Source organism: Friedmanniella luteola (genome assembly GCF_900105065.1).
GTDB classification, from domain to species: Bacteria; Actinomycetota; Actinomycetes; order Propionibacteriales; family Propionibacteriaceae; genus Microlunatus; species Microlunatus luteolus.
The window spans coordinates 2,835,049-2,889,989 of the sequence record NZ_LT629749.1 but is presented as its reverse complement, the minus strand read 5'-3'; the positions used below and the strand labels follow the sequence as shown (position 1 = coordinate 2,889,989).

Annotated in this window: 58 protein-coding genes (2 of these 58 only partly in view); 37 read left to right on the top strand and 21 right to left on the bottom strand. The window is 74.9% G+C overall.

The window, feature by feature from the left end; translation table 11 throughout:
* The 6 genes in view from BLT72_RS13605 to BLT72_RS13580 are tightly spaced (at most 3 nt apart) and all read left to right on the top strand, a layout consistent with a single transcriptional unit that may run on beyond the window.
* On the top strand, positions 1-98 hold the 3' portion of the coding sequence (locus BLT72_RS13605) for an ABC transporter substrate-binding protein (protein WP_197677030.1). 1,507 nt of this gene lie to the left of the window's left edge; only the last 98 of its 1,605 coding nucleotides appear in the window; the start codon falls outside the window, past its left edge; its stop codon occupies positions 96-98.
* Positions 99-101: 3 nt separating this feature from the next.
* On the top strand, positions 102-1,118 hold the full coding sequence (locus BLT72_RS13600) for an ABC transporter permease (protein WP_091413500.1): 1,017 nt from the start codon (positions 102-104) through the stop codon (positions 1,116-1,118).
* Positions 1,115-2,023 (top strand): ABC transporter permease, encoded by a 909-nt coding sequence (locus BLT72_RS13595; protein ID WP_091413499.1) that lies wholly within the window; start codon positions 1,115-1,117, stop codon positions 2,021-2,023. The genes BLT72_RS13600 and BLT72_RS13595 overlap by 4 nt, the downstream gene beginning before the upstream one ends.
* Positions 2,020-3,825: a dipeptide ABC transporter ATP-binding protein gene (locus tag BLT72_RS13590; protein ID WP_091413497.1), complete on the top strand. Its 1,806-nt coding sequence runs from the start codon at positions 2,020-2,022 to the stop codon at positions 3,823-3,825. The genes BLT72_RS13595 and BLT72_RS13590 overlap by 4 nt, the downstream gene beginning before the upstream one ends.
* The gene (locus tag BLT72_RS13585) at positions 3,822-4,388 is read left to right on the top strand and encodes an NAD(P)H-dependent oxidoreductase (protein ID WP_091413496.1); all 567 of its coding nucleotides are present in this window, start codon (positions 3,822-3,824) and stop codon (positions 4,386-4,388) included. The genes BLT72_RS13590 and BLT72_RS13585 overlap by 4 nt, the downstream gene beginning before the upstream one ends.
* A complete protein-coding gene (locus BLT72_RS13580; protein WP_091413494.1) occupies positions 4,385-4,912 on the top strand; it encodes a flavin reductase family protein in 528 nt (175 codons plus the stop codon). Before BLT72_RS13585 ends, BLT72_RS13580 begins: the two co-directional genes overlap by 4 nt.
* 47 nt (positions 4,913-4,959) lie before the next feature.
* Here the strand turns inward: BLT72_RS13580 and BLT72_RS13575 are convergent, their stop codons facing one another.
* The 5 genes from BLT72_RS13575 to BLT72_RS13555 are packed head-to-tail and all read right to left on the bottom strand — an operon-like array spanning position 4,960 to position 9,196.
* Entirely contained in the window at positions 4,960-5,421 is a 462-nt protein-coding gene (locus BLT72_RS13575; protein WP_157720487.1) for an RrF2 family transcriptional regulator, read from the bottom strand.
* Positions 5,418-6,425: a sulfate/molybdate ABC transporter ATP-binding protein gene (locus BLT72_RS13570; RefSeq protein ID WP_091413493.1), complete on the bottom strand. Its 1,008-nt coding sequence runs from the start codon at positions 6,423-6,425 to the stop codon at positions 5,418-5,420. The genes BLT72_RS13575 and BLT72_RS13570 overlap by 4 nt, the downstream gene beginning before the upstream one ends.
* A gap of 9 nt (positions 6,426-6,434) precedes the next feature.
* Complete coding sequence (locus BLT72_RS13565; protein ID WP_091413491.1) at positions 6,435-7,295, bottom strand: sulfate ABC transporter permease; 861 nt, start codon at positions 7,293-7,295, stop codon at positions 6,435-6,437.
* Positions 7,288-8,151: a sulfate ABC transporter permease subunit CysT gene (cysT, locus tag BLT72_RS13560; RefSeq protein ID WP_231930050.1), complete on the bottom strand. Its 864-nt coding sequence runs from the start codon at positions 8,149-8,151 to the stop codon at positions 7,288-7,290. The genes BLT72_RS13565 and cysT overlap by 8 nt, the downstream gene beginning before the upstream one ends.
* Before the next feature lie 10 nt (positions 8,152-8,161).
* Positions 8,162-9,196, bottom strand: coding sequence for a sulfate ABC transporter substrate-binding protein (locus tag BLT72_RS13555; protein ID WP_091413488.1), 1,035 nt, complete (start codon positions 9,194-9,196; stop codon positions 8,162-8,164).
* A 198-nt stretch (positions 9,197-9,394) separates the two neighbouring features.
* Here BLT72_RS13555 and BLT72_RS13550 point away from each other — a divergent pair, with 198 nt between their 5' ends.
* The 5 genes from BLT72_RS13550 (at position 9,395) to BLT72_RS13530 (ending at position 11,874) form a co-directional block, all read left to right on the top strand.
* Entirely contained in the window at positions 9,395-9,757 is a 363-nt protein-coding gene (locus BLT72_RS13550; protein WP_091417440.1) for an ArsR/SmtB family transcription factor, read from the top strand.
* A complete protein-coding gene (locus BLT72_RS13545) occupies positions 9,754-10,269 on the top strand; it encodes an SRPBCC family protein (RefSeq protein WP_231930048.1) in 516 nt (171 codons plus the stop codon). Before BLT72_RS13550 ends, BLT72_RS13545 begins: the two co-directional genes overlap by 4 nt.
* A complete protein-coding gene (locus BLT72_RS13540; protein WP_091413486.1) occupies positions 10,266-10,850 on the top strand; it encodes a TIGR03086 family metal-binding protein in 585 nt (194 codons plus the stop codon). The genes BLT72_RS13545 and BLT72_RS13540 overlap by 4 nt, the downstream gene beginning before the upstream one ends.
* Before the next feature lie 26 nt (positions 10,851-10,876).
* Entirely contained in the window at positions 10,877-11,518 is a 642-nt protein-coding gene (locus BLT72_RS13535; protein WP_157720486.1) for a phosphotransferase, read from the top strand.
* 131 nt (positions 11,519-11,649) lie between these two features.
* Positions 11,650-11,874, top strand: coding sequence for a DUF6458 family protein (locus BLT72_RS13530; protein WP_091413483.1), 225 nt, complete (start codon positions 11,650-11,652; stop codon positions 11,872-11,874).
* Between the two features lie 76 nt (positions 11,875-11,950).
* Here the strand turns inward: BLT72_RS13530 and BLT72_RS13525 are convergent, their stop codons facing one another.
* Both BLT72_RS13525 and BLT72_RS22280 read right to left on the bottom strand, forming a co-directional pair.
* Positions 11,951-12,361 (bottom strand): hypothetical protein, encoded by a 411-nt coding sequence (locus tag BLT72_RS13525; RefSeq protein ID WP_091413481.1) that lies wholly within the window; start codon positions 12,359-12,361, stop codon positions 11,951-11,953.
* Positions 12,362-12,442: 81 nt separating this feature from the next.
* A complete protein-coding gene (locus BLT72_RS22280) occupies positions 12,443-13,342 on the bottom strand; it encodes a glycosyltransferase family 2 protein (RefSeq protein ID WP_157720485.1) in 900 nt (299 codons plus the stop codon).
* A gap of 197 nt (positions 13,343-13,539) precedes the next feature.
* Between BLT72_RS22280 and BLT72_RS22275 the strand changes: the two genes are divergently transcribed.
* Positions 13,540-14,526, top strand: coding sequence for a DMT family protein (locus tag BLT72_RS22275; protein ID WP_157720484.1), 987 nt, complete (start codon positions 13,540-13,542; stop codon positions 14,524-14,526).
* Here BLT72_RS22275 and BLT72_RS13515 read toward each other — a convergent pair.
* Positions 14,465-15,145, bottom strand: a complete 681-nt coding sequence (locus BLT72_RS13515) for a response regulator transcription factor (protein ID WP_091413480.1) — start codon at positions 15,143-15,145, stop codon at positions 14,465-14,467. The genes BLT72_RS22275 and BLT72_RS13515 overlap by 62 nt on opposite strands.
* A 201-nt stretch (positions 15,146-15,346) precedes the next feature.
* Here BLT72_RS13515 and BLT72_RS13510 point away from each other — a divergent pair, with 201 nt between their 5' ends.
* The 3 genes from BLT72_RS13510 to BLT72_RS13500 all read left to right on the top strand — a co-directional run bounded on the left by BLT72_RS13510 (position 15,347) and on the right by BLT72_RS13500 (position 18,920).
* Positions 15,347-16,555: a glycosyltransferase gene (locus BLT72_RS13510; RefSeq protein ID WP_197677029.1), complete on the top strand. Its 1,209-nt coding sequence runs from the start codon at positions 15,347-15,349 to the stop codon at positions 16,553-16,555.
* Positions 16,552-17,346 (top strand): phosphatase PAP2 family protein, encoded by a 795-nt coding sequence (locus tag BLT72_RS13505; RefSeq protein ID WP_157720483.1) that lies wholly within the window; start codon positions 16,552-16,554, stop codon positions 17,344-17,346. Before BLT72_RS13510 ends, BLT72_RS13505 begins: the two co-directional genes overlap by 4 nt.
* 173 nt (positions 17,347-17,519) lie before the next feature.
* Entirely contained in the window at positions 17,520-18,920 is a 1,401-nt protein-coding gene (locus tag BLT72_RS13500) for a sensor histidine kinase (RefSeq protein ID WP_091413476.1), read from the top strand.
* Positions 18,921-18,968: 48 nt separating this feature from the next.
* Here the strand turns inward: BLT72_RS13500 and BLT72_RS13495 are convergent, their stop codons facing one another.
* On the bottom strand, positions 18,969-20,189 hold the full coding sequence (locus BLT72_RS13495) for an FAD-dependent oxidoreductase (RefSeq protein ID WP_091413474.1): 1,221 nt from the start codon (positions 20,187-20,189) through the stop codon (positions 18,969-18,971).
* A 56-nt stretch (positions 20,190-20,245) separates the two neighbouring features.
* On the opposite strand from BLT72_RS13495, the gene BLT72_RS13490 reads away from it, so the two are divergent.
* Positions 20,246-20,701 carry a MarR family winged helix-turn-helix transcriptional regulator gene (locus BLT72_RS13490; RefSeq protein ID WP_091413471.1) on the top strand — a complete coding sequence of 152 codons (456 nt, stop codon included), beginning with the start codon at positions 20,246-20,248 and terminating at the stop codon, positions 20,699-20,701.
* Between the two features lie 45 nt (positions 20,702-20,746).
* On the opposite strand, the gene BLT72_RS13485 is transcribed toward BLT72_RS13490, so the two are convergent.
* From BLT72_RS13485 to metX, 3 genes are read right to left on the bottom strand one after another with little or no spacing between them, the layout of a single operon-like run.
* The gene (locus BLT72_RS13485) at positions 20,747-21,238 is read right to left on the bottom strand and encodes a CoA-binding protein (RefSeq protein ID WP_091413469.1); all 492 of its coding nucleotides are present in this window, start codon (positions 21,236-21,238) and stop codon (positions 20,747-20,749) included.
* A complete protein-coding gene (locus BLT72_RS13480) occupies positions 21,238-22,575 on the bottom strand; it encodes an O-acetylhomoserine aminocarboxypropyltransferase/cysteine synthase family protein (RefSeq protein ID WP_091413467.1) in 1,338 nt (445 codons plus the stop codon). The genes BLT72_RS13485 and BLT72_RS13480 overlap by 1 nt, the downstream gene beginning before the upstream one ends.
* Complete coding sequence (gene metX / locus BLT72_RS13475; RefSeq protein WP_091413465.1) at positions 22,572-23,780, bottom strand: homoserine O-acetyltransferase MetX; 1,209 nt, start codon at positions 23,778-23,780, stop codon at positions 22,572-22,574. Before metX ends, BLT72_RS13480 begins: the two co-directional genes overlap by 4 nt.
* An 82-nt stretch (positions 23,781-23,862) precedes the next feature.
* Here metX and BLT72_RS13470 point away from each other — a divergent pair, with 82 nt between their 5' ends.
* The 3 genes from BLT72_RS13470 (at position 23,863) to BLT72_RS13460 (ending at position 27,658) form a co-directional block, all read left to right on the top strand.
* The gene (locus BLT72_RS13470; RefSeq protein WP_091413462.1) at positions 23,863-24,426 is read left to right on the top strand and encodes an OsmC family protein; all 564 of its coding nucleotides are present in this window, start codon (positions 23,863-23,865) and stop codon (positions 24,424-24,426) included.
* Positions 24,423-25,706 (top strand): NAD(P)-binding domain-containing protein, encoded by a 1,284-nt coding sequence (locus BLT72_RS13465; protein WP_425349247.1) that lies wholly within the window; start codon positions 24,423-24,425, stop codon positions 25,704-25,706. The genes BLT72_RS13470 and BLT72_RS13465 overlap by 4 nt, the downstream gene beginning before the upstream one ends.
* Positions 25,707-25,885: 179 nt before the next feature.
* Positions 25,886-27,658 (top strand): CocE/NonD family hydrolase, encoded by a 1,773-nt coding sequence (locus BLT72_RS13460; RefSeq protein WP_091413460.1) that lies wholly within the window; start codon positions 25,886-25,888, stop codon positions 27,656-27,658.
* A gap of 60 nt (positions 27,659-27,718) precedes the next feature.
* Here BLT72_RS13460 and BLT72_RS13455 read toward each other — a convergent pair whose 3' ends face one another.
* Complete coding sequence (locus tag BLT72_RS13455) at positions 27,719-28,015, bottom strand: Dabb family protein (protein WP_091413458.1); 297 nt, start codon at positions 28,013-28,015, stop codon at positions 27,719-27,721.
* A 162-nt stretch (positions 28,016-28,177) separates the two neighbouring features.
* On the opposite strand from BLT72_RS13455, the gene BLT72_RS13450 reads away from it, so the two are divergent.
* The 11 genes from BLT72_RS13450 (at position 28,178) to BLT72_RS13400 (ending at position 39,726) form a co-directional block, all read left to right on the top strand.
* The gene (locus tag BLT72_RS13450; RefSeq protein WP_091413456.1) at positions 28,178-29,383 is read left to right on the top strand and encodes an NAD(P)/FAD-dependent oxidoreductase; all 1,206 of its coding nucleotides are present in this window, start codon (positions 28,178-28,180) and stop codon (positions 29,381-29,383) included.
* Between the two features lie 28 nt (positions 29,384-29,411).
* Positions 29,412-30,308, top strand: a complete 897-nt coding sequence (locus BLT72_RS13445) for an RNA polymerase sigma-70 factor (RefSeq protein WP_091413454.1) — start codon at positions 29,412-29,414, stop codon at positions 30,306-30,308.
* A 52-nt stretch (positions 30,309-30,360) separates the two neighbouring features.
* Positions 30,361-31,650, top strand: coding sequence for an RNA polymerase factor sigma-54 (locus tag BLT72_RS13440; RefSeq protein ID WP_091413452.1), 1,290 nt, complete (start codon positions 30,361-30,363; stop codon positions 31,648-31,650).
* Between the two features lie 103 nt (positions 31,651-31,753).
* Entirely contained in the window at positions 31,754-32,416 is a 663-nt protein-coding gene (locus BLT72_RS13435; protein ID WP_091413450.1) for a hypothetical protein, read from the top strand.
* Positions 32,417-32,461: 45 nt separating this feature from the next.
* Positions 32,462-33,328: a hypothetical protein gene (locus tag BLT72_RS13430; RefSeq protein WP_091413448.1), complete on the top strand. Its 867-nt coding sequence runs from the start codon at positions 32,462-32,464 to the stop codon at positions 33,326-33,328.
* Positions 33,325-34,641, top strand: a complete 1,317-nt coding sequence (locus tag BLT72_RS13425) for a hypothetical protein (protein ID WP_197677028.1) — start codon at positions 33,325-33,327, stop codon at positions 34,639-34,641. The genes BLT72_RS13430 and BLT72_RS13425 overlap by 4 nt, the downstream gene beginning before the upstream one ends.
* Before the next feature lie 12 nt (positions 34,642-34,653).
* Positions 34,654-36,156 (top strand): hypothetical protein, encoded by a 1,503-nt coding sequence (locus tag BLT72_RS13420; protein WP_091413444.1) that lies wholly within the window; start codon positions 34,654-34,656, stop codon positions 36,154-36,156.
* The gene (locus BLT72_RS13415) at positions 36,153-37,205 is read left to right on the top strand and encodes an aminotransferase class I/II-fold pyridoxal phosphate-dependent enzyme (RefSeq protein WP_091413442.1); all 1,053 of its coding nucleotides are present in this window, start codon (positions 36,153-36,155) and stop codon (positions 37,203-37,205) included. The genes BLT72_RS13420 and BLT72_RS13415 overlap by 4 nt, the downstream gene beginning before the upstream one ends.
* A complete protein-coding gene (locus BLT72_RS13410; protein WP_091413440.1) occupies positions 37,202-37,987 on the top strand; it encodes an amidohydrolase family protein in 786 nt (261 codons plus the stop codon). Before BLT72_RS13415 ends, BLT72_RS13410 begins: the two co-directional genes overlap by 4 nt.
* Positions 37,984-39,180, top strand: a complete 1,197-nt coding sequence (locus tag BLT72_RS13405; RefSeq protein WP_091413438.1) for an amidohydrolase — start codon at positions 37,984-37,986, stop codon at positions 39,178-39,180. The genes BLT72_RS13410 and BLT72_RS13405 overlap by 4 nt, the downstream gene beginning before the upstream one ends.
* 3 nt (positions 39,181-39,183) lie before the next feature.
* Positions 39,184-39,726 (top strand): hypothetical protein, encoded by a 543-nt coding sequence (locus BLT72_RS13400; RefSeq protein WP_091413436.1) that lies wholly within the window; start codon positions 39,184-39,186, stop codon positions 39,724-39,726.
* 4 nt (positions 39,727-39,730) lie between these two features.
* Here BLT72_RS13400 and BLT72_RS13395 read toward each other — a convergent pair whose 3' ends face one another.
* Positions 39,731-41,071: a sigma-54-dependent transcriptional regulator gene (locus BLT72_RS13395; RefSeq protein WP_157720482.1), complete on the bottom strand. Its 1,341-nt coding sequence runs from the start codon at positions 41,069-41,071 to the stop codon at positions 39,731-39,733.
* Between the two features lie 134 nt (positions 41,072-41,205).
* The gene (locus BLT72_RS13390) at positions 41,206-43,017 is read right to left on the bottom strand and encodes an alkaline phosphatase D family protein (protein ID WP_091413431.1); all 1,812 of its coding nucleotides are present in this window, start codon (positions 43,015-43,017) and stop codon (positions 41,206-41,208) included.
* Between the two features lie 227 nt (positions 43,018-43,244).
* On the opposite strand from BLT72_RS13390, the gene BLT72_RS13385 reads away from it, so the two are divergent.
* Positions 43,245-45,857 carry an ExeM/NucH family extracellular endonuclease gene (locus tag BLT72_RS13385; protein WP_197677027.1) on the top strand — a complete coding sequence of 871 codons (2,613 nt, stop codon included), beginning with the start codon at positions 43,245-43,247 and terminating at the stop codon, positions 45,855-45,857.
* A gap of 185 nt (positions 45,858-46,042) precedes the next feature.
* Positions 46,043-46,585, top strand: a complete 543-nt coding sequence (locus BLT72_RS13380) for a TOPRIM nucleotidyl transferase/hydrolase domain-containing protein (protein ID WP_091413429.1) — start codon at positions 46,043-46,045, stop codon at positions 46,583-46,585.
* A gap of 8 nt (positions 46,586-46,593) precedes the next feature.
* On the opposite strand, the gene BLT72_RS13375 is transcribed toward BLT72_RS13380, so the two are convergent.
* On the bottom strand, positions 46,594-47,433 hold the full coding sequence (locus tag BLT72_RS13375; RefSeq protein WP_091413427.1) for a class I SAM-dependent methyltransferase: 840 nt from the start codon (positions 47,431-47,433) through the stop codon (positions 46,594-46,596).
* Positions 47,434-47,563: 130 nt separating this feature from the next.
* Positions 47,564-48,658 carry an alpha/beta fold hydrolase gene (locus tag BLT72_RS13370; RefSeq protein WP_091413426.1) on the bottom strand — a complete coding sequence of 365 codons (1,095 nt, stop codon included), beginning with the start codon at positions 48,656-48,658 and terminating at the stop codon, positions 47,564-47,566.
* A 188-nt stretch (positions 48,659-48,846) separates the two neighbouring features.
* On the opposite strand from BLT72_RS13370, the gene BLT72_RS13365 reads away from it, so the two are divergent.
* Together BLT72_RS13365 and BLT72_RS22545 are read left to right on the top strand one after the other, a co-directional pair.
* Positions 48,847-50,079 carry a GAF domain-containing protein gene (locus BLT72_RS13365; RefSeq protein ID WP_091413424.1) on the top strand — a complete coding sequence of 411 codons (1,233 nt, stop codon included), beginning with the start codon at positions 48,847-48,849 and terminating at the stop codon, positions 50,077-50,079.
* Positions 50,080-50,258: 179 nt separating this feature from the next.
* Positions 50,259-50,906, top strand: coding sequence for a cobalamin B12-binding domain-containing protein (locus tag BLT72_RS22545; protein WP_172826071.1), 648 nt, complete (start codon positions 50,259-50,261; stop codon positions 50,904-50,906).
* On the opposite strand, the gene BLT72_RS22540 is transcribed toward BLT72_RS22545, so the two are convergent.
* Both BLT72_RS22540 and BLT72_RS23635 read right to left on the bottom strand, forming a co-directional pair.
* The gene (locus BLT72_RS22540) at positions 50,849-51,235 is read right to left on the bottom strand and encodes an aldehyde dehydrogenase family protein (protein ID WP_172825992.1); all 387 of its coding nucleotides are present in this window, start codon (positions 51,233-51,235) and stop codon (positions 50,849-50,851) included. The genes BLT72_RS22545 and BLT72_RS22540 overlap by 58 nt on opposite strands.
* 45 nt (positions 51,236-51,280) lie before the next feature.
* The gene (locus tag BLT72_RS23635; protein ID WP_483423481.1) at positions 51,281-51,508 is read right to left on the bottom strand and encodes a hypothetical protein; all 228 of its coding nucleotides are present in this window, start codon (positions 51,506-51,508) and stop codon (positions 51,281-51,283) included.
* Between the two features lie 20 nt (positions 51,509-51,528).
* On the opposite strand from BLT72_RS23635, the gene BLT72_RS22535 reads away from it, so the two are divergent.
* Together BLT72_RS22535 and BLT72_RS13345 are read left to right on the top strand one after the other, a co-directional pair.
* On the top strand, positions 51,529-52,239 hold the full coding sequence (locus tag BLT72_RS22535; RefSeq protein ID WP_425349209.1) for a zinc-binding dehydrogenase: 711 nt from the start codon (positions 51,529-51,531) through the stop codon (positions 52,237-52,239).
* 47 nt (positions 52,240-52,286) lie between these two features.
* Positions 52,287-52,730, top strand: a complete 444-nt coding sequence (locus BLT72_RS13345; protein ID WP_091413421.1) for a heme-binding protein — start codon at positions 52,287-52,289, stop codon at positions 52,728-52,730.
* 38 nt (positions 52,731-52,768) lie between these two features.
* Here BLT72_RS13345 and BLT72_RS13340 read toward each other — a convergent pair whose 3' ends face one another.
* Positions 52,769-53,440, bottom strand: a complete 672-nt coding sequence (locus tag BLT72_RS13340; protein WP_091413419.1) for a DUF1707 SHOCT-like domain-containing protein — start codon at positions 53,438-53,440, stop codon at positions 52,769-52,771.
* A gap of 194 nt (positions 53,441-53,634) precedes the next feature.
* On the opposite strand from BLT72_RS13340, the gene BLT72_RS13335 reads away from it, so the two are divergent.
* Entirely contained in the window at positions 53,635-54,678 is a 1,044-nt protein-coding gene (locus BLT72_RS13335) for a CHASE3 domain-containing protein (protein WP_172826070.1), read from the top strand.
* A 38-nt stretch (positions 54,679-54,716) separates the two neighbouring features.
* Here BLT72_RS13335 and BLT72_RS13330 read toward each other — a convergent pair whose 3' ends face one another.
* A protein-coding gene (locus BLT72_RS13330) for a phospholipase D-like domain-containing protein (RefSeq protein ID WP_091413416.1) crosses the window boundary here: on the bottom strand, positions 54,717-54,941 show its final stretch. It continues 1,047 nt past the right edge of the window; 225 of the gene's 1,272 nt are visible here — the last part of the coding sequence; its start codon lies off the right edge, out of view; the stop codon is at positions 54,717-54,719.

Here is a 54,941-nt window from a genome sequence, read left to right as displayed (position 1 = left end):
TCATCACCGTGCTCGGGCTCCGGCCCGGCGTCACCGGCGTCCGGTTCGACTCCTACTCCCGGCTGCAGCTGGTCGCGGCCGCCGCCACGGAGAGCTGACCCGTGCTCCGTCACCTGCTCAGCCGGACCGGGCAGGCCGTGCTCGTGCTGTGGGCGGCCTACACGGTCGCCTTCCTCGTGATGTACGGCCTGCCGGGCGACCCGGCCGCGCTGATCGCCGCCGGCGGGGACGTCGCCAACAGCTCCGCGACCCCGGAGCAGGTGGCGGCGCTGCGGGCGCAGTACGGCTACGACCAGCCGCTCGCCGTGCAGTACCTGCACCACCTGGGGGCGGCGCTCACCGGCGACCTGGGCACCTCGCCCCGCACCGGGCCCGTCGGCGCCTCCATCGCCGCGGCCGTCCCCGCGACCGCCCAGATCGCGGGCCTCGGCCTGCTCTTCTCGGTGGTCGTCGGCGGCGGGCTGGCCCTCACGGCCACCTACGTCTCCACCCGCTGGCTCCGTCAGCTGCTGCTGTCACTCCCGCCGCTGGGGGTCTCCGTGCCCAGCTTCTGGATCGGTCTGCTGCTGCTGCAGGCCTTCTCGTTCGGGCTCGGCTGGTTCCCCGCCTTCGGCAACGAGGGCCCCGCCGCCCTGGTGCTGCCGGCGGTCACCCTGGCCGTCCTGGGGAGCGCGATGATCGCCCAGGTGTTCGCGCGCAGCCTGCGCGGCGAGGCCGCCGAGGCCTACGCCGACACCGCGCGCGCCAAGGGCGCCTCCCGGCTGCGGGTGCACCTGCGCCACACCGCGCGGAACGCCTCGCTGCCGACGTTCACCATCACCGGTCTGCTGGTGGGGCAGTTCCTCGCCGGCACCGTGGTGACGGAGACGGTGTTCTCCCGCACCGGCCTGGGCCAGCTCACCGCGACCGCCGTCGGCACGCAGGACATCCCGCTGGCGCTGGGCGTCGTCGTGTTCGGGGCCGCGGTCGTCGTCGCGGCCAGCCTGGCCGTCGACCTCGTCTACCCCCTCCTCGACCCGCGGATGCGTCGGGTGGCCCGCGCGGCGCGCAACCCCGACCCGGTCGACGGGCGCACCGACCCGGCCCAGGGCGGGCTCGTGACGGGGGCGGCCCGATGAGCCTCCTGGACACGCGCGCCGAGGTGCACGGCGCCGGGCCGGTCGGGCCCACCGTCGACCAGCCGGCCCCGAGCCGCCGACGGAGCCGGTCCGGGCACCGGCTGCTCGCCCCCGGCCTGCTGCTCTCGGCGCTCTGGCTGGCCCTGGTCGTCGTCGCGGCGTTCGCGCCGGGGCTGCTCACGGCGACCGACCCCTACGCCGCCGACACCGGGGCCCTGCTGCAGCCGCCGTCGGCCGGGCACTGGTTCGGCACCGACCAGATCGGCCGCGACCTGTTCAGCCGCGTCGTGCACGGCTCGGCGCTCTCGCTCCAGGCGACGCTGGTCGCGGTGGGCGTCGGGGTCGTCCTCGGCGCCACCGTCGGCCTGCTCGCCGGGGCGGCGGGCGGCTGGCTGGACGCCGTGCTGATGCGCGCCGTCGACGTCCTGCTGGCCATCCCCAGCCTGCTGCTGTCGCTGGCCCTCATCACGGTGCTCGGGTTCGGCACGGTCAACGTCGCCATCGCCGTCGGCTTCGGCAGCGTCGCCGGCTGCGCCCGGATCATGCGCTCGGAGGTGCTGCGCGTCCGGCAGAGCGTGTACGTCGAGGCCGCCACCTCCCTCGGCGTCCGGCGTCGCACGGTCGTGCTGCGGCACGTCCTGCCCAACGCGGCCGGTCCGGTGCTGGTGCTCGCCGCGCTCGACTTCGGTACCGCCATCCTGGCGGTCTCGTCGCTGAGCTTCCTCGGCTACGGGGCCAAGCCGCCGACCCCGGAGTGGGGCTCCCTGGTGGCGTCCGGACGGGACTTCCTGGGCAGCGGCTGGTGGCTCACCACGCTGCCCGGGCTGGTCGTCGTCGCCACCGTGCTCGCCGCCAACCGCATCGCCCGCGCCCTGGAGCGCGGCCGAGGAGGAGCTGACGCATGACCACCACGACCACGCAGACCGGCCGGCCGCTCCCGGAACCCGTCGAGGGGCCGTCGAGGACCCCAGGCAGCGGTGCGGGCTCAGGCCACCCCTCGCGCCCTGAGCCTGTCGAAGGGCCGTCGACGACCTCAGGCACGGGGGCCAGCCCGGGCGGCGTCGTGCCGCTGCTGGCCCTGCAGGGGCTGCACGTCGCGTACCGCTCGCGGGCGCGGACGGTGGCCGCCGTCCGCGGTGTCGACCTGACGGTGGGCGCCGGCGAGACGGTCGCGCTCGTCGGCGAGTCCGGCTCGGGCAAGTCGACGACGGCGCACGCCCTGCTGGGCCTGCTGCCGCCGTCGGCCCGGGTGAGCGCCGGCACCGCCTCCCTCGACGGCGACGTCCTGCTGACCGCCGGCACCCGACCGCCGCGGGGGCTGCTCGGCCGGCGCGTCGGCTTCGTCCCCCAGGACCCGATGACCGCCCTGAACCCCGTGCAGCGGGTGGGCGACCAGGTGGCGGAGGTGCTGCGGGTGCACGGCCTCGCCGACCGTGCGCAGGCAGCCGAGCGGGCCGTCGACGCCCTGGCCCGCGCCGGTCTCGACCGGCCCGCCGACCGGGCGCGGCAGTACCCGCACGAGCTGTCCGGCGGGATGCGCCAGCGCGCGCTGATCGCCATCGCCCTGGTCGCCGAGCCATCGCTCCTCGTGGCGGACGAGCCCACCAGCGCCCTCGACGTCACCGTGCAGCGCGTCATCCTGGACCGGATCGCCGAGCTGAGCGCCGCGTCCGGCACGGGGGTCCTGCTGATCACCCACGACCTCGGCGTCGCCGCCCAGCGGGCCGACCGGATCGTCGTGATGAAGGACGGGGTGGTCGTCGAGGCCGGGGCGTCCGGGCAGCTGGTCGCCGCGCCCGAGCACCCCTACACCCGGGAGCTGCTGGCGGCCGCACCCGGGCTCGGCTCGCCCGTGCTCGCCGCCCCCCGGCCTCCCGGGGCACCCGACCGCGTGCCGCTCCTGGAGCTCCGCGCCGTCCGCAAGGAGTACCCGCTGCCCCGCGGCGGGCCGCGGAGGGTGCTCGCCGCCGTCGACGGGGTGGACCTCACCGTCGGGGTCGCCGAGACCGTCGGCCTGGTGGGGGAGTCCGGCTCCGGCAAGTCGACCACCGCCCGGCTGGCCGCCCGGCTGGTCGACCCCACCGGGGGTGGTGTCGTCTTCGACGGCGAGGAGATCAGCGGGGCCCGCGGTGAGCGGCTCCGTCGGCTCCGTCGGCGCTTCCAGCTCGTCTACCAGAACCCCTACGCCTCGCTGGACCCCCGGCTGAGCGTGGGGGAGAGCGTCGCCGAGCCGCTGCGGGCGTTCGGCGTCGGGGCGCGCCGTGACCGGTCCCGGCGGGTCGGCGAGCTGCTGGAGCGGGTCGCGCTGCCCCGCACGGCGGCCGAGCGCCGGCCGGCCGAGCTCTCCGGTGGGCAGCGGCAGCGCGTCGCCATCGCCCGCGCGCTGGCGCTGCGGCCCGCCCTGGTCATCTGCGACGAGCCGGTCTCGGCCCTCGACGTCTCGGTGCAGGCCCGGATCCTCGAGCTGCTCGTCGGGCTGCAGGCCGACCTCGGCCTCAGCTACCTCTTCATCTCCCACGACCTGGCGGTGGTCCGGCAGATCGCCCACCGCATCGCCGTCATGCGGGCCGGACTCGTCGTCGAGACCGGACCGACGGAGCAGATCTTCACCGACCCGCGCTCCGACTACACCCGCGAGCTGCTCGCGGCCATCCCCGACCCCCACCCCACGCGCACGCCGCAGCTCGCGGCGGAAGGACGACCATGACCTCCCCCCTCGACCACGGCGACGCCCGCCCCGGCCCTTCGGCCGGCGTGGTCGCCCTGGCCGGCAACCCCCGGCCCGGCTCCCGCACCCTGCTCGTCGCCCGCACCGTCGCCGACCAGCTGGCGCGTCGGCTCGGCGCGGCCGCCCCGCCGACCGCGCTGGACGTCGCCGAGGTCGCCGGCGAGCTCTTCGCCGCCGACGCCCCCGAGGCCGACCGCTACCGCGCGACCCTGGCGGCCGCCGCCGTCGCCGTGGTGGCGACGCCGGTCTACAAGGCCAGCTACACGGGCCTGCTGAAGGCCTTCCTCGACCGGGTCCCCACCGGCGGCCTGCGCGGGGTCGTCGCGGTCCCCGTCGTCGTGTCGGGCACCCCCGCGCACTCGTTCGTCGCCGAGCACCTGCTGGCCCCGCTGCTGGTGGAGCTCGGCGCCCTGGTCCCGGTCCGGCCCCTGGCGGTCACCGAGAGCCAGCTCGACGACCTCGACGCCGTGGTCGGCGCGTGGGCGGACGAGGCGGCGCCCGTCCTGGCCCGTCTGGTGCCGGGCCAGGGGGTGGCCCGGTGAGCGCGCAGCCGTGGTCACCGGGCGCGGACCCGGCGCAGCCGGTCGACCCCACCGCCTTCCGCGCGATCTTCCGCCGGCACCCGGCCGGCGTCGCCGTCGTCACCCTGACCGACGGCGACCGGCCGGTCGGCTTCACCGCCACCTCGGTGATCTCGGTCTCGGCCGAGCCCCCGGTGCTGGTGTTCTCGGTCGCCGGGACCTCCTCGTCCTGGCCCGCGCTCGCCCGCGCCGGCAGCCTGACCGTGAACTTCCTCGCCGCCGACCAGGTCGACGTCTCGGCCCGGTTCGCTACCAGCGGCATCGACCGCTTCGCCGGCGTGGACTGGCGGCGGCTGCCGACGGGGGAGCCGGTGATCTCCGGCGTGCCCTCCTGGGTCCGCGGCGAGGTGCTCCAGCGGACGGCGGTGGGGTCCAGCTTCCTGGTCGCGGTCCGGGCGGTCGAGGCCGCGCAGCTCGGCAGCGGGCCGCCGCTCGTCTACCACGACCGCGGCTACCACCGGGTGGACGGCAGCTCCGCCGTCTGACGCGGCGGTCCCGGCCGGACGGCGGGCGGTCGTCCGGCCAGCCGCGGTCAGCCGGCACCCGGCGTGAGGTGCTCCTCCAGGGGCGCGGGACGCGGTGGGGTCGCTCCTGCACGGCCCGCCAGGTCCGCGATGGTGATGTCGTCGAGGAAGTCGACGATCTGGCGCTGCAGGTCCAGCCAGACCGCGTCGAGACCGGGGTGGCCCGAGGTCTCGCGTCCCGGTCCCGTCAGCTCGGCCAGCGCTCCCGTGGCCGGCTGGAGGGCCGCGACGACGGAGGCGAGGGTGAGGCGGTCGACGGGGACGGTCAGCAGGTAGCCGCCGCGGCCGTGACCCCCGCGGTGGCTGCTGACCAGGCCGGCCGCCCGCAGGTCGCGGAAGATGTGCTCGAGGAAGCGGTGGGAGATCTGCTGGCGTTCGGCGATGACGTGCAGGGGGAGGGGGTCCCCGGGAGCCGTGGCGAGCTCGAGGAGCGCCCGGACGGCGTAGTTGGTCGCGGCGGGGACTCTCACGACGGGCTGGTGGCCCCTGCGGGGTCGAGGGAGCGGACGCCGGGCGCCGGGGCGCCGATGGTGGCGGCGCCGCGCGCGGGCCGGACCCAGATCGGGGACCCGGGCGCGAGGTCGAGCGCCTCGACCTGGCCCGGCGTCAGCTGCAGCCAGAAGGACGCGTCGCCGTCGCGGGCGTCGGCCCTGACCTCGAAGCCGATGCGCTGCAGGCGCTCGACCCGCGCCGGCACCGTGCCCGGCTGCGCCTCGGCGAAGACGTCGAGGTCGTGGGGGCGGACCAGCTGGCCCCCGAGCCGGGTGACGGGGCCGAGGAACTCCATGACGAACTCGTTCGCCGGCCGGTCGTAGAGGTCGTTGGGGCTGCCGACCTGCTCGACCCGTCCGTGGTTGATGACGACGAGCTCGTCGGCGACCTCGAGCGCCTCCTCCTGGTCGTGGGTCACGAAGATCGTGGTGACGTGCACCTCGTCGTGCAGCCGGCGCAGCCAGTCGCGCAGCTCCTTGCGGACCTTGGCGTCGAGGGCGCCGAAGGGCTCGTCGAGCAGCAGCACCTTCGGCTCGGCGGCCAGCGCGCGGGCCAGCGCCATCCGCTGCCGCTGGCCGCCGGACAGCTGGGCCGGGAGCCGGTCGGCGAACTGGTCGAGGTGCACCAGCTCCAGCAGCTCCTGCACCCGCCGCCGGGTCTCGGCCTTCGGGCGCTTGCGCACCTCCAGGCCGAAGGCGACGTTGCGGTAGACGCTGAGGTGCTTGAACGCGGCGTAGTGCTGGAAGACGAAGCCGACGTCGCGGCGCTGGGGCGGCAGCGAGGTCGCGTCCTGGTCCTCGATGCGCACCGTCCCGGAGTCGGCCTGGTCGAGGCCGGCGATGACCCGCAGCAGCGTCGACTTGCCGCCGCCGCTCGGGCCCAGCAGGGCGGTCAGCTGGCCGCTCCGGACGTCGATGCTCACGTCGTCGAGCGCGACGAAGCTGCCGAACCGCTTGCTGATGTTCAGGGCCTGGATGCCCATCGGTGCTCCTTAACGGTGGTCGCGCGGCCGCAGGAGCGCCACGACGATGATGCAGAGGACGGCGATGGCGACCATCACGAAGCTGATGGCGTAGGCGCCGGGCTCGTCGAGGTCGGCGTAGCGCTGGGCCGCCAGCAGCGGCATGGTCTGGGTGGAGCCGAGCACGTTGCCGGCCACGACGCGGACGGCGCCGAACTCGCCGAGGGCGCGGGCGAGGCTGAGGACGACGCCGTAGGCGAGCGCCCAGCGGACGCTGGGCAGGGTCAACCGCCACAGCCGCTGCCAGGCGTTGGCCCCCAGCGCCCGGCCGGCCTGCTCCTGCTCGAGGCCGATCTCCTCGAGCACGGGGACGAGCTCGCGGACCACCAGGGGCAGCGACACGAAGCAGGTGGCCAGCACGATGCCGGGCACCGAGTAGATGACCTGGATCCCGACCGTCTCCAGCGCGCCGCCGAACCAGCCGTTCCGCCCGTAGACGAGGATCAGCGCCAGGCCCGCGATGACGGGGGAGACCGAGACGGGCAGGTCGATCAGGGCGTTCAGGACGCCGCGGCCCCGGAACCGGTAGCGGGTCAGCAGCAACGCCACCGCCAGCCCGAAGACCGTGTTGATCACGACCGCCTGCAGGGCGACCTGCAGGGACAGGGTGATCGCCGCCACGGCCTCGGGCGCGGTGACCGACGCGACGAACGCGGCGAACCCGTCCTCGAAGGTGCGGCCGAGCATGACGACGAGCGGGACGACGACGAGGACGACGACGTAGGTCACCGCGACCAGCCGGAGCGCCCAGCGCGTGGACCCCGAGGACGAGACGGCCGGGCTGGGGGCGACGGCCGACGTGGCGGGCGCCGCCTGCGTCACGTCAGCCACGGCGGGCCGTCTGCCGCTGCACCACGCCGAGCAGGACGATGACCGCCAGCGCCACGACCAGCAGCACGGTGGCGACCGCGGACGCGCCGGCCAGGTTGTCGTTCTCGATCTGGCCGAGCATCCGGGCGGAGGCGACCTCGGTGCGGCGGGGCAGGCTGCCCGAGATCAGCACGACGGAGCCGTACTCGCCCAGCCCGCGGGCGAAGGAGAGGGCGGCACCGGCGGCCATGGCCGGGGCGATGTTGGGCAGGATCAGCCGGCGGAAGACGACCGCCCGGCTGGCGCCGAGGGAGGCGCCGGCCTCCTCGACGTCGCGGTCGAGCTCCTCGAGCACGGGCTGGACGGCCCGGACGACGAAGGGCAGCGTGACGAAGAGCAGCGCGACGAAGATCGCCCAGCGGGTCTGCGCCAGCACGATGCCCAGCGGGCTCTGGTTGCCGTAGAGGGCGATGAGCACGAGGCCGGCGACGATCGTCGGCAGGGCGAACGGGATGTCGATCACCAGGCTGAGCAGCCGGCGACCCCAGAACCGGTCGCGGACCAGCACCCAGGCCACGACGGTGCCCATCACGGTGTTGACGACGGTCGCCGCTGCCGCCGTCAGCACGGTCAGCCGGATGGAGGCGGCCACGGCCGGGCTGGTGACGGTGTCGACGAAGCCGGCCAGGCCGTCGGTGCTGGCGGTCACCAGGACCGCGACCAGCGGCAGCAGCACGAGGATGCTCATCCAGAGCAGGACCAGGCCCAGCGCCAGGCCCGAGCCGCGGCCGAGCCGGAGGATGCCCTGGGGAGCCTCCCCGCCCCGGCCGCGCGCCGTACCGCGCGGGGCCGAGGTGGGGATCAGCGTGGCGGTCACGATCGCGGGGTCACGAGACGCCGCTCGCGTCCTGGATCTTGCTGACGATGCCGGTGTCCTCGGCGAAGAACTTCTTCGCCGCCTCCGACCAGCCGCCGAACTCCTCGATGGTCACGAGCTTGCCCACCGTCGGGAACGGCTTCGCCGGGTCCTTGGCCCCCTCGACCGTGCCCGGGTCGACGCTGTCGTCGAGCGGGCGGAACCCGTGGCTGGCGAAGACCTTCTGGCCCTCGTCGGAGACGACGTAGTCGAGGAACTTCTTCGCCGACTCGGGCGCCTTGGTGGTCACCGCGCCCGGGTTCTCGATCTTCAGGGTGGTGTCGGGGAGGACGTAGTCGACCTCGGCCCCGCTCTGCCGCGCGGCGATGGCCTCGTTCTCGTAGGAGATGAGGACGTCGCCGGTGCCGCTGGTGAAGGCGCTGGTCGCCTCCCGCCCGCTGGAGGGGAGGCTGACGATGTTCTGGTAGTACTTCGTCAGGTACTCGGTCGCCTCGGCCTCGGAGCCGCCGTTGGCGGTGATGTGGGACCAGGCCGCGAGCACGTTCCAGCGCGCCGAGCCTGAGGACCCCGGGTTGGGGGTGACGATCTCGACGCCGGGCTTGATCAGGTCGTCCCAGCCCGTGATGCCGAGCGGGTTGCCCTTGCGGACCACGATGGTCACCACCGAGGTGCTGACGATGCCCTTGTTCGGACCCTGGTCCCAGTCGGCGGCCACCAGGTCCTCGTCGACGAGCTTGGTCATGTCCGTCTGCAGCGAGAAGCCGACGTAGTCGGCCGGCAGCCCGGAGATGACGGCGCGGGCCTGGTCGCCGCTGGCTCCGTAGGACGACTTCCACGTGACGCCCTTGCCCTCCGGGGTCTCGGCGAAGTCCTTCTGCAGGTCGTCGTAGGCCGGCTTCGGGACCGAGAAGGCGACCAGCGACAGCTCAGAACCCGAGCCCGAGCCCGCAGCGCCACCACCGCCGCACGCCGCCAGGGCCAGGCTCAGCGCGGCCAGGACCGCGACAGCAGGGCGGGTCCAACGGGTCCTCGGGATGATGCTCATGGTCCGGTCCTCATTTCCTACCTGGCTACTCGGAATACACCGAGATGCTGCACCGTCCCGGGCCGACCGTCCATGGCGTCTCGCATGGCGGTCGCACGCCTCGTGCTGGACGGGTGAGCATCTCAACCAGATGGTTGACGCCGGGATGCTCCGGGGTTACCGTCATCTCAACCAAGCAGTTGACGATCGGGGGCTGTGATGACCGACCCGCTCACCCAGGTGTTCGCCGCCCTGGCCGATCCGACCAGGCGCGACCTGGTGGCGCAGCTGACGGACGGCGACGCCACCGTGGGCCAGCTGGCGGCGCCCTACGAGGTGAGCGTGCAGGCCATCTCCAAGCACCTCAAGGTGCTCGAGCAGGCCGGTCTGGTCAGCCGGTCCGCCGAGGGGCACCGCAGCCCGGTGCACCTGGAGGCGGAGGTCTTCGACCTGATGACGAAGTGGATCGAGCGCTACCGGCAGCGTGCCGAGGCCCGGTACCGGCGGCTGGACGCGGTGCTGGCCGAGCTCGACGACGAGGAGGCCGGGCACCCCCCGGCGCGAGCGGAGGAGACAGGATGAACGACACGATGACGACGGCCACCAGGATCGAGGCGGACCCGACCGTCCCGATCATCCGGCTGACCCGGGACTTCGCGGCCAGCGCGGCCCAGCTGTTCCGGGCGCACACCGACCCCGAGCTGTTCGCCCGGTGGGTCGGGCCGGACGGGATGACGACGACCCTGGACCGCTGGGACGCCAGCACCGGCGGCAGCTGGCGGTACGTGGCCACCCGCGACGGCGTGGAGTTCGGCTTCCACGGCTGCTTCCACGAGGTCCGGCCCGACCGGATCGTGCAGACCTTCACCTGGGAGGGCGAGCCGGACGGGGTCGCCCTGCAGACGCTCGTCCTCACCGACCTCGGCGACGGCCGCACCCGGCTGCACACCCAGTCGCTGTGCGACAGCTTCGAGGGCCGGGACGCCTGGCTGCGCAGCGGGATGGAGGTCGGCGTCGACCAGGGCTACGCCAAGCTCGACGCCCTGCTCGCCGCCGGCGCGGTCGTCGGGACCACGCCGGAGGGCCGGCCATGAGCCTCCCCAGCGAGCCGGGCGCACGTCACCGCGCCGTGGCCGCCGGGTTCACCGCCCGGGTGTGGGGGACGTCCGGCTGGGACGCACCCGCCCCAGTGCCCGGGTGGCGCGCCCGGGATGTCGTGGGCCACCTCGTCGGGTGGTTCCCGGAGTTCCTGACCAGCGCGACCGGCCTGGTGCTGGACCGCGGACCGTCGCCGGAGGAGGACCCGGTCGCCGCCTGGCAGGTGCACGCCGACGCGGTGCAGCGGCTGCTCGACGGGCCGGAGGCGGCCACCCCCTTCCAGCACCCGATGGTGGGGGCGATGCCGCTGCCGGACGCGGTCGACCGGTTCTACACCTCCGACGTGTTCCTGCACACCTGGGATCTGGCCCGCGCGACCGGCCAGGACGAACGGCTCGACGCGCAGACCTGCGCGGAGATGCTCGACGGGATGACGCCGATCGAGGCGTTGCTGCGGTCGTCGGGCCAGTACGGCCCGGCCGTGACGGTGCCGGACGACGCCGACGTCCAGACCCGCCTGCTCGCCTTCATCGGCCGGGACCCGCTGGGCAGCCGGGGGGCGACGGTCACCGGATGAGGCCGGCGGGGCGCGACCATGGTGTCGTGCCCCCACGTCGACTCCCGCACGGCTACACCAACCGGTCGTGGGTCGAGGACGGGCAGGTGGTCAAGGAGTACAACGCGGTCGACGGGGCGGAACGGCTGCGGGTGGAGGTGGCGGCGCTGGGCCGGTCGGCCGGCGTGGTGCCGGTGCCCGAGGTCGTCTCGGTCGACCTCGGTCGTCGCCGGGCGGTGCTGACCGTGATGCCCGGTCGGCACGGGCAGGAGCTCGTCGACGCGGGCTTCGCCGCACCCGTCCTGGCGGCGGCCGGCCGGACGCTCCGCGCGCTGCACCGTTCGCTGCCCGGGCTGGTGCACGGCGACTACGGCCCGCAGAACCTCCTGTTCGACGTGACGGCATGGGAGGTGTCGGCCGTCCTGGACTGGGAGTTCGCCCGCGAGGGCGACCCCGTCGAGGACCTCGCCTGGGCCGAGTGGATCGTGCGCACGCACCACCCGGACGACGTCGGAGCGCTGCCCGCCCTGTTCGCCGGCTACGGGTCCCGGCCACCCTGGCCGGACCGGCAGGAGGCGATGCTGCGCAGGTGCGCCGAGCTCGAGGAGCTCTGCCACCGCCGCGGCCAGGCCCAGGGCGCCGCCCTGTGGGATCGCCGGCAGCACGCGACCCGGGCGTGGAGCGGGTAGCACCGCGGGCGGCACCCCCCGGGCCGGCTCGGCCCCGGGTCACCTCGATCACCTCGGTCGCCGCGGCGGCGCGGCGACGCTCGCCGGCCATTCACCGGTATTCCGGCGGGCGGCGTGTGAGGATCAGCCGCATGAGTCTTGGACTGGGCATCTTCCTGCTGGTGGTCGGCGGCATCCTGGCGTTCGGGGTCCGGGACCAGTTCGACGCCCTCGACCTCACCGCCATCGGCTACGTGTGCATGGCGGCCGGGGTGCTGGCGATCGTCCTGAGCCTGGTCATCCAGCAGCAGCGTCGGCGGACCAGCCACACCAGCTACGTCGAGCGCCGCGACGACACCCGGCCCCCGGTCGTCTGACCGACGGTCCGGGGCACGCCCCGCGTCGACGGCGGCGAGGATCCGGCCTGACCGGGCCGGTCGGGGAGGCGTGGGGTCAGCGGCGCGGCCGGAGAGCGGTGACCAGCTGCCAGACCGCCCCGGCGGTGAGGATCATCGCCCCGGGCACGTGGACCGCGAGGTTGGTCCGGCCGCCGGTGGCGGCCTGGACGAAGGTGAAGGCGAAGACCACGACCGGGAGCGCCGCCTGGGCGGTGGTCATCCCTCCCGTGCGCCACAGCACGAAGGCGGCGACCACGGCGAGGCCGCTGACCACGTGCAGGACGATCGCCCCGGCGGCGTGCAGCTGCTCCGGCCCGCCCTGGGGGAAGAGCTGTCCCGCGGTCAGGAACTGCACCAGCACCAGCAGGGCGGTGAGGACGCTGAACAGCTGGTAGAGCCGCACCCAGAGGGTCGGCGCCGACGTGGCGGTGGTCGAGGTGGTGCGGGCGGCAGCGGTGCTGGTCATGGTGGTGGTTCCTCCGGGCGACGGTTCAACGATGCAGGGCGGCCGGCTCGTCCGGACGTCCGCTGCGCAGGCGGTGCGGTGTCAGACGCCGTGGAGGACGTCGAGCGCCTGGAGGGCGTCGGCGTCGTCGCGGACCGCAGGGGCCGTCCCCAGCACCCGGCGCCGCACCAGCCGGTTCACCGCGTAGGTCAGCAGGTAGCGGCCCAGCAGGCTGACGACGAAGCCGTGCAGCGCACCGCGCTGCAGCCGGCGGGCGGACGTGGTGACGGTGTTCGACCGGTCCCACAGCACGGCGCCCTGCGGTCGGAGCCGGCGCAGGAGGTCCAGCTCGTCCCCGCCCTGGGTCTGCTCCAGGTCGTAGCCGGGGAAGGCGGACCGGCGCACGGCGAGGTTGGTGGCACTGACGTAGGTCACCCGCCCGGTGGCCTCGGCGACCGTCGCCACCAGGCCGAACAGCAGGGCCGGGTAGCGACGCGTCCAGGCCGGGCCGTCGTCGTAGCGGCAGGGGCCCGCCACCGCCACGGCGTCCGGGCGGGCGGTGAACGTGGCGTCGATGGTCCGCAACCAGCCGGACGGGTGGACGGTGTCGGCGTCGGTCGAGACGATGATCGCGCCCCGCGCCGCCTCCGCACCCCGCTGCCGCGCTGCGCACACCCCGCGCCGGGGCTCGTGCAGCACCCGGACGCCGTGGGCGCGGGCGACGTCGGCCGTCCCGTCGGTGGAGCCGTTGTCCACGACGATGATCTCGACGGGCTGATCCACCTGCTGGCCCAGGAGCGAGCGCAGCGTCCGGCCGAGGTGCGCCGCCTCGTCGAGCGCCGGCACCACCACCGAGAACCGCGGCGCCGACGGGTCGGACCCCTCGGACCCGGCTGCTCCGGCCCCGTCCGGCGGGGTGAGCACCCGGACCGGCGCCCCTGGCGGTCTCCGGCCGGCCGGCCGGAGCCGGTGGGTGGGGGTGTGGAGGAGGAGAGCGTTCACGAGGCGTGACGGTAGGGCTCCGCGGCTGAGAACGACCTGTGCGTGCGGGACCGCCGCGCGTGACCTGGGGCGCCCGGCCGCGCACAGGTCCTGCTCAGCCGGCGTGGCCCAGGGTGGCTCCCGGTCGCCACCGCGGCGGCCGGAGCAGGGAGGAGCCCGATGGCCACCAGGCCCGACGGTCGTACCCCGGAGGCGGCATGAGCCGGGCCCACGTCGGCGCCGTCCTCCTCGCCGCGCTGGGTGCGACGCTGTTCGGGCTCGCCGCCGTCCGGCAGCACGGGGCCGTCCGGGCGGGAGCCGACCACGCCGACGGGTCCGCCGGCGACCGCACTCTCGGTCCGGCCGCGCTCGGGCGCGTGCTGCGGGACCGGTCGTGGCTCCTCGGGGCCGCGCAGGCGACGCTGGCCGGCGGGTCGCACCTGGTCGCGCTGGCGCTGGCGCCCATCGCGCTCGTGCAGCCGATCGGGGTCCTCGCGGTGCCGGTGACGCTCGTCGGCGACGCGCTGCGGACCGGGCGGCGACCGGCGCGCCGTCAGCTGCTCGGCGCGCTGCTGAGCGTGGGTGCCGTCGCCGCCCTGACCCTGGTGCTGCTCGGCCCGGCCGCCCGCGGCGTCCAGCTGCCCGCCCGGGGGCTGCTGCTCGGCGTCGTGGTCGCGGCGCCCGCTGCGGCGCTCGTCCTCCTCCGGGGGTCACGGGGCTGGCCGGACCCGGTCCGGTGCGTGGTGCTCTCGACGGCCGCGGCGGTGCTGTTCGGGCTCAACTCCGTCCTGCTGCGGACGGTCGGGCACCTCGTCGTCGGCGGCTCCCCGACCGCCCACCTGCCCCTCCTGGTCACCGCGGCGACCGGGATCGCGCTCGCCCTGCCGACGGGGCTGTGGGCGATGCAGACCGCCTACACCGCCGGCGCCCCGCAGGTCGTCGTCTGCTGCCTGACGCTGCTGGACCCGGTGACGGCCGTGCTCGGCGGGGGTGCGCTGCTCAGCGACGGGGTCGACCTGACGGGTGCCGGGTGGGTCGAGGCGGTCGGGTGCGGCGTGCTCGCCACGGCGGGCGTGCTGCTCCTCGTCCGCACCCGGCCGTCCGCCGCCGCCTCGGGGCCGGGACGGACGACGGGCTCGAGGCTCAGGCGTCGGCGTCGGCGTCGAGCCGGTAGCCGAGCCCCCGGACGGTGCGGAGGGTGCTGAGCTGGAAGGGCGTGTCGAGCTTCCGGCGCAGGTACCCGATGTAGACCTCGACGATGTTGTCGCCGCCCTCGTAGGCCGAGTCCCACACGTTGTCGAGGATCTGGGCCTTGCTGACGACGTCGCCCGCGTTCCGCATGAGGAACAGCAGCAGGCTGTACTCGCGGGCGGTGACGGGCACGGGCACCCCGCGACGGCTGACCGCCCGGCGCGCCGGGTCCAGGACCAGGCTGCCGACGCTGAGCAGCACCGGCCGCTCGGGGGCGCCCCGGCGCACCAGCGCCCGGAGCCTCGCCATCAGGATCAGGAAGCTGAAGGGCTTCGTCAGGTAGTCGTCGGCCCCGAGGTCGAAGGCGTCGGTCTGGTCGTGCTCGCCGTCCTTGGCGGTCAGCATGAGGACCGGCGTCCAGACCTTGCGGCGGCGGAGCTCCTTCAGCACGTCGTAGCCGTTGAGGCCGGGCAGCATGATGTCCAGCACGATCGCGTCGTAGTCGTTCTCGGTCGCGGCCCAGAGGCCGGTGACCCCGTCGGAGACGATGTCGGCGGCGACGCCCTCGGCGACCAGGCCCTCCTTGACGACCTCGGCCAGCCGGCGCTCGTCCTCGACCAGCAGCACCTTCATCGCGATCCCTCCTCCTCCTCAGGCGCCCGCGCCCGGCGGGCGGCGGGCGGCCCATCCTCGCGCCCCTGACCTGAGCCGGGCCTGAACGGGGCCGCCCGGTGCCGGTCGGCCCCCGCGTCCTGTTCAGGTCCCGCTCAGCCACCGTCCCCGACCCTGGAGCACGGCGTCCAGCGACGCCACCCCACGGAAGAGGTCATGTCCATGAAGATCCTGCTCGGTGCCGACCAGTACCCGGAGTACATCAACGGCGCCGCCACGTTCACCCGCCGGCTGGCGACCGGGTTGGCGGCCGCCGGCCACACGGTCGACCTGCTGTGGCCCGCGGCCGACGGCGCGCACCGGACCCACCTCGACCAGGGCGTCCGCGTGCACCGGCTGAGCTCGGTCACCCTGCCGGGCCGACCCCGGATGCAGGTGTGCACGCCCCGGGTGGTGGACCGCCAGGTCGAGCAGGTCCTGCAGGTCGCCCGCCCCGACGTGGTGCACGTCCAGTCCCACCTGCTGCTCGGCCGGGCGCTGGTGCGCGCCGGACGCCGCGCGGGCGTGCCCGTGGTGGCCACCAACCACTTCATGCCGGAGAACATCGTCCCGCACGTCCCGGTGGTCCGCCGGTTCCCCCGGCTCGCCTCCCGGCTGGCGTGGCGCGACCTCGAGCAGGTCTACGCCGGCGCCCAGCTCCTCACCGCCCCGACGGGCCGGGCGGTCGACCTGCTGGCCCGCGCGACCCGGCTCGCCCCGGCCGAGGCCATCTCCTGCGGCGTGGACCTGGACCGCTTCGGAGCCGCGGCCGCGGAGCCGGACGCCGCGGACGCCACGCGCCGGGGCCCGCTGGCGCTGTTCGTCGGCCGGCTGGAGCCGGAGAAGAACCTCGACCAGCTGCTGGCGGCCTTCGCCCGCGTCCCGACCGCGCTGGGCGCCCGGCTCGAGGTGGTCGGGATGGGGAGCCGTCGAGGCCAGCTGGAGGAGCAGGCCCGCGCCCTCGACCTGCGGGGCCGCGTCACCTTCACCGGCGCCGTCGACGACGACGAGCTGGTGGCGGCCTGCGGTCGGGCGGACGTCTTCGTGATGCCCGGCACCGCCGAGCTGCAGAGCCTCGCCACCCTGGAGGCCATGGCGGCCGGGCTGCCCGTCGTCGCCGCCGAGGCCATGGCCCTGCCCCACCTGGTCCAGGACGGGCGCAACGGTCACCTCGTCCCGCCCGGTGACGTCGACGTCCTCGCTCGCCAGCTGACCCGCCTGCTGGGCGACCCGCCGCTGCGCACCCGGATGGGTCGGGCCAGCCGGGCCGTCGCGGAGGGCCACGCCCTCGCGGCGACCGTGGCCCTCTTCGACGAGCGCTACACCCAGCTCGTGGAGGACCGTCGACCGGTGCCCGCCGCCGCCGGCCCCGACCTGGCCCTCGTCCCGTGACGGCCCGCCGTCCGTCCGCGGGACCGGTGCTGACCCCGACCCGTCCGGCGACCGCCCCCGCCCGGCCCGCCGAGGGCCCGTCCGTCCGCCCGCCCGGCTGGTGGCTGGCCGCGGCCGCGGCGGCCCTGCTCGGGTTCGTGCTCGTCCTGGCCCTCGTGGTGGCGGCCGGGGGCGTCGACCGGTTCGACACCGACGTGCTGGACCGGGCCCTCGCCCTCCGCACCCCCGCCCTCACCGCGGCCGCGCGCTCGGTGACCACCCTCGGGTCCGCTCCGCTGGTCGTCACCGTCGCCGTCCTGGTGGCCGCGGTGCTGTGGCGACGCACCCGTGACCCGCTGGCGTCCGTCGTGCTGCTCGTCGCGGTCCTGGTCACCGGCGCGGGCGTCTACCTGACCAAGATCGCGGTGGGACGCGCCCGGCCCTCCGGCACGACGCTGCTGGGCGGCCCGTCCTGGGACGGCGCGTTCCCCTCGGGGCACACCACCGACGGCACGGTGGTCTACGTGCTGAGCGCCCTGCTGCTCGGGGCCACCGTCCGACCGGCCGCCCGACGGGCCCTGCTCGCCGTCGCGGTCGTCCTGGCGGTCGCCGTGGGGCTCAGCCGGGTCTACCTGGGCTACCACTGGGGCACGGACGTGGTCGCCGGCTGGCTGCTGGCCGCGGCCGTCGTCTGGACCGCCGGCTTCGTCGCCCGGTCGCTCGCGGCCGGTGCCGGTGCTCCCGCCCGGCCGGCTCGGGCCCTCGACGGCTCCGGCCGTCGACGGCGCGGGCGCGGCTGGTGGACGCGCTGATGGCGCTCCTGCTGGCCCTCCCGCCCGCCCCGGTGCTCGCCGCCGCCCCCGGGTGCCCGTCGTGCGGCGGGTCCGGCGGTCGCCGTGCCAGGATCACCCCGGTGGGGACCCGGCCGGGTGGCGGTGGCCCGCCGCCGCGCAGACCGAGGGGACCGGGCCGATGACGAGGAGCGATGGCTAGCGGACGGGACCGGCGGGCCCTCGGGCTGGGCCCCCAGATGGGCGTCCGGGGCCGCTCCGTGCTCGTGGCGGTCGTCGTCGTCCTGGTCGCCATCCTGATCGGCGGCAGCGGCCTGGTCTGGGCGCTGCAGGCCAACCTCGAGCAGGCCGCGGAGTCGACGGCCAGCGCCCGGGCCGTCGAGGTCGTCGACCGGATCGCCGCCGAGGGCCTGACGGCGACCGCCGCGAGCCTGACCGACCGCTCGCGCAGCGGTGAGGTGGTGCAGGTGCTGACCGCCGACGGGCGCGTCGTCGGGGCCTCCAGCCGGGCCGCCGACCGGCAACCGCTCTCGCCGCAGCGTCCGGCGGCGGGGGAGTACACCGCGGCCGAGCTGGACCTGGACTTCCTCGACGAGGGCGGGGAGTGGGAGGTGGTCAGCACCGGGGTGGTGGCCGACGGCGCGCTGCACCTGGTCCAGGTCGGCGTCCCCATCCGGGTCCAGCGCGAGACCGTGCAGACCGTGGCCCTCTTCCTGCTGGCCGGAGCGCCGCTGCTCCTGGGCGCGGTCGCCGTGGCGGTGTGGGTCCTGGTCGGCCGGGCGCTGCGCAGCGTCGAGCGGATCCGGGCCACCGTCGCCGAGATCGACGCCCGCCACATCGACGACCGGGTCGTGGTGCCGCCGACCCGGGACGAGGTCGCCGCGCTGGCGGTCACGATGAACACCATGCTCGACCGGCTCGAGGCCTCGCACCAGGCGCAGCGGGCCTTCGTCTCGGACGCCAGCCACGAGCTGCGCAGCCCGCTCGCCACCCTGACCACCGCGGGCGAGCTGGCCCTGCGGGGCGACGAGCCGACCCGGACCCGGCTGCTGACCACGATGAACGCCGAGCTGACCCGGGTCCGCGGGCTCGTCGAGAACCTGATGGTCCTGGCACGGGCCGACGCCAGCGACCGGACGACCAGCCGCGGCGACGTCGACCTCGACGACCTCGTGGACGACGAGGTGCAGCGGCTGCGGAGCACCGGCGACAAGGCCGTGCAGGTCAGCCTCGAGCCCGTCCGGGTGCGGGCCGACGCCCAGCAGGTCGCCCAGCCCCTGCGCAACCTCGTCGACAACGCGCAGCGGCACGCGCGCAGCACCGTCCGGATCGCCCTGCGGCGATCCGGCGGCGACGCCGTGATCCACGTCGACAACGACGGCCCGCCCATCCCCGCGGCTGACCGGGAGCGCGTCTTCGAACGGTTCGTCCGGCTCGACGACAGCCGGTCCCGCGACGCCGGCGGCAGCGGGCTCGGGCTGGCGATCGCGCGCGCCGGGATCCGCGCCGAGTCCGGGGAGGTGCGGGTCGTCGACGCCCCCGACGGCTGGTGCCGGTTCGAGCTGCGGCTCCCGGCCGAGGACCCGGCGCTCTGACGGTCGGAGCGCCCCGCCGGCACGGGCCCCGCCGGTCCGGCCCCGCGGTCAGGCGGCCGGCTGGTCCTCCCAGCTGGTCCGGTGGCCGTTCATCCACGCCAGCCGGTCATCGGTGACGGCGTAGCGGAACACCAGCCGCAGGACCGCCTCCTGGACGCGGCGGCCGACCGGGCCCGGGATCTTGGTGCTGCTGCTGCGGGCGCCCGCGGCCACGACGCGCTCCACCCGCGGGCGGCGGTCCCGCTCGTAGGCGGCGAGGGCCGCGGGGACGGCGGCCCCGTCGCGGCGGCCGTCCCGGAGGGCGCGGGCCAGGCTCACCGCGTCCTCCAGCGCCATCGAGGCGCCCTGGCCGGAGCTGGGCGAGGGCGCGTGCACCGCGTCGCCGACCAGGACGGCCGACCCGCGGCTCCAGGACGCGACGTGCGGGAGGTCGTACGTGTTGTCCCCGGCCAGCTCCAGCTGGCCACTCCGCACCAGCTCCGCCGCCGGTCCCGCGTCGCCCTCCAGGAGCTCGACCAGGTGCTGCTGCCACTGCGCGTCGCTCGTGCTCGCCCGCCGCTCGCGGCTGATCGCGGGCTCGGGCACGTTGACGAACCAGACCACGTCGCCCGCCGGCGTGGGGTGGGCGCCGAAGAAGGCCGCGCGGCCGAAGACGAAGTGCCAGGCCTGCGGCTCGAGCGTCGCCGCCACCGGCGTGCCGCGGGTGATCCCGCCGAAGTTGGTCAGCCCGACGTAGCGCGCGGCGGGCGCGCGCGGGTCGAGGGCGTGCCGGACGCGGGAGTGCACGCCGTCGGCGCCGACCAGCAGGTCTCCGGTGAACCGGGTGCCGTCCTGCAGCACCGCGGTGGCGCCCGGACCGGCGTCCGGTCCGGCAAGGCCCGCGACCGAGGCGACGGCGGCGCCGCGGTGGACCTCGACGCCGCGGCGCTCGGCCTCGGCGAGCAGCCCGGCCGCCAGCCGGGACCGGGGGAGCGTGAGGGCCGTCAGCCCGTCCCGGAGCGGCCGTCCCAGGCTCACCTCCCCGAGCAGCCGGCCGGTCGCGCCGTGCATCCGGTTGGTCCGGGACGGGAAGCCGGCGGCCGCCACCACGTCGAGGGCGCCGACGGCCTCCAGTGCGCTCAGGCCGTTGGGGGCGATCGTGAGGTAGGAGCCGACCGCGGCGGCGGCCGCCGTCCGCCGTTCGAGGACCACCGCGTCGATGCCGACCTCGGCGAGGGCCAGCGCGGTCGCCGCTCCGGCGACGCCACCTCCCACGAGCACTGCGCGCATGCCGCTATCCTTTCAATTCGAGAATCGGAAGATTCGATATTCGAAAGGATAGGGATGTGGCGTCTTCCCGTCAATCGTCGCTGATCGCGGTGGGCCAGGCGATGCAGCGCTACCAGCGCAGCGTCCAGGCGTTCGACGACGCGGTCGGCCGCCGGCTGGGGGTCGGTCCCGCCGACCTGCGGTGCCTGGACTGGTTGACCGACGGGCCCCAGACCGCCGGGCAGCTGGCCACGGCGACGGGCCTGCGGCCGGCCGCGACCACCGCGCTGATCGACCGGCTGACCGAGAAGGGCCTGGTGGAGCGGGTCCGGGACGAGGCCGACCGCCGCCGGGTCCTGGTCCGGATGACCGCTCAGGGCGTCCGGGAGGTCGGCGCCCTGTACGGCCCGATGGTGCAGGAGGGTCAGCAGGTCCTGGCGGCGCTGAGCGAGCAGGACCTGGACCTGATGCGCGACCACCTGGTCCTGATCACCGAGCTCACCGACCGGCACCGGGCCCGCGTGGCGGGCTGACCCCGGCGGCGCGGGCCGACGGGCCGCACCGCCGGTGGCTGGTGCCTACTGCAGCTGCCCGCGCACGGCCGTGATGCGCTGGGTGTTGAAGCCCAGCCAGTGCATGCGCCCGACGTAGCGGGCGTGCTCGACCTTGAGGCAGCGGTCCATGACGACGGTGACGCCGCCGTCGGTCGCGATCTGCGCCCCCTCGGCGTTGATCACGCCGAACTGGCACCAGAGGGTGGAGGCGCCGATGGCCACCGCCTCCTCGGCGATCCCCGGCAGCGCGTCCGGCGCCCGGAAGACGTTGACGAGGTCGATCTTCTCCGGCACGGCGTCCTGGGCGTGCCGGAGGCTGGGGTAGCTGGTCTCCCCGAGGATCTCCGGCTCGCGGGGGTTCACCGGGATCACCCGGTAGCCGTGCCGCTTGAGGTAGTAGCCGACGAAGTAGCTGGCCCGCAGCTCGTTCTTCGACAGGCCCACGACGGCGATCGTCCGGGTGGCGTGCAGGACGCGCTGGATCGTCAACGGGTCCTGGTAGGGCGCGAGGTCCATCACCGGGTGCCGACCTCCTTGCCCACGGACGCGGCGACGAGGGTGAAGGCCTGCTCCAGGTCCCAGATCAGGTCGTCGACCGACTCGAGCCCGACGGACAGCCGGACCGTCCCCGCACCGACCCCGCCGGCCCGCAGCTCGTCGTCGCTGAGCTGCCGGTGGGTGGTGCTGGCCGGGTGGATGATCAGGCTCTTCGCGTCGCCGACGTTGGCCAGGTGGGACCACAGCTGCACCCCGCGGATCAGGTCCTGGCCGCCCTCGCGCCCGCCGGCGCAGTCGAACGAGAAGACGGCCCCGGCGCCGCGCGGCAGGTACTTCTCGACCAGCGGCCGGTAGGGGCTGGTCGGCAGCCCGGCGTAGCTGACCTTGGTGACCAGCGCGTGCGACTCGAGGAACTCCGCCACCCGGAGCGCGTTGGTGACGTGCCGCTCCATCCGCAGCGAGAGCGTCTCCAGGCCCTGCAGGAACAGGAAGGCGTTGAACGGCGACAGCGCCCCGCCCAGGTCGCGCAGCGTCTCCGCCCGCAGCTTCATCAGGTAGCCGTAGGTGCCGAAGGTCTCGTGGAACTGCAGGCCGTGGTACGCCGGCGAGGGGTCGGCGACGACGGGGAAGCGCCCGTTCGACCAGTCGAAGGTGCCCGCCTCGACGACGACACCGCCGATGCTGGTGCCGTGGCCGCCGATGAACTTGGTCGCCGAGTGGATGACGATGTCGGCGCCCCACTCGATGGGCCGGCACAGGTAGGGCGTCGCGAAGGTGCTGTCGACGATCAGCGGGAGGTCGTGCTCGTGCGCGATCGCCGCGACCCCGGCGATGTCCAGGACGTTGCCGCCCGGGTTGCCGATCGTCTCGCCGAAGAACGCCTTGGTGTTCGGCCGCACCGCCGCCCGCCAGGCGTCCAGGTCGTCGGGGTCGACCCAGCTGAGCGCGACGTCCATCTTGCGCAGGAAGTGCTTGAACTGGTTCACCGTCCCGCCGTACAGGGCGGAGGAGGAGACCACGTGGTCACCGGGCTGCAGGAGGGTGAACAGCGCGGCGGCCTGGGCGGCGATGCCGCTGGCGAACGCCACCGCGCCGGCCCCGCCCTCGAGGTTGGCGACCCGCTCCTCGAAGACGGCGACCGTCGGGTTCATGATCCGCGCGTAGGTGTTGCCGTACTCCTGCAGGTTGAAGTAGGCCGCCGCCGACTCCGGGTCCTCGAAGACGTAGCTGGTGGTCTGGAAGATCGGCACCGCGCGGGCGCCGGTGTTCGGGTCGGGCCGCTGCCCGGCGTGCAGCTGCCGGGTCTCGAAACCGAACGCGTGGTCGTCCTCCAGCCGCTCGGGGTCGCCGCTCACGAGCGCACTCCCGCGTGGTCGAGGAAGCGCTGGATGACCGGGGTCTGCCGCGACTCCTCCAGCAGGAAGCAGTCGTGGCCGTAGGGGGCGTCGATCACGTGGAGCTCGACCGGCTTGTCGAGAGCGAGCAGGGCATCGTGGATCTCCTCGGAGGCGGAAGGCGGGTACAGCCAGTCAGAGCTGAAGGCGATGAGCAGGGTCCGGGCCGCGACGTCGGCGAGCGCCCGGGTGAGCGAACCGGCCCCGTGCTGGCGGGCGAGGTCGAAGTAGGTGAGCGCGCGCGACGTGTACAGGTAGGTGTTGGCGTCGAAGCGCTTGACGAAGGAGTCGGCCTGGTGCCGCAGGTAGCTCTCGACCTCGAACTCGGGTTCGGTGATCGTGAACCGGATCTCGCTGCCGGTCTGCAGGCGGCGGTCGAACTTGTCGGCCAGCGCGGGCCCGGACAGGTAGGTGACGTGGCCGACCATCCGGGCCACCCCCATCCCCGCGTCCGCCGTCTGCCCGGTGCCGTAGTAGTGGCCTCCCTGCCACCCCGGGTCGCGCAGGATCGACTCCCGGGCGATCGCGTTCCAGGCCATCCCCTGGGGCGCGAGCGCGTGGGTGCTGGCGATCGCGACGACGGCGTCGACCTGGTCGGGGTACAGCACCGCCCACTCCAGGGCCTGCATGCCGCCGAGGGAGCCGCCCGCCACCGCCGCGAGGCGCTCGATGCCGAGGACGTCGAGGAAGGCGCGCTCGGTCCGGACCATGTCGGCGACGGTGATCACCGGGAAGTCCGAGCCGTAGGGCCGACCGGTCGCCGGGTCGGTCGACGACGGCCCGGTCGTGCCGCGGCAGCCACCGAGCAGGTTGGTCGAGACGACGAAGAAGTGGTCGGTGTCGAAGGCCTTGCCCGGCCCGATCATCCCGTCCCACCAGCCCAGGTCCTTGCTGGAGCGGTCGTCCCGGTCCTCGGCCGCGAAGCCGTCGCGGGTGCTCTCGGGGGGCGGCGTCACGGCGTGCCCGGCGGCGTGGGCGTCGCCGCTGAGCGCGTGGCAGACGAGGACGACGTTGTCGCGGGCCGGCGACAGGGTGCCGTAGGTCTCGTACGCCACCCGCACCGGGTGCAGCTCGGCGCCGCAGTCCAGGGGCACGGGGTCCGGCAGGTCGAGGTACCGGGTCTCGACCCTGCCGACCGAGCCGGCCGCGAGTCGAGACAGTGCCATGGACGGGAGCGTAGCCCACCCGCCCCGGTGTAATGTCCCCCAACCAGGTGGGGTATGTCGAACTCGGGAGAGGTGGCAGGACATGACGGTGGTCGACCACGACAAGGCGGAGAACGGGGTCAACGTCCAGGCGTTGCTCGACGCGCGCGAGGTGCTGAAGGGAGCGCCCGAGGCGGCGCAGTTCACCTGGCGGGCGACCTCCAGCTGGAAGCACGGCGTGCACAGCACGTCGAGCATCCAGAACTACTTCGGCCTCGGCCAGGAGCAGCAGCACAAGACCGAGACCACGTTCGACATCGACCACCCCGAGGTGTTCGCCGCCGACGACAACGGGATCACCCCGATCGAGTTCCTCCTGGTGGGCCTGGCCGGCTGCCTGACGGCCGGGGTGGCGTCCGTCGCCCAGAACCGCGGCATCCAGCTGCGCTCGGTCGAGGCGACCGTCGAGGGTGCGCACGACATCCGCGGCATCCTCGGCGCCGACCCGGACGTCCGCAACGGCTTCAACGACGTCAAGGTCACCTTCGCCATCGACGCCGACGCGTCGAAGCAGGAGATCGAGGCCCTCGTGGCCCAGTCCCAGAAGCGCTCGGCGGTGTTCGACGCGCTGACCAACCCCACGAACGTCACGGTCGAGGTCGCCTGAGCACGATCTCCGCCGGGCGCGGGCAGAGCGGGGGCAGGGCCGTCGAGCGCGTCGACACGGTCGTCGTCGGCGCCGGTCACGCCGGGCTCGCCGCCAGCCACCACCTGAGCGCGCGCGGGGTCGACCACGTCGTCCTCGAGCGCGGCGAGGTCGCGAACGCCTGGCGGACCGAGCGCTGGGACTCGCTGCGGCTGCTCACGCCCAACTGGCTGAGCCGGCTCCCGGGCCACCGCTACGAGGGGCCCGACCCGGACGGCTACATGACCATGCGTGAGGTCGTCGACTTCATCGACGGCTTCGCCCGCGTCGCGTCCGCACCGGTCCGCACCCGGACGGCCGTGACCTCGGTGCGCCGGGTCGACGACGGCTACCGCGTGCAGACCGGCGACGGCGAGCTGCACGGCCGGGCCGTGGTGCTCGCGAGCGGCGCCTTCAACCGGCCCACCGTGCCGTCGCTCAGCGCGGGCGTCCCGGCGTCGGTCGCCCAGCTCACGCCGTTCGGGTACCGCAACCCCGACCAGCTGCCCGACGGCGGGGTGCTCGTGGTCGGGGCGTCGGCGACCGGGGTCCAGCTGGCGGCGGAACTGGCCCGCGCCGGCCGTCCGGTCACCCTCGCCGTCGGGGAGCACGTGCGGATGCCGCGCACCTACCGCGGCCGCGACGTGCTGTGGTGGATGGACCGGACGGGGCTCTGGGAGGAGCGGCACGACGCGGTCGACGACCTCGACCGCGCCCGGCGCCTGCCCTCCCCGCAGCTGGTCGGCACGCCGCAGCGCGCGACGCTCGACCTCAACGCGCTCGCCGGGATGGGCGTCGAGGTGGTCGGTCGCTGGGCGGCCGTGCGGGACGGTCGCGCCCTGTTCTCCGGAGGCCTGCGCAACGTCTTCGCGCTCGCCGACCTCAAGCTCGAGCGCCTGCTCGACTCCTTCGACGCGTGGGCCCGGCACACCGGCGCGGACGCCGAGGTCGGGCCGCCCGAGCGGTGCCCGCCCACCCGGGTGCCGGTGTCCCCGCGGTGGCAGCTCGACCTGGCCAGCGGTGAGATCGGCACGATCGTGTGGGCGACGGGGTTCCAGCCCGACTACGGGTGGCTGGACGTGCCGGTCGTCGACCCGAAGGGGCGGCTGCGCCACGAGGGTGGCGTGGTCGACAGCCCCGGGCTGTACGCCCTGGGGCTGCCGGTCCTGCGGCGCCGCAAGTCCACCTTCATCCACGGGGTCGACGACGACGCCCGGGAGGTCGTCGAGCACCTGGCCGGCCACCTCGCCGGGCGCCGCTGACGCCCAGCGCGAGTGCGCGCTCCAGCAGGTCGAGGCCTCGCGGCACCCTGCTGGGGTGCGCACCCGACCGGGGGACCGGCCGAGGGTGTGGGAGGGGTTGACACCCGGAGCCCCCGACCTCTAGGGCAGGAGATGCGGCGCTGCTGCCGCCGCGCGTCGTCAGCGAGGAGGGCCGGTCGATGGACAGCGGGTCGAGCCATCCGGGCGGCCGGCCGGCCGTGCTGCGCACCCGCCGGCACCGCGTGCTGGACCTCGCGGTCGCCCGCGCCCTGCGGCTGCCGGCCGGTCACCACGACCACACCCTGGTGCGGGACGTGCGGGTGCCGATGCGGGACGGCGTCGAGCTCCTCACCGACGTCTACAGCCCGGTGGGCCCGTCGTCGGGCACGCTGCTCCTGCGCACCCCCTACGGCCGCACGGGGTCGGTCACCCTGCTCACGGCCCGCTACCACGCCACCCACGGCTACCTCGTGGTGCACCAGAGCTGCCGCGGCACCGCCGGCTCGGGCGGCGACTTCGAGCCGTTCAGCCGTGAGGTCGAGGACGGGGCGGACACCGTCGGCTGGCTGCGCGAGCAGCCGTGGTTCGACGGGCGGTTCGCCCTGTGCGGACCGTCCTACCTCGGCTTCACGGCGTGGGCGATCATGGTGGACCCGCCGCCCGAGCTGGCGGCGGCCGTGGTCGCCGTCGCGGCCCACGACAACCACCAGGTGGTCCACCAGGGCGGGGCCTTCTCCCTGGAGGCGGTGCTCGGCCTCGCCGAGAGCTTCGACCACCTCGACGACGGCACGCTCGGCGGCATCCTGCGGCTGCTCACGCAGCGCCGACGGTTGCGGCCCGGGTTCGAGGAGCTGCCGCTGGTCCGGATCCAGGACACCCTGCTGCGCGGCAGCCGGGCGCCGTTCCGGGCGTGGCTGACGGCGACGGACCCCGACGACCCGGTGTGGCGGTCGGTGCGGCTGGGCCGGGCCCTCGACCGCGTCGACGTCCCGGTCCTGCTGCAGGAGGGCTGGCAGGACCGGTTCGGCGAGCAGATGATCGAGCAGTACCAGCGGCTGCGGCAGCGCGGCGTGGACGTCGGGCTGACCATCGGCCCGTGGACGCACGTCGAGTTCGTCCACCAGGGCTCGGGCGTCGCCATGGCGGAGGCCCTCGACTGGTTGGCCGAGCACCTCGGGGGCGCCGGGAACCGGCACCGGCCGAGCCCGGTCCGCGTCTTCGTCACCGGCGCGGGGGAGTGGCGCTCGCTGCCCGCGTGGCCACCGGCGACCGAGGAGCACGTCCTGCACCTGCAGCCAGGGGGCGGGCTGGCGGTCGACGCCCCGCCGCCCGGCAGCCCTCCCTCCACCTTCGTCTACGACCCCGCCGACCCCACCCCCGCGGTCGGCGGGCGGGTCATCAACCCGCAGCGGGGCGGGTACCGCGACAACCGCGGGCTCGAGACCCGGGCGGACGTGCTCACCTTCACCGGGTCGCCGTTGGCCGCGCCGCTGGAGGTGGTCGGCACCCCGGTCGTGGAGCTGGTGCACCGGACCGACAACCCGCACGCCGACCTCTTCGTCCGGCTGTGCGAGGTGACGGCGGACGGGCGGTCCACCAACCTGACCGACGGGTTCCGGCGGCTGGGCCCGGACGAGGCGGGCGCCGCCACCGTCCGGCTCCGGTTCGAGGCGGTCGCCCACCGGTTCGCCCCCGGGACCCGGATCCGCCTGCAGGTCTCGGGCGGTGCCCACCCGCGCTTCGCGCGCAACCTCGGCACCGACGACGACCCGGCCACCGGGACGACGCTCGCACCCTCGCACCGCGCCGTCCACCACGGCGACGGCGGCTGCTCCCGCCTGGTGCTGCCGTGCACCGCCGGACCCCGGGTCCCGCCGGGACCCCCACCTCCCACCCCTGCGGTGGTCTCCGCACCCCGTGCCGAGGGTGCGCCGACCACGCCCGGGGTGTGACGTGGGGGACCCACCTCGACGCCGGCGAGAGGGCGGCGGGCCTGGAGCGGGGGGCGGTCGCTACGGGACCCGGACCAGGTCCAGCTCCTGGAAGTCGGCGACCTCCGACGCCCAGGAGCGCGCGACGAACGCCGTGTGGTCCGGGTGCTGGTCGTAGGCCCGGTACGCCGCGTCGTCGGCGAACGACATCGCGAACTGGAACCGGTGGCTGCTCTTCGGGCTCACCTGCCGCGAGACCGTGAAGTCCTCGACCCCCGGGATGCTCGCGAGGACGGACCGGGCCCCGGCCAGGAACGCCGCCTCCTCGGCCGACCCCTCGGCGTGCACCAGCGCGAACGACACCGTGTGACGGATCACGGGCACCTCTCCTCCCCTCGAGCGGGGCCGCCGCCGAGGTCGGCGGGGCCACTGACGGCTCGAGGGTAGAGCAGCGGCCGGCGTCCACCGGCGGACGCGGTGTCACACGACCGGGCCGCCCGGTGTCTGGGGGACGGAACCGATCGGACGGAGGAGGGCGCGATGGACGGACGCACGGACGTGGTGGTGGTCGGCGGCGGGTACGCCGGGGTGATGGCGGCCAACCGGCTGACCCGCCGCGACGACGTGGCGGTGACGCTGGTCAACCCGCGGCCGCAGTTCGTCGAGCGGATCCGCCTGCACCAGCTGGTGGGCGGCTCGCACGGGGCCGTCGTCGACTTCCGGCAGGTCCTGGCCGACCGGGTCCGGCTGGTGGTGGACGCCGTCGACCGGATCGACGCGCCCCGCGCGTGCCTGACGCTGGGGACGGGCGCGACCCTCGGCTACGACCACCTGGTCTACGCCGTCGGCAGCGGCAGTGCTCGCCCCGCCGTCCCCGGGGCGCTCGAGTTCGCCCACCCGATCGCGAGCCTCGAGGAGGCGGCGCGGCTGCGGGACGTGCTCCGGGACGCTGCGGCCGACGCCGCGGTGACGGTGGTGGGCGCCGGCCCGACCGGCCTCGAGACCGCGGCCGAGCTGGCCGAGCTGGGGCGTGCGGTGACGCTGGTCGGCGGCCCGGTGCTGGGTCCCTACCTGCACCCCCGGGGTCGGCGCGCGGTGGCCGCGCGGCTGACGGCGCTGGGGGTCACGGTGCTGGTCGGGCCGGACGCGACGGTGACCGGCGTGACCCGCGACGCCGTGCAGCTCAGCGGTGGCCGCGAGCTCGCGAGCGCGGTGACCATCTGGACGGCCGGCTTCGGCGTCCCCGACCTGGCCACGCGGAGCGGCCTCAGCACCGACGCGGTGGGCCGCCTGCTCACCGACGAGACGCTGACGAGCCTGGACGACCACCGCATCGTCGCGGCGGGCGACTCGGCGGCGCCGTCCGGGGTGCCGTTCCGGATGAGCTGCCAGGCCGCGGGCCCGCTGGGCGCGCAGGCCGCGGACACGGTGCTCAGCCGGGTCGCCGGCGAGGAGCCGGCGCCGCTCGCCCTCGGCTTCCTCGGCCAGTGCCTCAGCCTGGGCCGGCGCTCCGGGCTCTTCCAGTTCGCGCACCGCGACGACACCGCGCGGAACCTCCAGCTGGGCGGCCGGCCGGGCGCCCGGCTCAAGGAGCTGGTGTGCTGGGGCACGGTCCAGCAGCTGGTCCTGGAGGCGCGCCGGCCCGGGACGTTCTTCGTGCCCGGCTGGGCGGCCGACCCCCGACGGCAGCAGCGGCTGCCGGCCCAGCCGGACGTCCGGCCCGCGCGGTCCGACCAGGCGGCCTAGGGTGACGCCGTGCTCTGGAGGTGGACGGGTGGATGACCGCGGTGCGGGCGCGGCGACCGACGTCTTCGTCGCGCACCGGAACCTGCTGTTCACGGTCGCCTACGAGATGCTCGGCTCCTCGGCCGACGCCGAGGACGTGCTGCAGGAGACCTGGCTGCGGTGGGTCCAGGTCGACCTCGAGCAGGTCCGCGACCCGCGCGCCTACCTGGTGCGGATCACCACGCGGCAGGCGCTCAACCGGCTGCGGACCAGCAAGCGCCGCAAGGAGGCCTACGTCGGGTCGTGGCTGCCCGAGCCGCTGCTGACGACGCCCGACGTCGCCGAGGACCTCGAGCTCGCCGAGAGCGTCTCGATGGCCCTCCTGGTGGTCCTCGAGACCCTGTCGCCCACCGAGCGGGCGGTCTTCGTGCTGCGGGAGGTCTTCGACGTCGGCTACGACGAGATCGCGGCCACGCTCGACAAGACCCCGGCCGCCGTCCGGCAGATCGTGCACCGGGCGCGCCAGCACGTCGTCGCGCGACGGCCCCGGGCGGTCGTCAGCTCCCGCGAGACCCGGGCGGCGCTGGCGTCCTTCCAGCGCGCGGTCGAGACGGGGGACGCCCAGGCCCTGCTCGACGTCCTGGCCCCGGAGGTCGTCCTGGTGGCCGACGGCGGCGGCCGCCGGCGGGCCGCGCTGCGCCCGGTGGCGGGCGCCGACAAGGTGGTCCGGCTGCTCTTCGGGGGTCTGGGCAAGACCGACGGCACCCTGACCGCGAGCCCGGCCGTGATCAACGGCAGCCCGGCCCTGCTCCTCCGCCTCGACGGGGAGGTCGACGGCGTCCTCGCGGCCCGCGTCGAGGACGGCCGGATCTCCCACCTCTACTTCGTCCGCAACCCCGAGAAGCTGACCCGGGTCGAGACGGAGACCGCGCTCAGCCGGCGATGAGCCGTGAGGGCACCGGGTTCCGCCCACCCGTGGTCCTCGCTAGGTTGACGTCGTGGCCCAGGGGCTGAGGCTTGAGCACCGGACGGCCCTGCTGCCCCGCGCGGCGTTGGTCCAGTTCATGTCGTTGCTGCCCCTGCCGGCTGACTCGATGGCGGAGGTGATCGCCCGGGCGATCGAGGACAACCCGCTCCTGGTGCGGGCGCCGGGCGGGCCGTGCCTGGGCTGTGGACGGCACTGCCGGCGGGCCTACTGCCAGGACTGCCGGATCTCGCCGCTGCCCGGTCAGCTGGCGGCAGCCGTCGACTGGCGGGAGGAGCTCGCCGCCGCCGCCCGGCTCGAGCTGCCGGCGGCGGCCCGTCCCCTCGTCGAACTGGTGGTCGGGTCGCTCGACGACCGTGGGCTGCTGCCGCGGCTTCCCGCGCCGCTGGGGGCCGTCGCGGCGTCCCACCTCGATGCGGTCCTGGAGGCCCTCCGTCGCGTGGGCCCGCCCGGGATCGCGGCCCGATCGCCGCTCGACTGCGTCCGCCTCCAGGTCGAGCGGCTGGCAGCGGTCGGGGCGTGCCCACCGTTGCTCCTGCGGATCGTGCCGGACCACCTCGGCGCCGTCGCCGACCACGACTTGGACGCCATCGCCGCCGCTCTCGCCACCCCGACCGACGAGGTGGGGCGGGCGGTGGCGTTTCTGGTGTCCCGGATCCGGCCGTACCCGACGCTCGAGGGCCCTCTCCAGAGGCCGGCGACGCCCGACCTGGTCTTCCGGGACAACCCGTCCCGGCCAGCAGGCGCCCTCGACGTCGAGGTGGTGACCGACGCCGCGTGGTTCGGCCTCGAGGTCGACCAGGGGCTGTGGTTACAGCGCGACCGGGAGGCCCGGCGCTGGCTCGCGGTCCACCGTCACGACGCGACCGCCCTGCTCACCGCCCTGGCCGCGCGCGCGTCGATGCTGCGGCGCATCGCCACCGTCCTGGCCGACGTCCAGCGGGGTTACCTACGGCACGGGGACACCGATCACCGCCCGCTCAGTCGGAGCGCACTGGCCCGCACGCTCGACGTCCACCCCTCGACCGTCGGGCGCGCGGTCCATGGCAAGTGGGCCCGGTGCCCCGACGGCAGGGTCGTGTCGCTGGTCGGCTGCTTCGGTGGCAACCGGGCGGTGATCGCCTCGGTGCAGGCCGCTCTGGCCGCGCACCCGGCCGCCAGCGATGCCGAGCTCAGCCGCGTCCTGCGGGCTCAGGGCCGCGTCGTCGCCCGGCGGACGGTGGCCAAGTACCGGGCCGGCCTCGAGGGGAGCACCGGGCGGCGAAGCGATCTTCGCCCGCCGTCCCCCCCGGTGCCCGGCTGACGAAGGTGCCTTCGCCTCCAACCGCAGAGGGTCCGCGTCCCGAGCCTGGCACGGAAATTGCATGGGGAGGGGTGTCGAGGTCCATCGGATGAGAGGAACCCCTATGCATGACATCGACCGCGCCATGTTCGAGATGGAGCAGGAAGGAACGTTCGGCGAGTCCGGTGAGGTGCTGGGCGAGTCGTTCGAGGCGTACGAGGCCCACTCCGAGTCCGAGGCCCAGGAGGTCGAGCTGGCGTCGGAGCTGCTGGAGGTCGCCTCGGAGCAGGAGCTGGAGCAGTTCCTCGGCGGGCTGATCAGCTCGGCGGCCTCGGCCGCGCGGGGGTTCGCCGGCTCGGCCACCGGGCGGGCTCTCGGCGGCGTTCTGAAGGACGTCGCGCGTCAGGCGCTGCCGCAACTGGGCCAGGTCATCGGTAATGCCGTGGTCCCGGGAGCGGGCGGCCAGTTCGGCCAGCGTGCCGGGCAGTGGCTCGGGACGAAGTTCGAGCTGGAGGGCCTCTCGGCCGAGGACCGGGAGCTGGAGGTGGCGCGGGCTGTCATCCGGCTGACCCGTGACGCCACTCAGCACGCCGTCTCCGCGGGGCCGGCTGCGCCCCCGCGCCAGGCCGCCAACGCCGCTCTGCGTTCGGCGGCCCAGCGGCAGCTGCCGGCCCTGGTCCCGTTGCTCGACCAGCGCTCGGGACGAGCTTCCTCAGGGTCGCCCGAGGGGCCGCGCAGCGGACGGTGGGTGCGCCGCGGCACCCGCATCGTCCTGATGGACCTCTGAGCACACGACACCCTCACATCGACGAAGACGGAGAGAGAGACCGACATGAGCATTTTCGAGTCGCTTGAGAACGAGACCTTCGAGGGCCCGGGCCACGAGCTGGAGTCCCACGAGTGGGAGAGCGCGGGCGAGTCCTACGAGTCCCACGAGTTCCACGAGATCGCCGAGCTGAACGAGTCGACCGAGCTGGAGCTCGCGCAGGAGCTGTTGGAGATCACCAGCGAGGAGGAGCTCGAGCAGTTCCTCGGCAAGCTCGTCCGCAGCGTCGCCAAAGGCGCCAGCTCGCTGATCCGGTCCCCGATCGGGAAGGCGCTGGGCGGCGTGCTCCGCGGCGTCGCGAAGACCGCCCTACCCGTGGTCGGCTCGGCCCTCGGCTCGTTCGTAGCGCCCGGCATCGGGACCGCCATCGGCGGGAAGCTCGGGTCGATGGCTTCCAGCCTGCTGGAGGCGGAGGAGAGGGAGACGATGAACGAGTCGGAGGCCGAGTTCGAGGCCGCCCGGCGCTACGTCCGCTGGGCGGCGGGCACGGTTCGCAACTCCGCCCGCGCTCCCCGCGGCGTCCCACCGCGCGTCGTCGTGCGGTCGGCGGCCGTGTCCTCGGCCCGGCGGTACGCCCCCTCGCTGCTCGGCGCGAGCAGCCGCTCGACGTGGGGCAGCTCACCGTGGCGCCGTCGACGGGGCCCGGGCTGGTCGACCCCGGACTGGGGCGGGGCGGCGGGCCGGCGGCGCCGGGTCTGCACCTGCGGCGCGGGCGGGGCCGAGCCCGGCGGGGACGACGGCGACCGGTACGGCGCCGCCGACGACGGGGACGGGGAGGACGAGACGTTCGAGTCGCACGAGTTGTCTCAGGGGTCTGGTGCCAACGGCCGCTGGGTGCGCCGGGGCAAGACCATCACGCTGTACGAAGCGTGAGCGTGACTCCGGTGGAACGGCGGCTCAGCGCGGCCCTCCTGGAGCTGGAGGCGCGCGGCCTGCTGGTGCGGCTCGACCAGATCCGGCCGCTCGCGCTGCACGAGACGATGGTGATGGCCGCAGCCTTGCCGGTCCCGGCCAGCCTCGAGATCGAGCGCTTCCTGCACGCCGGCCGCACGGTCCTCCGTCGTCAGATCCATGCCTACCTCGCGTGGTTGGACGGTCCCGGCCGGTCAGCCCGGCCGGACGAGCAGCAGCACCGCTTCGTTCTGATCCGGATGCGGTTCAACGCCGTCCTCAGCCAGTTCGACACCTTCACCGAGGTCGTCACCCAGCGCAGCGAGAGCCGGACGGGGGTCTGGCTGTCCGGGCTGGACGTGCTGGCGGCGGACGCACTGGCGATCACCCCGTGGATCCAGGACCGCCCCGAGGTCGTGACGTACCTGGCTCGGGGTCCCGGCGCTGCCATCCGGAGAGCCCGGACCCGGCTGCCGGGCGGCGACGCCTCCCCGGTGGCGATCATCCGTGTCCCGCGCGAGCGCATGGTCGGGCACGGGATCGCCTCGTCTCTCGTGCACGAGGTCGGCCACCAGGGCGCCGCGCTGCTGGGCCTCGTCGAGTCACTGCGCGAGGACGTCTCGCGGCAGCGGCCGCTCACGCCGGAGCGCGTCCCGGCCTGGCGCAGCTGGGAGCGGTGGGTGTCCGAGGTGATCGCCGACCTCTGGTCGGTGGCCGCGCTGGGCATCTCCTCGACTCTGGGGCTCCTGGCGGTGGTCAGCCTGCCCCGGTTCTTCGTGTTCCGCCCCTCCGACGACGATCCCCACCCGACGCCGTACCTGCGGGTGCTGCTCAGCTGCGCCATCGGCGCGGAGCTGTACCCCCACCCGCAGTGGGCGGACATGGCGCGGACGTGGAAGGAGCTCTACCCCGTGGCGGACCTCCCACCGGAGCGGCAAGACGAGTTCGCCTTGCTCGAGGCCGAGATCCCCGCGTTCGCCCTGCTGCTGGCCGAGCACCGCTCCCCGGCGTTGCAGGGCCGATCCCTCCGCAACTCGTTCCCGCTCGGGCAGCGCCGGCCCCAACGGCTGCTCAAACTCTTCCACCAGTGGCGCAGCGACCTGGGGGTCCTGGCCCGGCAGCCCCCGACCCTCGTCTTCGCCGTCGTCGGCCAGGCGAGGGCCGCCCAGCTCATCACGCCCGAGGCCGAGAGCGAGCTCCTGTCCGCAGTCCTGCGGGCCTGGGCTCTGCGCAGCAGCCTCTCCACCCACCAGACCATCAGCACCACCCGGCGGCTCCAGTCCCGGGCCTCGTAACTAGGAGAAACGATGGACAACAAGTACCGCATCAAGCCGACCCGGCGCAGCTTCGTCCAGGGCGAATCCGTCAGCTTCGAGGTCAACCTCAAGGAGGAGTACGGGGGCAACTTCGTCTGGGCGATCCTCACGTCGGAGGGCGATCAGACCAAGACCGTCAAGGAGCAGCTCGTGAAGCGCGGCGGCAAGGACGACCCGCACACCTACGCGATACCGGTCGGGGGGCTAGCGCCGGGCAGCTACCACCTGGTGCTCCGGACCTGGCAGCCGGCTGGCGGTCACGCGGGCGCCGGCGGTGCACTGGAGACGTCGGCCGAGCACGCCTTCTCGGTGATCCAGGACGTGGGGGAGCGGATCCAGCTCGTCAACGAAGCCGCCCTCGGCCACCCAGAGGCCGAGCGCCCGTTCGCCACCTTCCCGGGCTTCACGACGTTCCTCAAGGAGCAGGGGCTCAACTTCAAGAAGAAGGGTCGGTTCTTCGGCGCCTTCGGGGAGAACAACTATCAAGAGCTCAAGCGGCTGGCGCTCCAGTACGTCCAGGACAAGCACTGCGACTCCCTCGACGAGCTCATCCCCGACGGCTACCTCCGGGCACGCATGGAGGCGGAGCCACTGCTGCCCGGGAAGTTCTACGACAAGCACTTCATGCCGTGCGTCGAGCTGATCTGGAACTACTGGCTGGAGGAAGGGATGCTCGTGCAGACCCTCAACGTCATCCTGGCCCGGTTCCAGAACCGGCGGCTCGGCTCCGACCGCGACCCACTCGCGCGCTTCGACATCACCCCGCTGCTCCCGTTGCGCAATCTGCTCTGGGGCTGGGCCGAGGACGAGCACCAGCGCCTCACCCTGCGGCGGCGCGCGGCTGAGTACGAATACGAGTACGGGTTGACGCTGATCGGCCGGGCGGTGCCGCCGACCCGGATGCTGGTCGAACGCCGGACCGGGTTCTTGGAGTCCTTCCACCAGATCCTGCACCAGGCCCACATCTACTTCAAGGAGAGCGACGACCTGACGGTCAACGCCGACCCGTTCCCGCTGTACCGGTCGCTGCGCGAGTGCCACCTGATCGTCTCGCAGGGCTCGCACAACCAGTACGGCGAGATGGCCGTGACCGCGCGGGCCGACTTCTTGACCATGCAGACGCTGCTCGCGCAGCCGCCGATGCGCGAGTTCCTCGGCGGCCGGCCGATGACCCCCTACCCGGAGGACTGGATGGACCGGGTCGACACCATGAAGGGACTGCAGGGGTGGACCGACACGAGCATCATGCACCACCACGATCTCGCCACCCTGGGCGAACGGTTGGTGCTGACGATCCGGCTGGGGGACTGGGCTGGGACCAACGTCGGTGCCCAGGACGCACGTGTCTGGGCCAACGCGTTCCGGCCGGCCATCCAGAAGTACGTCGCCGCGTATCGCGCCGTCACCGGTGTCGACCTGTCCAAGGACCTCGACACCACGATGCCGTCCACTCTCATCCTGCGGCGGCTGCGTTCGCAGCGTCAGCGGGCGTGAACGCCGACTTCACGTCGGCCCTGTTCCTCGGCCTGCGCCATCCGTCCGCGGCCGGCGCGGGGAGGCTGACCGAGGGCAAGCCCGCGGCGCTCCAGGAGCCGGCGGGTGCCTCGGCTGCTGCCGCCGCCGTCGCCTCGGCGCAGGGGGCGGCGGCGGCGGTGGTGGCGCGGACGAGCCTGCACGCCCTGGTCGACGTGCTCACCACGGCGGCCCCAGCCGGCGCCCTGGTCGTCGTCGACGAGCACAGCTACCCCATCAGCTTCTGGGCCGCCGCGGTGGCCGCTCAGGGAGGAGCCGCCATGACCACCTTCGGCCACCACGACGCCGACCACGTCCGTCGGCTGCTGCACGGACGGCGCCGGCGCGGGGCCGCGGTGGTCCTGACCGACGGCTGGTGCGGCGGCTGTTCGCGGCCGGCCCCGCTCCGGTCCCTGGCCGCGGTGGCGGCCGAGGCGGGGGCCACCCTGGTCGTCGACGACTCACTGGCCGCCGGGGTCCTCGGGGCGGATCCGGAGCCCTGGCGGCCCCTCGGCTCCGGCGGGCAGGGCACGCCGGCGTGGTCGGGGCTGCCCCCCGACCAGCTGGTCTCGGTGGCGTCGACGGCCAAGGCGTTCGGTGCTCCGTTGGCCGTCGTCACCGGTCCCGCCACCGCGGTGGCGATGGTCCGGCGGGGGCCGAGCCGCCTCCACGCGAGCCCGCCGACCCGCGCTGACGTGGCCGCGCTGACCGAGGCCCTGGCCGACCCGACGCTCCCACAGCGACGGCGCCGGCTCGCCCGGCTGATCGGCAGGGTCCGGGACTTCGCCGGCGAACAGGGTCTGGCAGCGGCCGGCCTGCCCTTCCCCGCCGTCCAGCTGCCGATGCCGCTCGCGCGCGCCGACGACCTCCGGCGCCGGATGCTGGTCGACGGGGTCAGCACGCTCGTGATCCGGTCGGGCTGCGCTGGTACCGCGGCCCTCGGCGTGCTGGTGCGGGCCGACCACTCCGACGTGGCTGTCAACCTGCTGCTGCAGGCCCTCGGCCGCCAGCTGCACCGGGGTGCGGCATGACCCCCTTCCCGGTCATCGACTCCCACGTCCACATCGGGCTCGGTGACGGACTGAGTGGACCGTGGGACACGGAAGGGTCCCTCGCCGTCTACCGCAGGCGGGCGAGGGAGGCGGGCATCGACCAGGCGGTGCTGATGGCGCCGCTGACGTCGGACTACCCGGCCGCCAACCGGGCCCTGGCCGCGGTCCTGGCCCGCGAGCCGCGCCGGTGGTCCGGCTACGTCTTCGTCAACCCGGCCACCCAGCGCGGTCGGGTGGCCCGCGATGTCGCGGCAGCGGTCGGGTCGGGCGGCTTCTGCGGCCTCAAGGTGCACGCCCACGACGGGCTGATCACCCGCGAGGTCGCCGAGGTCGCGCGGCGCCTGCACTTCCCGGTCCTCTACGACCCGCGGGGGGACACCGCGTCCGTCGAGATGGTGGCGCGCGCCTACCCCGACGTCGCCTGGATCGTCCCGCACCTGTCCTCGTTCGCGGACGAGTGGAAGGCGCAGGTCGCCTTCGTCGATCAGCTCTGCCGGCACCCGAATCTCTTCACCGATACCTCGGGGGTGCGCTACTTCGACCTGCTCGAGGACGCCGTGCGGCGGGCCGGACCGGCAAAGGTGCTGTTCGGCAGCGACGGCCCCTTCCTGCACCCGGCCGTCGAGATCGCCAAGATCGAGGCGCTCCACCTCGCTCCGGACGCTGCCGCGCTCGTGCTCGGCGGCAACCTGCTGCGCCTGACGGCGGAAGCCCGGCGGCGCGGCCCGGTGTCCACTGCCGGCCTTCGGCGACCAGCATGAGCACGCCGGCTCGGGCCGTGGACGTCGGCGGGGTGAAGGACGCGGTCTGCCGCGCGGTCGACGCTCAGTCCGGGTCCATCCGGGCGCTCTCCCACGCCGTCCACGACGCCCGCGAGACGGCGTTCCAGGAGCGACGGTCCAGCCGGCTGGTCGCCGAGGCGTTGGCGCGCGGGGGGCTCGCGGTCACCCCGGGCGCGTACGGGCTGCCGACCGCGGTCGAGGCGACCGCTGGCGGTGGCGGCCCGCAGGTGGTGATCTGCTGCGAGTACGACGCGCTGCCCGGACTGGGCCACGCCTGCGGGCACAACCTCATCACCGCGGCCGGCGTCGGCGCCGCCGTCGCGTTGCGCTGCTGGGCGTCACGGTTGGGGGGGCGGTTGACGGTGCTCGGGACGCCGGCCGAGGAAGGGGGCGGCGGCAAGATCCTGCTGGCCGACCGGGGAGCCTTCGACGGTGCTGATGCGGTGCTGCTCGTCCACCCCGGGACCGAGGACCTCATCACGCCGGCGCTCCGCGCGGCGGCGGGCTGGCGAGCGGTCTTCCGCGGCCGTCCGGCGCACGCAGCCATGTCCGCTGCCCGAGGGCGCAACGCCCTGGACGCCGCCGTCCTCGCCTACCAGGCGATCGGAGCCGCTCGCGCCACCCTGCCGTGGGGTCAGCACGTCGCCGCCGTGCTCACCGAGGGCGGTGTGGCGGCCAACCTGGTTCCCGACCGATCCGTCCTCCAGCTCACGCTGCGCAGCCAGACGACCGACGGGCTCCAAGCACTCCAGCGGCGGGTGACGGCCTGCTGCCTGGCTGGAGCCGAGGCCACCGGCTGCCGGGTGACGACCCAGCCGTCGGGCCCGGTGTTCCGAGAGCTCCGTGTCGACGCTGCCCTGGCGCGCGCCTTCGCGGCCAATGCGGCCCGGACTGGCCGGCGGTTGCGGGCTGCCGACGCCGCGGCCGTCGCGACCGCCGGCAGCACCGATCTCGGCAACGTCAGCCATCTCGCGCCCACCATCCACCCGATGCTCGCCCTAGGCCCCGGTCGGCTCGCCCCGCACACGCGGGCCTTCGCCGAAGCGGCCCGGTCGCCGGACGGAGACCTGCTCGCCGTCGACGGCGCCAAGGCCATGGCCATGACGGCCATCGACGTCTGGACCTCCGACCCACCCTCGCTGCTCCGCGCAGCCAACCCTGGAAGGACCTGAACCATGGCCGAGCCCGACCACTTCCGCCGTGACGCCGTCACGAGGCTCGCCCCACCGCGCGTCCCGTCCACCGGCGTCGCGGCCGAGATCAAGCCGCACAACACGGTCGGCATCCGCAACGGCTTGAACCAGCTGCGCTCGTCCAGGGCGCCGGTCAGGCTCCTGATCACCTACCGCACGGTCAGCCCGGCGACGCCGGACCGCTTCGAGGTGCTGCTGGCGGACCCCGACCAGGTGCGGACCGCGCTGAACCCGCGGAGCCGGCAGATGCCCCCGACGACCTGGTACCGGATCGGGAGCTTCCGTGAACCGAAGGTGCAGACCCAGATCCCGCTGTCCTCCTGCGCTCCGCGGCTGGGCGTCACCGTCGAGCCGGGCGTCCGCGCCACGTACCAGCGGTTCATGCGACGGGGTTCGGCGCCCGGCCTCACGCTCGGCTGGAAGGACCCCAACGCTCCAGGTCATGACATCCAGCACGAGGAGCTGGCGGCGTTCCTGCAGGAGCTGGCCGGAGAGCTCGCGTCCGGGCCGGCACGTCAGCCCTGAGCGGTCAGGCCTGCTCGGGCGCGAGCCGGGCGCCGCGCTTGCGCATCTGCACGGCGCGGTCCGAGACGCCGAGTCGTCGTGCCGCAGGGCCCGCGTTGCCCCCGGCCTCGGCGAGGGCGACGTCCACCGCCAGGTCGCCGACAAGGCTCCGCAGCTCCCGCAGCCCGGTTCCAGCGCTCAGGCAGTCCCGGATCGCCAACTCCAGGCTCGCCACCGCCCGGGTCGGCTGCGCCGCACCCGGCCCGGTCCGCGGGCGGTCCGCGTCGGGGACGTCACCTGGGGTGATGGGACCACCGCCGACGTGCCGCCCGGCGATCCGGACGGCCAGCTGCCGCAGCTCGCGGACGTTGCCGGGGAACTCCCGGCCGCGCAGCATCGTGAGCACCGCCGCGCTCACGGGCGGCGGGGAGGGCGTGCCCAGGGCTGCCGCCAGGAAGTGCCGGAAGAGGGTTTCCAGGTCTTCTGGACGTTCGCGCAGGGACGGCAGCCGCACGACGCTGCTCGCGATGCGGTGGTAGAGGTCAGTGCGGAAGCGGCCCTTGCGCTGTTCCTTGTCGAGGTCCCGGTTGGTGGCGCTGACGAGGCGGAACCGGGTCCGGTTCCAGATGTCGCCGCCCACCCGCTTGTAGACGCCCTCCTGGATCACCCGCAGCAGTTCCGCTTGCAGCGGCAGGGGCAGCTCCGCGACCTCGTCGAGGAAGAGTGTCCCTCCGTCCGCGGCGGCGAACGCGCCGTTGCGGGACCGGTCGGCTCCGGTGTAGGCGCCGCGCTCGTGACCGAAGAGCTCGCTCCCCGACAGGGTCGGCACGATGGTGGTGCAGTCGACCACCACGAGCGGCCGGCTGCTGCCGGCACCGCTGAGGGCGTGCACCACCCGGGAGGCCAGCTCCTTCCCGGTCCCGGTCTCGCCGACCAGCAGGATGGGGGCGCTGCCGTACAGGGAGAGGGCGACCAGCTCCCGCAACGCCGACCGCAGGGCGCGGCTGGTGCCGATCATCTCCCCCGCGACGGTCGGGCGGCGGAGTGCGTCGTCGATCGTCCTCCACCGTCGGATGCGTTGCACCACCTCGTCGCAGGTGCCGGGTCCCTCCCAGGCCAGCACGTCCGCAGCGCCCTGCTCGAGCAGCCGCCACACCCCGGCCGGCTCCGGGTCCTCCGCTCCCGCCACGACGATGGTGCGCCGCTCCTCCGAACCGGTGGCCGGCAGTCGCGGGCTGGCGTCCAGGGCGTGCTCGACGACCACCACCTGGTACTCATCGGGTTCAGCAGACAGCCCGGCGTCGGCCAGAGCGCGGCGGACGTCGTGCGCCCAGGCGACGCTCTCGTCTGCAAGAACAGCGACCACGAGGTACCCGCTCGGGATGTCTGGTTCTGCCGGGAGAGACCGCCCGGGGCGTGGAGGAGGCAGAACTCAGCCCAGGTTGGCACAGCCCCCAGGGCCGGTCAATGCCCGGCGCCAGCCGGCCTCCGGTCAGCTGGTCACCGCCGGGAGCGCCGTTCGGCCGGGTGGTCGGAGCGGTCACCCACGGGCCCGCTGGCGGCGGTGACCCGGCGGCTGCCGGCGAGGGTCTGCCAGCTGCGGGCGTGGACGGGCTCGACGGTGGGGTCGATCCGGGGGTCCGGCCGGTCGTCGGTGGGGTCCGGGGTGAGGTGGTAGTCCGCCTGGACCCGGTCGGGGGTGACGTCGACGAGCGTGTAGCCGTGACCGACGCCGTCGAGGTAGCGCACCCAGGGGTTGGCCGCGGCGACGGCCGTCGTCAGGCCGCGGGTGGTGGCCAGGGTGGCGGTCGCCGGCCCGGGCCGCGAGCTGCGGACGAGCTCGTAGAAGCCGTCGCTGGTCACCGAGGGGCAGACGAACTCGACGCCGGCGGAGCGGTAGCCGGCGGCCGGCTCGCCGACCGGGAGGTCCATCGCCCACGAGGAGTGGATGTCGCCGGTCAGCACGACGGTGTCGCCGTTGCGGTGCGGCTGCTCGGCCAGGTGCCGGAGGAACCGGCGCTGGTCGGCCTGGTAGCCGTCCCACTGGTCGGAGTTGACCAGGCTGGTGCCGGCCGGCGCCCCCAGCACGGCACCGGGGAAGCGGACCGGGGCGAGGACCACCTGGTTGGCCACCAGGTGCCACTGCCGGCGCCGGTCGGCCGTGCCGTCCTCCAGCCACGCCAGCTGCTCGGGCTCCAGCAGGTGCCGGTCGGGGTCGGCCAGGGCGGCGTCGGTGGCGGGCAGGCCGGTGGGGATGAAGCCGCCGCCCCCGGTCGTGTAGGGCGCCAGGTTCACCTGGGCGCTGCGGTTCTGCCGGGTCTCCAGGACCGACAGGTCGGCGAGGGAGCCGTAGGTGAACCGCTTGAAGAAGCGGGTGCCGCGGTGCGGGACGTGCCGCTGCTCGGGCAGCCGGAACGGCATCCACTCGAGGTAGGCCTGGAAGGCCTGCCGGCGGCGCTCCAGGAAGGCGCCCTCGTCACCGGCCGTGTGGTTCTCCGCGCCGCGGGCCCAGGCGTTGTTGGCCACCTCGTGGTCGTCGAAGATCGTGATCCACGGGTGCCGGCGGTGGGCGCGGCGCAGGTCCGGGTCGGCCTTGTGCAGGGCGTGCCGGAGCCGGTAGCCCTGCAGGTCGATCGTCTCGGTGGCCGGCACCGAGTCCCGCTCGCCGACCAGGGCGGCGGGCCCGTACCGGTCCTCGCCGTTGCCGTACTCGTAGAGGTAGTCCCCGACGTGCAGGATGAAGTCGAGGTCGTCGCGGAACGCCAGCGCGCGGTAGGCGCCGAAGTAGCCGCCCGTGTAGTTGCTGCACGAGACCAGCCCGAAGCGCAGCGCGTGCGTCTCCCGGCGCTCGTCCGGCGCGGTCTGCGTGCGACCGACCGGGCTGGTCTCGCCGCGGGCGCGGAACCGGTAGTAGTAGCGGGTGTAGGGCTGCAGCCCCCGGACGTCGACCTTGACCGTGTGGTCCGACGTCGGGCTGGTCACCACCGTGCCGCGGTCGACCAGGTGGTGGAAGTCGCGGTCGCGGGCCACCTCCCAGCGCACCCGGAGCGGCAGGCCGCGGCCGCTGCCCGGGGTCGCCTCCGGGTCCCCGCGGCGGGCCGGGGGAGGGGTGGCGCGCGTCCAGATGACCACGGCGTCGGCCGTCGGGTCCCCGCTCGCGACGCCGTAGCCGAACACGCCCGCGCGGGCCGGCGCGGCCGCCGCCTCGACGTCGAAGGGCCGCAGGCCCCCGGCACCCGCGGCTGCGGCGGCGGCTCCGAGCGCGGCGCCCTTGAGGACGGAACGGCGGCTGGGGCTCGCGGGCGTGGTCACGGGTGGAGCATCGACGGCCCGGGTGAACGTCGGCCCCGTTCTGGGGGAACGCCGGGAGCCGCCCGGCCGAACTCGCCGTGGACCTGCCGGACCGGTGGTCCGGTCACCACGGACCGCGTGCGGGGCCGCCCCGTCCGTTCACCCGCCGGCCGACAGGCCGTCGCCGGGGTGCCGTCCGCGCGCACACCCGGGTGGTAGACGTGGACCTCCCCCTCACAGGAGCGTGCATGTCCCCCTCACGTCCCCGCCGGCTCCTCGCCGGCTCCCTGGCGGCTGCCGTCGTCTCGGCCGGAGCGCTCGTCGCCCTGCCGGCCGACGCCGCCGTCCCCACCTCCCCCTTCCTCTCCGAGCTCCACTACGACAACGCCGGGACCGACGCCGGTGAGTTCGTCGAGGTGCAGCTGCCACCCGGCACGAGCAGCGCGGGCCTGTCCGTCGTCCTCTATAACGGGGGGAACGGGGCGGTCTACGACGCCGACGCCCTGCCCGCGGTGACGGCCCCCGCCGACGCCCCCGCCGTGGCCGTCGTGACCTACCCCGCGAACGGCGTCCAGAACGGCGACCCCGACGCGGTGGCCCTGGTCCGCGGGACCGAGGTGCTCGAGTTCCTCTCCTACGAGGGCACGGTCACCGCCGCCGGGGGACCCGCGGCCGGGCGCACCTCGACCGACATCACGGTCCGGGAGGCCGGCACGGAGACCGCTGGCCAGTCGCTCTCGCGGGTCTACGACGCGACCGCCGACGCCCTGGTCTGGCGCGGGCCGGCGGCCGCCACCTCGGGCGTGGTGAACGCGGGTGGCGGCACCACGCCGACCCCGCCGCCCGCCACCGCGCTCTGCGACACCCCGCGCACCGCCGCGATCGGCGACGTGCAGGGCACCGGTTCGGCGACCCCGCTCGCCGGCCAGGTGGTCGGCGTCCGGGGCACCGTGGTCGGCGACGTCCCCGGGCTGAGCGGCTTCTACCTGCAGGACGCCGGGGACGGCAGCGCGGCCACGTCGGACGGCGTCTTCGTGTTCTCCCCGGTCGAGGTCGACCTCGGCGACACGGTCGCCGTGCAGGGCCGGCCCGCGGAGTTCTCGGGGCAGACCCAGATCGCGGCCGGCCCCGACGTCGCCGTCTGCGACGAGGGCAGCGCGTCCGACCTGCCGGCGCCCGCGGCGCTGGACCTGCCGGCCGGCGACGCCGAGCGCGAGCGGCTCGAGGGCATGCTGGTCGCCCCCGCCGACACGCTCACGGTCAGCGAGGTCTTCGACCTCACCAGCTTCGGCGAGCTGACTCTCAGTGAGGGTGGTGTCCTGCTCACCCCGACCGAGGCAGCGGCGCCGGGCGCACCCGCCCGGGCGGTCGCCGCGGACAACCTGCTGCGCAGCATCGTCCTCGACGACGCGGTCTCGGCCCGGGTCGGTGTCAGCACCCGGCCGTACCTCTCGCCCAGCACGCCGGTCCGGGTGGGTGACGAGCTGCACCTCACCGCGCCGACGGTGCTGGGCTTCGGTTTCGGCACCTGGCGCCTGCAGCCGGCCGACGGTACGGCGGCCGGCACCTTCACGGGCACGAACACCCGTCCGGCGGCGCCCGAGCCGGTCGGCGGCGACGTGCAGGTCGGGTCGTTCAACGTCCTCAACTACTTCCTCACCTTCGGCGGGCTGGGCCGGGGCGCCACCGACCAGGTGCAGTTCGAGCGGCAGGCCGGCAAGATCGTGCCCGCCATCAACGCCTTGGGCGCCGACGTGGTCACCCTGCTGGAGATCGAGGACACCGACTCCACGGGCTACAGCCCGGGCCACGCCGACGGGGCGCTGGCCGACCTGGTCGCGCGGCTGAACGCCGACGCCGGCTACGACCGGTGGGACTACGTGCCGATGCCGGACGAGCTGCTGGCCGTCGACCGCGACGTGATCCGCAACGGCATCATCTACGCCGACGACGTCGTGCAGCCGGTGGGCGAACCCGTCGGCCTGGTCGACGAGTCGGTCTGGGCCAACGCCCGCGAGCCGATCGCGCAGACCTTCAGCAAGGACGGCGACCGCTTCACCGTGGTGGCCAACCACTTCAAGTCCAAGAGCCCCGGCGCGCCCACGGGTGACAACGTCGACACCGGCGACGGCCAGGGTGAGTGGAACGGCGACCGCAGGCGGCAGGCCGCGTCCCTGGCCGCGTTCAGCGAGCAGCTGCAGGACGCCAGCGGTGACCCGGACGTGCTGCTGCTGGGCGACCTCAACGCCTACACCCGCGAGGACCCGATCCAGGTCCTCCGCGACGCCGGCTACACCGACCCGGGCGAGACCCTGGACCCGGGCCGCTACAGCTACGTGTTCGACGCCGGCTCGGGCTCTCTCGACCACGCCCTGGCCAGCGCGTCGTTGCGGGGCAAGGTGACCGACCTGACGCACTGGAACATCAACAGCGTCGAGTCCTTCGCCTACCAGTACACCGGCGACCCGGCCCTCTACGCGGCCGATCCCTACCGCTCCAGCGACCACGACCCGGTCCTGCTGGGCGTCGACCTGGTCGAGCGCTGCGACGGACGGCGGCCCACGATCACCGGGACCGAGGGTGGCGACGTGCTGCACGGCACCAACCGGTCCGACGTGATCATGGGGCTCGGCGGGGCCGACCGGATCGAGGGCCTGAACGGCGACGACGTGCTCTGCGGCGGCGCGGGCTCCGACGTCCTGCTGGGTGGCAACGGCGACGACACCCTCCTCGGCGGGTTCGGGTCCGACCTGCTCGACGGGGGTCGCGGCGACGACCGGCTGGTCGGCGGACCGGGGGCTGACCGCCTGGTCCAGGGTCAGGGCCGCGGCCCGGCCCGCCAGGGTGGCCCCGAGAGCTGACCCCGACCTGAGCCTGTCGACGGGCCGATGGGGTGGGTGACCTCGCGGCCGTTGCTCGTCCCCGCGGCGTCAGCACGCGCCGCTTCGACGAGCAGGCGGCCGCCGGGTGAGCCCAGCCTGTTCGCCGCGCCGCAGCAGCACCGACGGGCCGCAGCACCGGCTCCCGCCGGGTCCAGACTGGCCGGGTGCGACCGACGACGGTGCTGGTGGAGGGGGAGAGCGACCGGGTGGCGGTCCAGGCGCTCGCGCGCCGGCGGGGCCACGACCTGGCCGACGGGCGGGTCGCGGTCGTCGCGATGGGCGGGGCGACGAGCATCGGCTCCTTCCTGGCCCGCTTCGGCCCGTCCGGGGCGGACCACCGCCTGCTCGGGCTGTGCGACGAGGCCGAGTCGCCCGGCGTCGCGCGTGCGCTGGCCCGGGCCGGCGTCGACGGCGGCGCGCTGGAGGAGCTCGGCTTCCAGGTCTGCCGGTCCGACCTGGAGGACGAGCTCATCCGCTGCCTCGGCGTCGACGCCGTGCTCGACGTCGTCGCCGCCGAGGGCGAGCTGGCGTCGTTCCGGCTCCTGCAACGGCAGCCGGCGCAGCGGGAGCGCTCGACGACCGCCCAGCTGCGCCGGTTCCTCGGGGGCCGCAGCGGGCACAAGATCCGCTACGCCGAGCTGCTCGTCGACGCCCTGCCGGCCGGTCGGGCCCCGGCCCCGCTGGGCCGGCTCGTCGACGCCTTCTGACGCCGGGCTCAGGTCCGCCGGGCGGTCACGAGCAGGTACTCCCAGTCCATCGCCCCGCCCTGCAGGAAGCGGTCACCGAGGGCCGCCAGGTCGGCGTCCAGGGCCTCGACCTTCGCGGGGTCGGGAGCCAGGAACCTGTAGACGGCGATGGTCGGGCCGTAGTTGCGCTTCATGTAGTCCCGGAACTCGGCTCCGGAGGCGAAGCGGTCCACCCGCAGCGTCTGCTGGCGGGCCACCAGGTCCTCCACCCGGTCCCCGAGCAGCTCGCGGACGTGGTCCGCCCGTCCCCACAGCGGGGCCGGGGACGCCCCGGGCGGGGGCGGCGGGGCGTACGGCTTCATGGTCGCGAACAGCTGGCCGATGAAGCCCTCGGGCGTCCAGCTGAGCACGCCGATGCTGCCGCCGGGGCGGCACACCCGGACCAGCTCGTCGGCGGCCTGCTGGTGGTGCGGTGCGAACATCACGCCGATGCACGACAGCACGACGTCGAAGGCGGCGTCCTCGAAGGGCAGCGCCTCCGCGTCGGCGGTCTGCCAGGTCAAGGGGAGGTCGTCGTCGGTCACGGCCGCCCGGCCCACGTCGAGCAGCTCGGGCGTCAGGTCGGTCGCGGTCACGGTCGCGCCGCGGCGGGCCGCCGGGACGGCCGAGGTGCCGGTGCCGGCGGCGACGTCGAGGACCCGTTGCCCGGGCTGGACGTCGACCGTCTCGACGAGGATCCCGCCGAGGGTGCCGACGACCTCGTCGGCGACGGCGGGGTAGTCCCCGCTGGCCCACAGGGCGGCGTGCTTGGCCTTGAGCGCCCGGTCCTCCGGGGTGCTGGTGAGGGGATGGGTGGATGTGGTGGTCATGCGGTCCTCCGGTCGTCGGTCGTGCTGGTCGAGACGACGGTAGGGACGACGCCCCTGGCGCCACATCGGCGCCGACGCGCAACTGCGGGCGCCGCCGGCGGACGCGTGGCGGCTGACGCGTAGCCGGCACTCAGGCGCGGGAGAGCAGCCGCGCGACCGCGGCGGTGCGGGCGGTGCGCCCGTGCAGGCCGAGCTTCGCGTACGCGTTCTGCAGGTGCCGCTCGACGGTGCGCACCGAGAGCACCAGCGTGGCGGCGATCGCGTCGTTGTCCTGCCCGGCGGCGGCCTGCTCGAGGATGTCGAGCTCGCGGGGCGACAGCACCGTCGACAGGTCCGGGATGACGGTGCGGGGATCCGGCTCCGGCTCCCGGTCGGGGGCGAGGAAGGCCGTCAGCTCCTCCAGCAGCACCGGCCAGGCCGGTTCGTCCTCCAGCACGATGTGGTTGTCGCTCTCCAGGGCCACCAGCCGTGCGCCGGGGATGTGCGCGGCCAGGTGCCGGCTGTGCCCGAACTCGTTCATCTGGTCCCGGCGGCTGTGCAGCACCAGGGTCGGCAGGTCGAGCTCGGGGAGCCGGCCCGTCGCGTCGGCCAGCTGGCGCTGCGAGCGGGCCAGGATCGCGGTGTCGGCGTCGACGGCCATGCGCTGCAGCTCGTCGATCCAGCGCATCTGCTCCTCGGTCCCGCCGGGGATCATCAGGCTGGTGAAGACACGCCGGAACTCCGGCGTCGGCCGGTCCCAGCCGACCTTGATCAGGGCCTGGAACGCCGCGTCGAGCTCGACCTCCTCCGGGGTCGCGGCGGCCAGCGCCCCGGCGTAGCTGCCGTAGAACGCGATCCGGGTGAGCCGGTCGGGGTGCCGGGCGGCGTACTCGATCGCCACCGGCCCGCCCTGGGCCATCGCCAGCAGGGCGAAGCGGTCGAGGCCGGCGTCGTCGGCCACCGCCTCGAGGTCGGCGACCCGGGCGTCGAGGCTGTGGTCGGTCACCGAGCGGTCCGACAGGCCGTGACCCCGTTCGTCGTAGCGGATGACGGTCGCGATCCGGCCGAGCTCGACCAGGTAGTGGCGCCACACCGGGCTCTGCCAGTCGAACTGCAGGTGGCTGAGCCAGCAGGTGTCGATGAGGAGCGGCGGACCCGAACCGTGCACCGCGTACGCGATCCCGACGCCGTCGGCCGAGCGGGCGAACCGGATGTCCTGCACCGTGTCGCCGCCGACCCTCCCCATCGTCCGATGGTAGGGCGACCGGGCGCGCTGCGCACCCGCTCCGACGCGTCCCGTCCCCTCGGGGCCCACGGGGTGTGGCGGGCGCCCGGGTCCTGGCCGTTTCAAGTGAATGTGCAATTCTTCCGTTCTCCGGACGATCAGCCGGGGACCGCCGGAGAGCGGTCGTGCACGCGAGGAGGAGCGGGCAGATGACGGGCGGGGGCGTCGAGGGGTGGTCGACCGACGAGGGCGGTCGGGTCCAGCTGCGGTCGTTGCTGACGGCGATGTCCGGGCTGGCGGCCGAGCAGTGGGCGCCGGCCCGGGTGGAGCAGCTGCTGCGGTTGTCGGTCGCCGTGCTGGATGCCGAGCACGCGGTCCTCGCGGTCGACGGTGACGACGGCGCGCTGGGCACCGTGCTCTTCAGCACGGCCGACCCGCTCGCGGTCACGGCCCTGCGGGACCTCCTCGGTGCCCACCTCACCGCGGCGCGGCCGCCGGCCGGTCCGCTCTTCGAGGCGGCCGCCGTCGTCCTGCCCGCGACGACGCCGTCCGCCCTGGTGCGTCCCGTGCTGGAGGTGCCGATGACCGTCACGTCCGGCGGGTCCGGACGCCTCTACGTCCTCGGGCAGGCCGGCCGGGTGGCGTTCGACGACGCCGACGAGGAGATGGCGGCCGAGTTCGCCAAGATGGCGGCGCTGTCGGTCGAGAACGCGCTGCACGGCCAGCAGTCCCGTCAGCAGGTGAAGTGGCTGCGCGGCCTCACCCTGATCACCCAGGCGCTCCTGCAGGCCGGTTCGGACGAGGTGTCGGTCTGGCAGGAGATCGCGGACCGGGTGCACCAGCTGGCGCGGGCCCGGACCGTCACCATCGCCACCGTCAGCGAGGACGACCCGGACCTGCTCGAGGTGCGGGTGGCCGCCGGCGTGGGGGCCGCCCAGCTCCCGGGCCGGGTGTTCGGGGAGCAGGACAGCCTGGCGGTGCAGGCCATGGCGGCCGGGAGCTGGCAGGTCGGCACCGGCGGTGAGGAGCACACCACCCACAGCCGCGTCGGACCGCCCGTCGGGGCGACGCTGGCCATCCCGCTGCTCGACGCCCGCGGGCCGCGGGGGGCGATCGTGCTCAGCCGGCACCCGGCGCAGGCCGCGTTCACCCGGACGGAGGTCGCCATGGTCCACGACTTCGCGAACCAGGCCATGCTGGCCATCGAGCTGGCGGAGACCCGGGCCGCGGAACGCACCCTCTCCGCGCGCACCACCGAGGAGGAGATCGCCGGCACCTTCCAGGACCGCACGATCCAGCGGCTCTTCGCCGCCAGCCTGATGGTGGAGGCCGCCATGGTCCGCCGGCCCGAGCCCTGGCTCACCCTGCTGCACGCGGAGCTGGCGGCCGTTATCACCGAGGCGCGGTCGTCGCTGCAGGGGCACTACGGTCGCGCGGGCTGACCGGCCCGGTCCGGGGGGCGGTCCCCTCCACGTCGTCGGGCCATTCCGGTGCGCCGCGGGCAGAGCTGTCCTAGGCTTCGCGTGAAGGTGGTCGGTCGGGGAGGCCGCACCGGCAGGACGAGCACCCGGACCACGACGTCCGCGAGCCGCTGGTCCTCGACGCTCGTGATCGGAAGCCCGTGGCGCCCACCGCCTCCCTCCAGCAGCCCGACGCCTGCGCCGAGGTGCTCAACTCCTGCCGCCGCCTCGACGGCTGGGGCCTGCGCCAGCTGCTCGACCGCAGCCGCGACGAGCGCGGGCTCGACCGCACCGTCGCCGAGGTGCTGCTCCCGGCCCTCCGCCACATCGGCGAGCGGTGGGCGTCCGGCGAGATCGGCGTGGCCCACGAGCACCTCTTCTCCAGCACGGCCGAGCGGTGGCTCCACGCCCAGCTCCGGCCCGTCGCGCCCGCGACGCGCGCTCCGCTGGCCCTGCTGGCCTGCGGCCCGGGCGAGACCCACGCGGTGGCGCTGAACGCTCTCGAGACGCTGCTGAACCACCGCGGCTGGGCCACCGACCACCTGGGGGCCTCGACGCCGGCCTCCAGCCTGCGGACCGCCGTCCGGGTGACGCGGCCGGCCGCCGTCGTCGTCGTCGCGCACCTGCCGCAGAACCGGCCCGGCACGGTCCGCGCGCTCGCCGGGGTCGGGGACCTCGTCGCCCCCGCGGACCTGTTCTACGCCGGCGGTGCCTTCGTCACCGACGCGGACCGCGAGGGCGTGCCCGGCACCTACCTCGGCGCCGACCTGGTGGCCGCCGCCGACCACGTCGCCGGCCGCCACCCCTGACGCTCGCGCCGCTCCCGGTCGGCGTCGGCGACGCCGACCAGCCCTCGGGCCGCCCGGTCGGGTCCGTGGCCCATCACGGCCTTGGTCTCGAGGAACGCGTGGAAGGCGAGCTCGCCGCACTCGCGGCCGTTCCCGCTCCGCTTGTAGCCGCCGAAGGGTGCGGCGAGGTCGTAGGCGCCGTTGATGGAGACCTGGCCGGCCCGCAGCCGCGCGGCCAGCCGCCGGGCCTGTGCGAGGTCCTGGCCCGAGACGTAGGCCGCGAGCCCGTAGTCGGTGTCGTAGGCGATGGCGCCGGCGTCGTCCAGGTCGGCGTAGGCGGGGACGACCAAGCACCGGCCCGAACACCTCCTCCCGCGCGATCGTCATCCCCGACGTCACGTCGGCCAGCACGGTGGGGCGGACGTAGTGGCGGTGCGCAGCCCGTCCGGACGGCCCGGCCCGCCGGCGACCAGGCGGGCGCCCTCGGCCAGGCCGACGCCGATCAGGTCCTGGACCTTCTCCCACTGCCGGCGCGCCTGCGTCCCGTGCCGGCGCGGCCACCCCGTCCAGTGCCTGCTCGCCTCCGGCGTCGTCTCCCGCGGCGGGGTCCTGCAGGACGGCACGAGCCGGCTGTCGGCCGGCGGTGCGACCTCGCACCACTCAACGGGGGTGTCGGCCTTCGCCGAGGAGGCCGTGGTGCCGGCGGCGGGCGCGATCAGGGTCGACCCGGCCGCCCCGCTCGACGTGGTCTCGCTGGTCGGCTGCGGGGTCGCCAACGGTGTCGGGGCGGTCCGCAACACCGCGCGGGTGGAGCCGGGCAGCTCCGTCGTCGTGCTGGGCTGCGGCGGCGTCGGGCTGTCGGTGGTGCAGGGCGCGCGGCTGGCGGGGGCCGGCCGGGTCGTCGCCGTCGACCTGCGGCCCGGACAAGACCGCGCTCGCCCGCACGCTGGGCGCCACCGACGTCGTGGACGCGGCGGCCGGCGACACGGTCGAGGCCGTCCGCGCCCTGCTCCCGGACGGAGCCGACTACGCCTTCGACGCGATCGGCGGCCCGGCGCTGACCGAGCAGTGCGTCGCGGTGCTGGGCATGGGCGGGGCCGCGGTCGTCGTCGGCATCCCACCCGCCGGCGTGCGGGCCGCGTTCGACCCGGGCACCCTCGTCGCGAGGGAGCAGCGCATCCTCGGCTCAACGACGGCGGGATCGACCCCGCGCGCGACATCCCGCGGCTGGTCCAGGAGTACCTGGCCGGCGACCTGCTGCTCGACCCGTTGGTCAGCCGGCGGCGGCCGCTGGAGGAGGTGGCCGCGAGCCTGGACGACCTCGCGCGGGGTGGCACGTTGCGCGAGCTGCTGATCCCCTGAGACCGTCGGCCGACGACCGACCCCCGACAGGAGCTCCCGATGCACGCCGTACCCGAGCTGGACCGCCTGGACCACGACACGGCGTGGCGACTGGGCCTCGCCCTCGCCGAGCGCTGCCGGGCCGCCCGGCTGCCCGTCACCATCGCGATCTGGCTGGGGGAGCAGCGGGTCTTCCACAGCGGGTGCCCGGGCAGCAGCGCGGACAACGACCGCTGGGTGGAGCGCAAGGCCGCGGTCGTACGGCACTTCGGGGTCGCCTCGGCGCAGGTGCACGCGACGTACGTCGGCGAGGGCGGCGACGTCGAGACCTTCCTGCGCCTCTTCGCGCTGCCGCTGGACCGGTACTTCCCGGCCGGGGGAGCGGTCCCGCTCGTGGTGGCCGGGGCCCTGGTCGGGGTGCTGGCCGTCTCCGGGTTGGCGGGCAGCGAGGACCACGACCTCGCGGTCAGCGCCCTCGCGGAGCTGGCCCGCACGTCGCGCTGACGTCGGCACCCGGTCCGGGCGGGAGGACCGTCGGGCGGTCAGTGCCCCAGCGCACGCCGGTGGGGCCGTCCGAGGGCCGCCTGGCGCGCCAGCCGGCGCCGGTCGAAGAAGCCGGCGTGCCGGACCGTCAGCCAGCCCCAGCCGACGGACCCGTGCAGCAGCAGCAGGGGGGCGCCGGGCTCCGGCGTGGCCGAGACCTTGATGCTGGACATGCCCCACTGCGAGGTGAGCCGGTCGGTGTTCACCGCCCACGAGTCCGGCAGGACGATCCTGATGTGGCCCATGCCGCCGTCGATCTCGACGTCGACCGTCGGGGCCAGCGGGGTGGCCTGCAGGCAGTCCAACCGGACGCTGCCGACGGCGCCGTTGAGCCGCAGGAAGGGCGGGACGTCCCAGCGGCCCCGCCGGGTGACGCTCGACCAGCCCGCGTCGAGCACGAGCCGGTCGTCCGGCGACGAGCCGGGCCCGCCGAGGGGACGGGGCTCCGGCGCGGGGCGGGCCCCGCTGAGCGCGGTCGACGGGAGGTCCACCGGGAGGTCGGCGACGAGGGCGTCGAGATCGGCGTAGGTGCGGGCCCGCAGCGTCGCGTCGAGCCGCTGGTCCAGCTCCTCCAGGGTGATCCGGCCCTCCGCCAGCGCGTCCTGCAGGACGGCGGCGACGAGGTCGCGCTCCTTGTCGCCGATCCGGAGCTCGGGCCGGGACGAGGTCATGCGGGCAGCATAGCCAGGCCAGGGCGCCGTCGAGGCTGCTGCGGCCACCGGGGGCCACGCTAGGCTCGCGCCGCAGGCCGGACCTGCTCGTTCGGGGGAACCAGCCGTCGGAGAGGGACCCCCTTGCGTGTCACCGTGCTCGTCACCCCCGCCCACCCGGTGACCCGGGGCCAGGGCCGGTGAGCCGTCCGCCGGTGGCCGGTCGCCGCCCGCTGACGCTGCGGGCGGCCGTCATCGCCAGCCTGGCCGTCCTCGTCGCGGCGACCCTGCTCAGCGCCGGGGTGTCGGTGTGGGAGCGGCACGCCGTGAGCCGCGTGCAGGCCGACCTCCGGGAACGGCTCCGTCCGGCCCAGACCGCGGTGGTCGACCTGACCCGGGCCTACGTCGACCAGGAGACCGGCCAGCGGGGCTACGCCCTGACGGGCCAGCGGTCCTTCCTGCAGCCCTACGCGGACGGCCGGCGCGACGCCGACCGGCTGCAGGCGCTGCTCGGCGGGCTGCTGCACGAGGACGTGGTCGCGGGGCCGCTGCTGGTCGCCGCCTCCGAGGCGGGACGGCGCTGGCAGCAGGAGGCGGCCGAGCCCGAGATCGCCGCTCGTCAGCGCGGAGCGGTCGACGGGACGGACACGGTGGTCCTGGCCACCCGCGGCAAGGTGCTGTTCGACGCGCTGCGGCAGCGGCTCGCGGAGGTCGCGCAACGGATCGACCAGCTGACCCAGGACCAGCTCGGGGGGCTGGCGACCGCGCAGGGCCGGGCCAACGCCGCCACGGCGCTGGCGGCCCTGGTCGCCGTCGGCATGGCCGGCTGGACCGCCTGGGCCCTGCCCCGCGCCACCACCCGGCCGCTCGCCCGCCTGGTCCGCGAGCTCAGTGCGGTCGCCGACGGGGACACCAGCCGGCGCATCACCGTGGCCGGCCCGCCGGAGGTGCGGACCATCGCCGCCGCCGCGGAGACGATGCGCACCACGCTGGTCGCCAGCGCGTCCGCCCTCGCCGCTGCGCAGCACCAGGTCGGGGCGGCGGGGGAGCGCGAGCGGGTGGCCCGCGAGGTCGGGGACCGCACCCTGCACCGGCTCTACGCCCTCACGCTGGGGCTGAGCCGGCTGCGCGCCGGACGTCCGGGGCTCGCCGGGGCCGTCCGGCCGCTGGTCGACGAGGCGGACGGCATCGCCCAGGAGCTGCGCGGGATCATCCACCCGCTGCCGGCCGAGGTCGCGCCGCCGGTCGACGGCCCCTGAGCCCGGGTGCTCCCGGGCCGGGGCCGCGACCCGGAGCCTCAGCGGCAGGGGAAGGTGCTCGCCGTGCACGGCCGACCGGTCGCCCACGCGTCGCCGAAGTGCTGGACGTAGGCGTCGTAGAGCGGGTGGGCGGTCGCGGTCTCGGGGGCGAGCTTGACGAAGATCTCGTCGTTGCTGCGCAGCGCCCCGCTGCTCCAGTTCTGCGAGCCGGTGTAGACGCGGTACTGGTGGCGGCCGCCGAACTTCCCCTGCACGGCGAAGAA

Excerpts from the sequence above, each read along its gene's own strand:
- BLT72_RS13595 (WP_091413499.1), top strand. The coding sequence starts at position 1,115 with ATGAGCCTCCTGGACACGCGCGCCGAGGTGCACGGCGCCGGGCCGGTC.
- BLT72_RS13590 (WP_091413497.1), top strand. The coding sequence starts at position 2,020 with ATGACCACCACGACCACGCAGACCGGCCGGCCGCTCCCGGAACCCGTC.
- BLT72_RS13585 (WP_091413496.1), top strand. The coding sequence starts at position 3,822 with ATGACCTCCCCCCTCGACCACGGCGACGCCCGCCCCGGCCCTTCGGCC.
- BLT72_RS13570 (WP_091413493.1), bottom strand. The coding sequence starts at position 6,425 with ATGGGCATCCAGGCCCTGAACATCAGCAAGCGGTTCGGCAGCTTCGTC.
- BLT72_RS13555 (WP_091413488.1), bottom strand. The coding sequence starts at position 9,196 with ATGAGCATCATCCCGAGGACCCGTTGGACCCGCCCTGCTGTCGCGGTC.
- BLT72_RS13550 (WP_091417440.1), top strand. The coding sequence starts at position 9,395 with ATGACCGACCCGCTCACCCAGGTGTTCGCCGCCCTGGCCGATCCGACC.
- BLT72_RS13545 (WP_231930048.1), top strand. The coding sequence starts at position 9,754 with ATGAACGACACGATGACGACGGCCACCAGGATCGAGGCGGACCCGACC.
- BLT72_RS13540 (WP_091413486.1), top strand. The coding sequence starts at position 10,266 with ATGAGCCTCCCCAGCGAGCCGGGCGCACGTCACCGCGCCGTGGCCGCC.
- BLT72_RS13530 (WP_091413483.1), top strand. The coding sequence starts at position 11,650 with ATGAGTCTTGGACTGGGCATCTTCCTGCTGGTGGTCGGCGGCATCCTG.
- BLT72_RS13525 (WP_091413481.1), bottom strand. The coding sequence starts at position 12,361 with ATGACCAGCACCGCTGCCGCCCGCACCACCTCGACCACCGCCACGTCG.
- BLT72_RS22275 (WP_157720484.1), top strand. The coding sequence starts at position 13,540 with ATGAGCCGGGCCCACGTCGGCGCCGTCCTCCTCGCCGCGCTGGGTGCG.
- BLT72_RS13515 (WP_091413480.1), bottom strand. The coding sequence starts at position 15,145 with ATGAAGGTGCTGCTGGTCGAGGACGAGCGCCGGCTGGCCGAGGTCGTC.
- BLT72_RS13510 (WP_197677029.1), top strand. The coding sequence starts at position 15,347 with ATGAAGATCCTGCTCGGTGCCGACCAGTACCCGGAGTACATCAACGGC.
- BLT72_RS13500 (WP_091413476.1), top strand. The coding sequence starts at position 17,520 with ATGGCTAGCGGACGGGACCGGCGGGCCCTCGGGCTGGGCCCCCAGATG.
- BLT72_RS13495 (WP_091413474.1), bottom strand. The coding sequence starts at position 20,189 with ATGCGCGCAGTGCTCGTGGGAGGTGGCGTCGCCGGAGCGGCGACCGCG.
- BLT72_RS13485 (WP_091413469.1), bottom strand. The coding sequence starts at position 21,238 with ATGGACCTCGCGCCCTACCAGGACCCGTTGACGATCCAGCGCGTCCTG.
- metX (WP_091413465.1), bottom strand. The coding sequence starts at position 23,780 with ATGGCACTGTCTCGACTCGCGGCCGGCTCGGTCGGCAGGGTCGAGACC.
- BLT72_RS13470 (WP_091413462.1), top strand. The coding sequence starts at position 23,863 with ATGACGGTGGTCGACCACGACAAGGCGGAGAACGGGGTCAACGTCCAG.
- BLT72_RS13460 (WP_091413460.1), top strand. The coding sequence starts at position 25,886 with ATGGACAGCGGGTCGAGCCATCCGGGCGGCCGGCCGGCCGTGCTGCGC.
- BLT72_RS13450 (WP_091413456.1), top strand. The coding sequence starts at position 28,178 with ATGGACGGACGCACGGACGTGGTGGTGGTCGGCGGCGGGTACGCCGGG.
- BLT72_RS13435 (WP_091413450.1), top strand. The coding sequence starts at position 31,754 with ATGCATGACATCGACCGCGCCATGTTCGAGATGGAGCAGGAAGGAACG.
- BLT72_RS13430 (WP_091413448.1), top strand. The coding sequence starts at position 32,462 with ATGAGCATTTTCGAGTCGCTTGAGAACGAGACCTTCGAGGGCCCGGGC.
- BLT72_RS13420 (WP_091413444.1), top strand. The coding sequence starts at position 34,654 with ATGGACAACAAGTACCGCATCAAGCCGACCCGGCGCAGCTTCGTCCAG.
- BLT72_RS13410 (WP_091413440.1), top strand. The coding sequence starts at position 37,202 with ATGACCCCCTTCCCGGTCATCGACTCCCACGTCCACATCGGGCTCGGT.
- BLT72_RS13405 (WP_091413438.1), top strand. The coding sequence starts at position 37,984 with ATGAGCACGCCGGCTCGGGCCGTGGACGTCGGCGGGGTGAAGGACGCG.
- BLT72_RS13400 (WP_091413436.1), top strand. The coding sequence starts at position 39,184 with ATGGCCGAGCCCGACCACTTCCGCCGTGACGCCGTCACGAGGCTCGCC.
- BLT72_RS13385 (WP_197677027.1), top strand. The coding sequence starts at position 43,245 with ATGTCCCCCTCACGTCCCCGCCGGCTCCTCGCCGGCTCCCTGGCGGCT.
- BLT72_RS13375 (WP_091413427.1), bottom strand. The coding sequence starts at position 47,433 with ATGACCACCACATCCACCCATCCCCTCACCAGCACCCCGGAGGACCGG.
- BLT72_RS13370 (WP_091413426.1), bottom strand. The coding sequence starts at position 48,658 with ATGGGGAGGGTCGGCGGCGACACGGTGCAGGACATCCGGTTCGCCCGC.
- BLT72_RS13365 (WP_091413424.1), top strand. The coding sequence starts at position 48,847 with ATGACGGGCGGGGGCGTCGAGGGGTGGTCGACCGACGAGGGCGGTCGG.
- BLT72_RS13345 (WP_091413421.1), top strand. The coding sequence starts at position 52,287 with ATGCACGCCGTACCCGAGCTGGACCGCCTGGACCACGACACGGCGTGG.
- BLT72_RS13340 (WP_091413419.1), bottom strand. The coding sequence starts at position 53,440 with ATGACCTCGTCCCGGCCCGAGCTCCGGATCGGCGACAAGGAGCGCGAC.